The 53575-nt window shown below is 67.2% G+C and carries 60 protein-coding genes and 1 tRNA gene (2 of these 61 cut by a window edge); 22 read left to right on the plus strand and 39 right to left on the minus strand.

Going from position 1 to position 53575, the window contains the following annotated elements; genetic code table 11:
- Nucleotides 1–581, minus strand: partial view of an MFS transporter gene (locus KUL97_RS07945; protein WP_217796413.1) — the 5' portion only. 634 nt of this gene lie to the left of the window's left edge; the window shows 581 of its 1215 coding nt (coding positions 1–581); it begins with the start codon at nt 579–581; its stop codon lies off the left edge, out of view.
- A gap of 2 nt (nt 582–583) precedes the next feature.
- Between KUL97_RS07945 and KUL97_RS07950 the strand changes: the two genes are divergently transcribed.
- Complete coding sequence (locus tag KUL97_RS07950; RefSeq protein ID WP_368656119.1) at nt 584–2140, plus strand: alpha/beta hydrolase; 1557 nt, start codon at nt 584–586, stop codon at nt 2138–2140.
- On the opposite strand, the gene KUL97_RS07955 is transcribed toward KUL97_RS07950, so the two are convergent.
- From KUL97_RS07955 to KUL97_RS08020, 14 genes are all read right to left on the minus strand, one after another.
- Nucleotides 2130–3149, minus strand: a complete 1020-nt coding sequence (locus KUL97_RS07955; RefSeq protein WP_217796414.1) for an ABC transporter permease — start codon at nt 3147–3149, stop codon at nt 2130–2132. The genes KUL97_RS07950 and KUL97_RS07955 overlap by 11 nt on opposite strands.
- Complete coding sequence (locus tag KUL97_RS07960; RefSeq protein WP_217796415.1) at nt 3146–4720, minus strand: ABC transporter substrate-binding protein; 1575 nt, start codon at nt 4718–4720, stop codon at nt 3146–3148. Before KUL97_RS07960 ends, KUL97_RS07955 begins: the two co-directional genes overlap by 4 nt.
- A gap of 22 nt (nt 4721–4742) precedes the next feature.
- Complete coding sequence (locus KUL97_RS07965) at nt 4743–4946, minus strand: hypothetical protein (RefSeq protein ID WP_217796416.1); 204 nt, start codon at nt 4944–4946, stop codon at nt 4743–4745.
- Between the two features lie 183 nt (nt 4947–5129).
- On the minus strand, nt 5130–6440 hold the full coding sequence (locus tag KUL97_RS07970) for a homoserine dehydrogenase (protein WP_217796417.1): 1311 nt from the start codon (nt 6438–6440) through the stop codon (nt 5130–5132).
- Nucleotides 6441–6474: 34 nt separating this feature from the next.
- Nucleotides 6475–6894 carry a SufE family protein gene (locus KUL97_RS07975; RefSeq protein WP_217796418.1) on the minus strand — a complete coding sequence of 140 codons (420 nt, stop codon included), beginning with the start codon at nt 6892–6894 and terminating at the stop codon, nt 6475–6477.
- A complete protein-coding gene (locus KUL97_RS07980; RefSeq protein ID WP_217796419.1) occupies nt 6894–7349 on the minus strand; it encodes a hypothetical protein in 456 nt (151 codons plus the stop codon). The genes KUL97_RS07975 and KUL97_RS07980 overlap by 1 nt, the downstream gene beginning before the upstream one ends.
- A 43-nt stretch (nt 7350–7392) precedes the next feature.
- On the minus strand, nt 7393–7614 hold the full coding sequence (locus KUL97_RS07985) for a hypothetical protein (RefSeq protein WP_217796420.1): 222 nt from the start codon (nt 7612–7614) through the stop codon (nt 7393–7395).
- 67 nt (nt 7615–7681) lie between these two features.
- Complete coding sequence (locus tag KUL97_RS07990; protein WP_217796421.1) at nt 7682–8254, minus strand: 5-formyltetrahydrofolate cyclo-ligase; 573 nt, start codon at nt 8252–8254, stop codon at nt 7682–7684.
- A complete protein-coding gene (gene ruvC, locus KUL97_RS07995; RefSeq protein ID WP_217796422.1) occupies nt 8251–8727 on the minus strand; it encodes a crossover junction endodeoxyribonuclease RuvC in 477 nt (158 codons plus the stop codon). Before ruvC ends, KUL97_RS07990 begins: the two co-directional genes overlap by 4 nt.
- Before the next feature lie 19 nt (nt 8728–8746).
- A complete protein-coding gene (gene bchI / locus KUL97_RS08000; RefSeq protein ID WP_217796509.1) occupies nt 8747–9835 on the minus strand; it encodes a magnesium chelatase ATPase subunit I in 1089 nt (362 codons plus the stop codon).
- A complete protein-coding gene (locus KUL97_RS08005) occupies nt 9832–11202 on the minus strand; it encodes a DUF3370 domain-containing protein (protein WP_217796423.1) in 1371 nt (456 codons plus the stop codon). The genes bchI and KUL97_RS08005 overlap by 4 nt, the downstream gene beginning before the upstream one ends.
- The gene (locus KUL97_RS08010; RefSeq protein ID WP_217796424.1) at nt 11199–12305 is read right to left on the minus strand and encodes a serine hydrolase; all 1107 of its coding nucleotides are present in this window, start codon (nt 12303–12305) and stop codon (nt 11199–11201) included. The genes KUL97_RS08005 and KUL97_RS08010 overlap by 4 nt, the downstream gene beginning before the upstream one ends.
- Before the next feature lie 31 nt (nt 12306–12336).
- Complete coding sequence (locus KUL97_RS08015) at nt 12337–13086, minus strand: RNA methyltransferase (protein ID WP_217796425.1); 750 nt, start codon at nt 13084–13086, stop codon at nt 12337–12339.
- Nucleotides 13083–13421 (minus strand): cytochrome c, encoded by a 339-nt coding sequence (locus KUL97_RS08020; protein WP_217796510.1) that lies wholly within the window; start codon nt 13419–13421, stop codon nt 13083–13085. Before KUL97_RS08020 ends, KUL97_RS08015 begins: the two co-directional genes overlap by 4 nt.
- 142 nt (nt 13422–13563) lie before the next feature.
- Here KUL97_RS08020 and petG point away from each other — a divergent pair, with 142 nt between their 5' ends.
- Nucleotides 13564–13677 carry a cytochrome b6-f complex subunit V gene (gene petG, locus KUL97_RS08025; RefSeq protein WP_010303680.1) on the plus strand — a complete coding sequence of 38 codons (114 nt, stop codon included), beginning with the start codon at nt 13564–13566 and terminating at the stop codon, nt 13675–13677.
- Nucleotides 13678–13697: 20 nt separating this feature from the next.
- Here the strand turns inward: petG and rsmD are convergent, their stop codons facing one another.
- The 7 genes from rsmD to KUL97_RS08060 form a co-directional block, all read right to left on the minus strand.
- Entirely contained in the window at nt 13698–14270 is a 573-nt protein-coding gene (gene rsmD, locus KUL97_RS08030) for a 16S rRNA (guanine(966)-N(2))-methyltransferase RsmD (protein WP_217796426.1), read from the minus strand.
- Nucleotides 14267–14893 (minus strand): imidazole glycerol phosphate synthase subunit HisH, encoded by a 627-nt coding sequence (gene hisH / locus KUL97_RS08035; protein WP_217796427.1) that lies wholly within the window; start codon nt 14891–14893, stop codon nt 14267–14269. Before hisH ends, rsmD begins: the two co-directional genes overlap by 4 nt.
- Complete coding sequence (locus KUL97_RS08040) at nt 14890–15942, minus strand: TIGR00730 family Rossman fold protein (RefSeq protein ID WP_217796428.1); 1053 nt, start codon at nt 15940–15942, stop codon at nt 14890–14892. The genes hisH and KUL97_RS08040 overlap by 4 nt, the downstream gene beginning before the upstream one ends.
- Before the next feature lie 100 nt (nt 15943–16042).
- Nucleotides 16043–16366, minus strand: coding sequence for a thioredoxin (gene trxA / locus KUL97_RS08045; RefSeq protein ID WP_010303670.1), 324 nt, complete (start codon nt 16364–16366; stop codon nt 16043–16045).
- Between the two features lie 183 nt (nt 16367–16549).
- Complete coding sequence (locus KUL97_RS08050) at nt 16550–17713, minus strand: GuaB3 family IMP dehydrogenase-related protein (protein WP_010303668.1); 1164 nt, start codon at nt 17711–17713, stop codon at nt 16550–16552.
- Between the two features lie 59 nt (nt 17714–17772).
- Entirely contained in the window at nt 17773–18411 is a 639-nt protein-coding gene (locus tag KUL97_RS08055) for a CAAD domain-containing protein (protein WP_217796429.1), read from the minus strand.
- 53 nt (nt 18412–18464) lie between these two features.
- Entirely contained in the window at nt 18465–19607 is a 1143-nt protein-coding gene (locus tag KUL97_RS08060) for a homocysteine biosynthesis protein (protein ID WP_368656120.1), read from the minus strand.
- 45 nt (nt 19608–19652) lie between these two features.
- Between KUL97_RS08060 and gyrA the strand changes: the two genes are divergently transcribed.
- Genes gyrA through crtL form a run of 3 tightly spaced genes read left to right on the plus strand, consistent with a single transcriptional unit; the run spans nt 19653 to nt 24683 of the window.
- Nucleotides 19653–22298 (plus strand): DNA gyrase subunit A, encoded by a 2646-nt coding sequence (gyrA, locus tag KUL97_RS08065; RefSeq protein WP_217796430.1) that lies wholly within the window; start codon nt 19653–19655, stop codon nt 22296–22298.
- On the plus strand, nt 22291–23424 hold the full coding sequence (locus KUL97_RS08070) for a hypothetical protein (protein ID WP_217796431.1): 1134 nt from the start codon (nt 22291–22293) through the stop codon (nt 23422–23424). Before gyrA ends, KUL97_RS08070 begins: the two co-directional genes overlap by 8 nt.
- Nucleotides 23424–24683 carry a lycopene beta cyclase gene (crtL, locus tag KUL97_RS08075; RefSeq protein WP_217796432.1) on the plus strand — a complete coding sequence of 420 codons (1260 nt, stop codon included), beginning with the start codon at nt 23424–23426 and terminating at the stop codon, nt 24681–24683. The genes KUL97_RS08070 and crtL overlap by 1 nt, the downstream gene beginning before the upstream one ends.
- Here crtL and arsS read toward each other — a convergent pair.
- Together arsS and KUL97_RS08085 are read right to left on the minus strand one after the other, a co-directional pair.
- Nucleotides 24673–25563 carry an arsenosugar biosynthesis radical SAM (seleno)protein ArsS gene (gene arsS, locus KUL97_RS08080; RefSeq protein WP_368656121.1) on the minus strand — a complete coding sequence of 297 codons (891 nt, stop codon included), beginning with the start codon at nt 25561–25563 and terminating at the stop codon, nt 24673–24675. The two genes, crtL and arsS, sit on opposite strands and share 11 nt — an antisense overlap.
- 128 nt (nt 25564–25691) lie before the next feature.
- Nucleotides 25692–27299 (minus strand): glycoside hydrolase family 57 protein, encoded by a 1608-nt coding sequence (locus KUL97_RS08085; RefSeq protein WP_217796433.1) that lies wholly within the window; start codon nt 27297–27299, stop codon nt 25692–25694.
- A gap of 66 nt (nt 27300–27365) precedes the next feature.
- Between KUL97_RS08085 and KUL97_RS08090 the strand changes: the two genes are divergently transcribed.
- Genes KUL97_RS08090 through KUL97_RS08105 form a run of 4 tightly spaced genes read left to right on the plus strand, consistent with a single transcriptional unit; the run spans nt 27366 to nt 31222 of the window.
- A complete protein-coding gene (locus KUL97_RS08090) occupies nt 27366–27893 on the plus strand; it encodes an NYN domain-containing protein (RefSeq protein ID WP_217796434.1) in 528 nt (175 codons plus the stop codon).
- 53 nt (nt 27894–27946) lie between these two features.
- Nucleotides 27947–29587, plus strand: coding sequence for a 2-isopropylmalate synthase (locus KUL97_RS08095; protein WP_217796435.1), 1641 nt, complete (start codon nt 27947–27949; stop codon nt 29585–29587).
- Nucleotides 29587–30435 carry a carbohydrate ABC transporter permease gene (locus KUL97_RS08100; protein WP_217796436.1) on the plus strand — a complete coding sequence of 283 codons (849 nt, stop codon included), beginning with the start codon at nt 29587–29589 and terminating at the stop codon, nt 30433–30435. Before KUL97_RS08095 ends, KUL97_RS08100 begins: the two co-directional genes overlap by 1 nt.
- A 28-nt stretch (nt 30436–30463) precedes the next feature.
- Complete coding sequence (locus KUL97_RS08105; RefSeq protein ID WP_254896311.1) at nt 30464–31222, plus strand: putative 2OG-Fe(II) oxygenase; 759 nt, start codon at nt 30464–30466, stop codon at nt 31220–31222.
- 11 nt (nt 31223–31233) lie between these two features.
- Here KUL97_RS08105 and KUL97_RS08110 read toward each other — a convergent pair whose 3' ends face one another.
- Complete coding sequence (locus tag KUL97_RS08110; protein WP_217796437.1) at nt 31234–32406, minus strand: aminotransferase class I/II-fold pyridoxal phosphate-dependent enzyme; 1173 nt, start codon at nt 32404–32406, stop codon at nt 31234–31236.
- A complete protein-coding gene (locus tag KUL97_RS08115; RefSeq protein WP_217796438.1) occupies nt 32403–32825 on the minus strand; it encodes a hypothetical protein in 423 nt (140 codons plus the stop codon). The genes KUL97_RS08110 and KUL97_RS08115 overlap by 4 nt, the downstream gene beginning before the upstream one ends.
- Nucleotides 32826–32912: 87 nt before the next feature.
- On the opposite strand from KUL97_RS08115, the gene KUL97_RS08120 reads away from it, so the two are divergent.
- Complete coding sequence (locus KUL97_RS08120; protein WP_217796514.1) at nt 32913–33158, plus strand: Nif11-like leader peptide family RiPP precursor; 246 nt, start codon at nt 32913–32915, stop codon at nt 33156–33158.
- A gap of 4 nt (nt 33159–33162) precedes the next feature.
- Nucleotides 33163–33639 carry a DUF427 domain-containing protein gene (locus tag KUL97_RS08125; RefSeq protein ID WP_217796439.1) on the plus strand — a complete coding sequence of 159 codons (477 nt, stop codon included), beginning with the start codon at nt 33163–33165 and terminating at the stop codon, nt 33637–33639.
- Nucleotides 33640–33658: 19 nt separating this feature from the next.
- On the opposite strand, the gene KUL97_RS08130 is transcribed toward KUL97_RS08125, so the two are convergent.
- Nucleotides 33659–33841: a hypothetical protein gene (locus tag KUL97_RS08130; RefSeq protein WP_010303635.1), complete on the minus strand. Its 183-nt coding sequence runs from the start codon at nt 33839–33841 to the stop codon at nt 33659–33661.
- A 119-nt stretch (nt 33842–33960) separates the two neighbouring features.
- Between KUL97_RS08130 and KUL97_RS08135 the strand changes: the two genes are divergently transcribed.
- The 3 genes from KUL97_RS08135 to KUL97_RS08145 are packed head-to-tail and all read left to right on the plus strand — an operon-like array spanning nt 33961 to nt 34884.
- Entirely contained in the window at nt 33961–34215 is a 255-nt protein-coding gene (locus KUL97_RS08135) for a hypothetical protein (RefSeq protein ID WP_217796441.1), read from the plus strand.
- A gap of 50 nt (nt 34216–34265) precedes the next feature.
- Nucleotides 34266–34547 carry a cell division protein SepF gene (locus KUL97_RS08140; RefSeq protein ID WP_217796442.1) on the plus strand — a complete coding sequence of 94 codons (282 nt, stop codon included), beginning with the start codon at nt 34266–34268 and terminating at the stop codon, nt 34545–34547.
- A 34-nt stretch (nt 34548–34581) separates the two neighbouring features.
- Nucleotides 34582–34884 carry a hypothetical protein gene (locus KUL97_RS08145; RefSeq protein ID WP_217796443.1) on the plus strand — a complete coding sequence of 101 codons (303 nt, stop codon included), beginning with the start codon at nt 34582–34584 and terminating at the stop codon, nt 34882–34884.
- Here the strand turns inward: KUL97_RS08145 and KUL97_RS08150 are convergent.
- On the minus strand, nt 34881–35255 hold the full coding sequence (locus KUL97_RS08150) for a hypothetical protein (protein ID WP_217796444.1): 375 nt from the start codon (nt 35253–35255) through the stop codon (nt 34881–34883). The two genes, KUL97_RS08145 and KUL97_RS08150, sit on opposite strands and share 4 nt — an antisense overlap.
- A gap of 22 nt (nt 35256–35277) precedes the next feature.
- On the opposite strand from KUL97_RS08150, the gene KUL97_RS08155 reads away from it, so the two are divergent.
- Nucleotides 35278–35982 (plus strand): RluA family pseudouridine synthase, encoded by a 705-nt coding sequence (locus KUL97_RS08155; RefSeq protein ID WP_368656122.1) that lies wholly within the window; start codon nt 35278–35280, stop codon nt 35980–35982.
- The gene (locus KUL97_RS08160; protein ID WP_217796445.1) at nt 35979–36296 is read left to right on the plus strand and encodes a SemiSWEET transporter; all 318 of its coding nucleotides are present in this window, start codon (nt 35979–35981) and stop codon (nt 36294–36296) included. The genes KUL97_RS08155 and KUL97_RS08160 overlap by 4 nt, the downstream gene beginning before the upstream one ends.
- Here the strand turns inward: KUL97_RS08160 and KUL97_RS08165 are convergent.
- Both KUL97_RS08165 and KUL97_RS08170 read right to left on the minus strand, forming a co-directional pair.
- Entirely contained in the window at nt 36263–37576 is a 1314-nt protein-coding gene (locus tag KUL97_RS08165; protein ID WP_217796446.1) for a Rieske 2Fe-2S domain-containing protein, read from the minus strand. The genes KUL97_RS08160 and KUL97_RS08165 overlap by 34 nt on opposite strands.
- Nucleotides 37576–39639, minus strand: a complete 2064-nt coding sequence (locus tag KUL97_RS08170; protein ID WP_217796516.1) for an HDIG domain-containing metalloprotein — start codon at nt 39637–39639, stop codon at nt 37576–37578. The genes KUL97_RS08165 and KUL97_RS08170 overlap by 1 nt, the downstream gene beginning before the upstream one ends.
- A 113-nt stretch (nt 39640–39752) precedes the next feature.
- Between KUL97_RS08170 and folD the strand changes: the two genes are divergently transcribed.
- The 4 genes from folD to KUL97_RS08190 are packed head-to-tail and all read left to right on the plus strand — an operon-like array spanning nt 39753 to nt 43586.
- Nucleotides 39753–40649 (plus strand): bifunctional methylenetetrahydrofolate dehydrogenase/methenyltetrahydrofolate cyclohydrolase FolD, encoded by an 897-nt coding sequence (gene folD, locus KUL97_RS08175; protein WP_217796447.1) that lies wholly within the window; start codon nt 39753–39755, stop codon nt 40647–40649.
- A gap of 54 nt (nt 40650–40703) precedes the next feature.
- Nucleotides 40704–41642: a geranylgeranyl diphosphate synthase CrtE gene (crtE, locus tag KUL97_RS08180; protein ID WP_217796448.1), complete on the plus strand. Its 939-nt coding sequence runs from the start codon at nt 40704–40706 to the stop codon at nt 41640–41642.
- Nucleotides 41639–42151: a divergent PAP2 family protein gene (locus KUL97_RS08185; RefSeq protein WP_217796449.1), complete on the plus strand. Its 513-nt coding sequence runs from the start codon at nt 41639–41641 to the stop codon at nt 42149–42151. The genes crtE and KUL97_RS08185 overlap by 4 nt, the downstream gene beginning before the upstream one ends.
- On the plus strand, nt 42144–43586 hold the full coding sequence (locus tag KUL97_RS08190) for an ATP-dependent RecD-like DNA helicase (protein WP_217796450.1): 1443 nt from the start codon (nt 42144–42146) through the stop codon (nt 43584–43586). The genes KUL97_RS08185 and KUL97_RS08190 overlap by 8 nt, the downstream gene beginning before the upstream one ends.
- A 2-nt stretch (nt 43587–43588) precedes the next feature.
- On the opposite strand, the gene KUL97_RS08195 is transcribed toward KUL97_RS08190, so the two are convergent.
- From KUL97_RS08195 to KUL97_RS08225, 7 genes are all read right to left on the minus strand, one after another.
- Complete coding sequence (locus tag KUL97_RS08195) at nt 43589–44275, minus strand: GAP family protein (protein WP_217796451.1); 687 nt, start codon at nt 44273–44275, stop codon at nt 43589–43591.
- Nucleotides 44276–44285: 10 nt separating this feature from the next.
- Nucleotides 44286–44678 carry an acylphosphatase gene (locus KUL97_RS08200; protein WP_217796452.1) on the minus strand — a complete coding sequence of 131 codons (393 nt, stop codon included), beginning with the start codon at nt 44676–44678 and terminating at the stop codon, nt 44286–44288.
- A 102-nt stretch (nt 44679–44780) separates the two neighbouring features.
- On the minus strand, nt 44781–45368 hold the full coding sequence (locus KUL97_RS08205; RefSeq protein WP_217796453.1) for a histidine phosphatase family protein: 588 nt from the start codon (nt 45366–45368) through the stop codon (nt 44781–44783).
- Between the two features lie 11 nt (nt 45369–45379).
- Nucleotides 45380–46759, minus strand: coding sequence for a cobyrinate a,c-diamide synthase (locus KUL97_RS08210; RefSeq protein ID WP_217796455.1), 1380 nt, complete (start codon nt 46757–46759; stop codon nt 45380–45382).
- A 9-nt stretch (nt 46760–46768) separates the two neighbouring features.
- On the minus strand, nt 46769–48073 hold the full coding sequence (locus tag KUL97_RS08215; RefSeq protein WP_217796456.1) for a glucose-6-phosphate dehydrogenase assembly protein OpcA: 1305 nt from the start codon (nt 48071–48073) through the stop codon (nt 46769–46771).
- Nucleotides 48074–48106: 33 nt separating this feature from the next.
- Nucleotides 48107–49630 (minus strand): glucose-6-phosphate dehydrogenase, encoded by a 1524-nt coding sequence (gene zwf / locus KUL97_RS08220; RefSeq protein WP_217796457.1) that lies wholly within the window; start codon nt 49628–49630, stop codon nt 48107–48109.
- 109 nt (nt 49631–49739) lie between these two features.
- Nucleotides 49740–50924 carry a phycobilisome linker polypeptide gene (locus KUL97_RS08225; protein ID WP_217796458.1) on the minus strand — a complete coding sequence of 395 codons (1185 nt, stop codon included), beginning with the start codon at nt 50922–50924 and terminating at the stop codon, nt 49740–49742.
- 99 nt (nt 50925–51023) lie between these two features.
- On the opposite strand from KUL97_RS08225, the gene KUL97_RS08230 reads away from it, so the two are divergent.
- Entirely contained in the window at nt 51024–51593 is a 570-nt protein-coding gene (locus KUL97_RS08230; RefSeq protein ID WP_217796459.1) for an SRPBCC family protein, read from the plus strand.
- 64 nt (nt 51594–51657) lie between these two features.
- Here the strand turns inward: KUL97_RS08230 and KUL97_RS08235 are convergent.
- Both KUL97_RS08235 and KUL97_RS08240 read right to left on the minus strand, forming a co-directional pair.
- A tRNA-Glu gene (locus KUL97_RS08235) sits at nt 51658–51730 on the minus strand.
- Nucleotides 51731–51838: 108 nt separating this feature from the next.
- Nucleotides 51839–52960, minus strand: a complete 1122-nt coding sequence (locus tag KUL97_RS08240; RefSeq protein WP_217796517.1) for a histidine kinase — start codon at nt 52958–52960, stop codon at nt 51839–51841.
- Nucleotides 52961–53239: 279 nt separating this feature from the next.
- Here KUL97_RS08240 and KUL97_RS08245 point away from each other — a divergent pair, with 279 nt between their 5' ends.
- Nucleotides 53240–53575, plus strand: partial view of a hypothetical protein gene (locus tag KUL97_RS08245; protein ID WP_217796518.1) — the 5' portion only. The gene runs 189 nt beyond the window's last position; the window shows 336 of its 525 coding nt (coding positions 1–336); it begins with the start codon at nt 53240–53242; its stop codon lies off the right edge, out of view.

The following is a 53575-nucleotide window of genomic DNA, read 5'->3' on the forward strand; positions in this document are numbered from 1 at the left end:
GCCCGCGGCAGCGGGCGCCAGAGCAGCAGGGCGGCCAGCGCCACGATGGCGGTGATATCAACCAAATACACCCCCCGCAGGTGGCCCAGCTGGGCCAGCAGGGCTCCGGTCAGGGTGCCGATGGCCACACCACCCGCATCAGCGGTGCGCGACAGGGCGTAGCCCCGTGCCGATGGCATCGGCGCCGAGCAGAGCGGCACCGCAAGTTCCACCGCTGGCCAGTAGAGCCCGCCCGCCAGGCCGAGCAGCACCTGGCCGGCCACATAGCCCGGCTGCTGTTGGGCGCCCAGCAGCACCGCGTCGCCAATGAAGCCGCAGAGCCCGGCCAGCAGCACCGGCAGGCCGCAGCTCAGACCCAGATCGAGCAGCCAGCCGCTGGCAAAGCGCCCGAACGTGCCCGCCAGGGCCGCTATCGCCAGGCCACTGCCCACCTGCGAGGCGCTGAAATCTGCCTGGTGAAACACCATCGGGGTGAGATACAGCACCCCCCCTGCTCCAAAGCTCGCCACCAGGCGCACCATGGCCAGCTCCCGCAGCGACGCGGGAAACTGGTGCCACCACTGCCGGCCCGCTGACAGCATCTGTGCTCGTGCCAACCCGTCGACCGTTGCGTGCGGTGCTGCGCAGTCTGCTGGCTGGCCTGCTGTGGCTGACCCCTGCCCGGGCTGCTGAACAGATCGAGGTGCGGCTCGATGGCTTGCGGCTGCCGATTGATCTGGTGGCGTTGGAGGCCTGGAGTGCCTCACCCGATGCCGCTAACGGGGATCTGCGCGCCTGGCTGGATCTGCTGGATCCCCGCGGCCGTGAGCAGCTGCGGCGCATCCTGCGGGCGCCGCTGGTGCAGGACCGCTCCTTTGCTCAGCAGTTTTTGGCTAGCTGGGCCGGCCAGCGGGTGCTGGAAGAGCTGGATCAGCTGATCAGCACCGAGCAGGGCGGCAGCGCCGGCCCGCTCCTCTATCAAGCCCTGCAGGAGTTGCTGGCACGCCAGCCGCAGGTGACCACGATTGAGCTATTGCGGGCAGTGCCCAGCCAGAGCCTGGTGCTGCATCTCGATGGGGGGCTTGAGCTGGCGGGCCGGTGGCGCCGGCAGATTGAAGAGCAGCGCGACGCGCTGCAGGCCCTGCAGCAGTTGCGCCTGCGGCAGGTGTCGCAGGCCCGGCTGGCCCTGAGCTCGGATCCCGGCCTCGCGGCTCAGCCGCAGCGGCTGCTGCTGCCGGTGCCCCATCGCCATCAGGCCCTGGAGCTGCAGGTCTGGCCGGCGTCACGCCGCAGCTGGGTGCTGCTCAGCCCAGGTCTCGGCGGCAGTGCCGCCCAGCTCGCCTGGCTCGCCGCTGGTCTGCAGCAGCGCGGTTGGCCCGTGCTTCTTCTGGATCACCCCGGCAGCGATGAGCGCGCGGTGCGGGAGTTGCTGGAGGGGCGGCGCCCCCCGCCGGGGGCCGAAACCCTCAGTGATCGGGTGCTGGATCTGCAGGCGGTGGTGCGCGGTGTCGAGCAGGGCCCCCTGCCGCGGCTGGGGGATCAGGTGGTGTTGGTGGGCCATTCGCTCGGGGGGCTCAGCAGCCTGCTGGCGGCCGGCCTGCGGCCTGAAGCAGGCCTGGCTCGCCGCTGCGATCGGGCCCTCGATGGCATTCCGCTCACCAACCTTTCGCGGCTGTTGCAATGCCAGCTGCTGGATGTGCGCTTGCCAGCTCCCCAGCCCCTCGCGCAGCCGCTGCAAGCCGTGGTGAGCCTCAATGGTTTCGGCAGCCTGCTTTGGCCCCATCGCGGTCTGCAGGCGTTGCCGGCGCCGGTGTTGTTGGTGGGCGGCAGCCTGGATCTGATCACGCCGCCTCTGGGGGAGCAGCTGCAGCTGTTCCTGGGCGATGGCGACCACCAGAGCCGGCTGGTGTTGCTCGAGGGCGGCAGCCACTTCTCCCCAGTGCGCATTGATCGCCAGGAGCAGGCGCTGTTCCAGCTCGGGGAGGAGTTTGTGGGGGTGGAGCCCCTGCGGGTGCAGGCCCTCACCCTGGGGCTCACCGCCGATTTCCTCGGCGCCCTGCCCAAGGGCGTTCCGCCGCAGCGGCGGCAATTGGGGGGCGTGACCGCCTACGTGCTCAATCGCCGCCAGGCCGAAACCTGGAGCAACACCCTCAGAAACTGACGCGCGGATCCAGCAGCGCCACCAGGAGGTCCACCACCACACTCACGGCCACCACCAGGGCCGCCACCACCACCACAATCCCCTGCACCACCGGATAATCCCGCTGGCCAATCGCTTCCTGCAGCCGGAAGGCCACGCCGGGCCACGAGTAGGTGACCTCGATCAGCAGCGCCCCGCCGATCAGCGAAGCCACGGTGATGCCGGTGATGGTGAGCACCGGCAGCAGGGCATTCGGCAGGGCATGGCGCAACACCACCCGCCGTTCGCTCAGGCCGCGGCTGCGGGCGGCTTCCACATAGTCGGAATCGAGGGCGCGGCGCAGGTTGAGCCGCAGGGCATTGGCAAACACGCCGCTGAGCAGCAGGCCCAGGGTGGAGGCCGGCAGCACCAAGTGGCGCATCGCCCCCCAGAACTGCTGGCTGCTGCCCGCCAGCAGGCTGTCGAGCAGATAGAACCCGCTGCCGCTGGGCGGCACCAGGGTGGCGGGGAATCGGCCCCCCACCGGCAGCCAGCCCAACCACACGGCAAACACCAGCTGCATCACCATCGCGGCCCAGAAGGGCGGCAGGGCATAGGTGCCGATGCCGTAGAGCCGGCCCGCTAGATCGGTTTTGCCCTCCGGCCTGGCGACGCCGCTGAAGCCCACCGCCAGCCCCACCACCGCGGCGATCAGCAGGGCCACCACGCCCAGCTCCAGGCTGGCGGGCAGGCTCTGGCTGATCACCGTGGTGACCGGTTCGTTGTTGGTGAGCGAGTCGCCCAGCTGGCCGTGCACCAGATCCATCAGGTAGCGGCCGTATTGCACCGGTAGCGGCTGATCCAGCCCCAGTTGGGCCCGCAGTGCGGCCCGCGCTTCCGGCGGTGCGCGCATGCCCAGCAGTGCATCGATCGGATCGCCCGGGGCCACCCGCAGCAGCAGGAACACCAGGCTGGCGATCAGCCAGAGCATCAGCGGCACCAGCGCCAGGCGGCTGGCCAGATAACGCAGCAGGTGACGGCGGCGACTCATCGGACACTCAGGGCCTGCAGCACCAGGCGACCGCTGCCATCAAACACGGGGCGCTGCAGGCTGGGTTGGGCCCAGGCCCGTGGCGCCACCTGCCACACCGGGATGTAGGCGGCTCCCGCCGCCGCGCGCTGCTGCAGCTGGCGCAGCAGGGGAAGGCGCGCGGTGCCGGTGAGGCGCTCGCTGGCCTGCAGCTCCGCCTGCAGGCCCGGGGCACTCCAGAAGCTGCCAGCAGCGGCGGCATTGCCCTCCAGGCATTGCCCGCCCTTGGCTTTGCTGCAGGCCAGCATCGGGGCCAAATAGATGTCGGGATCGGGGAAGTCGGCGTTCCAGTCGAAAAAGATCATTGGGAAGGCACCATCGGCCACCTGGCGGTAAGCCGTGGTGGATTCCACCCCCGTCACCTCCAGCTGCACGCAATCGCCCAGGTCGCGCTCCAGCTGGGCTTTCCAGGTGAGGGCAAAGAGCTTGTCGGCCGGCACGTTGGAGCGGAAGGTGAGCGGCAGGGTGAAGCGCCGGCCTCGGCAATAGCCCGCCTGCTGATAGATCTCACGTGCCCGTGCTGGGTTGTAGGCCGGCCAAGCCGGCGGTGTGGATCCCGCCAGGGGCGGCGGCACCAGGGATCGCAGCGGCGCGCGGATGCCGTAGCTCACCCGCTGGCTGATCAGCTCACGATTCAGGCTGAGGGCGACCGCTTGGCGGAGGGGCTCCTGATCGAAGGGCGGCCGATCACTCAGGAGCGTGAGGTAACCGATTTCCCCCGCCGGGCCAATGCCCTCCACCAGGCGCCCCTCCTGGGCCCGCTGCGCCAGGGCCCGCTGCTGATCGCTATCGATCCCGCTCGACATCAGCACATCCACCTCGCCGCTCACCAGCGCCCCAAACAGGGCTGTGGAGTTGCTCAGTGTCACCAGGTGGATGCCGCTGTTGCGCGGTGGCGGCCCCCAGTAGCGCGCGAAGGGGAGCAGGGTTTGTTTCTGCGGGGTGCTGCTCACGAGCCGGTAGGGGCCCGTTCCCACGAAGCGATCCGCCAGGGAGCGGTTGCGGTGTTGCTGGTAGGCCTTGGGAGAGAGCGGCGTGAGGCTGATCGAGCTGAGCAGCGCCGGAAGCGCGCTGTAGGGCCGCTTCAGCCGCAGCTCCAGTTCGTAGGGCCCACTCGCCCGCACGCCGCTGATGCGGTCGTCGAGCAGGTAGCCCATCTTCGCGAGGCTGCGGAAGCGCTCGAGGCTGAACACCATCGCGGCGGCATCGAAGCGGCTGCCGTCGTGGAACAGCACATCGCGCCGCAGCGGAATCCGGGCGGTGCGGCCATCCGGGCTGATCTGGGGTGGTGCTGCGGCCAGGCGCGGCTGCAGTTGGCCATCGGCGCCTGTGGCGTAGAGCGGGTCACCGATGGCGCTGAGCAGCTGCAGCCCCGCGATGCCGGTGATGTCGATCGGATCAACGGAGGCCAGCGTGCTTTTGCTGGCCACCACCAACTGCCCGGGGGGGTGAGGGTGCTGGCAACCGGCCAGCACAGCCACTGCCGGCAGCAGAGCCGCCAGGGCCGAGCGGAACAGGAGGCGGCGGGTCAAGGCAGCGGGCAAGCCCGCCTATTCAAGCCCCATGCACAAGGCGTGGGGGATGGTGATGGTCGTGGCTGGCCACCTGCTGCAGGGAAATTTCAAACACGGGTGAGCCATGGCGGGCCAGGGGCCAGCGCCGCACCCAGCAGCGGTTGTGACGGTCGTCCACGCCGATCACCTGATACAGGTTTTCGTCGCTGGTGAGGGTGATGCAATCACCCTGATGCAGGGTCATGGGTCGGGTGTGAAACAGAGCTGTGGAGGCGTAGAGAGAAAGAGGATCCGACAGGCAGCCTTCTGGGTGATGGGCTGATCAAAGGTTCTCGTCGCTACAAAGCAAGCGCTGCGTCAGCGGATTCAGATGGCGCAGCGGTGCGGGGTCGTTCTCGCTTTGTGTCCAATCTGCCTCAGCGCCGGCTCAGAGGGTGCGCAGGCAGGCCGCCACGGCTTTCACATCGGGTAGGGCTGTGATGGCGGCGAGGGCCCGGCGGAACTTTGCCTCCTGCACCTCATGGGTGATCACCACGATCTCGGCGTCGTTGCGATCGCCGCTGGTTTCGAATTGCACGATCGAGCGGATCGACACGCCCTCATCCCCGAAGCAGCTGCCGATGCGGCCGATCACGCCAGCCTGATCGCCGGTTTGCAGGCGCAGGTAGTTGCGGTGTTGCGTCTCGCCGGGATCCACCAGGCGGCAAGAGCGCCAGCGGCTGGCCGCCAGCAGCGGGTCGAGGCCGCCGCCCTGGCCGGTGGCCTCGCGGATGCCGGCGATGTTCAAGATGTCGGCCACCACGGCCGAGGCGGTGGGGCCTGCACCGGCGCCCGGGCCGTAGAACATCACGCGCCCCACCGGATCGCCCTCCACCAGGATCGCGTTGTTCACGCCGTGCACCCCCGCCAGCGGGTGGTCTTTGGGGAGCAGGGTGGGGCTCACCCGCACATCCAGCTGCACCGTGTCATCGGCGTCGGTGCCGAGGAACTGGGCAGTGGCCACCAGCTTCACCACGTAGCCGAGCTGGGCGGCGTAGTTCACATCGCGGGCATCGAGGCGGTTGATCCCCTCGGTGGGAATGGCGCTGCGCTCGATCGAGCCGCCGTAGGCCAGGCCCGAGAGAATGGCGATCTTGTCGGCGGCGTCGCCACCTTCCACATCGGCGGCCGGATCGGCCTCGGCGTAGCCGAGGCGCTGGGCATCGGCCAGCACATCGCCGTAGGCAGCGCCCTCATCCGCCATGCGGCTGAGGATGTAGTTGGTGGTGCCGTTGATGATGCCGCTCACCCGCTGGATGCGGTTGCCGCCCAGGGATTGTTTGAGCGGTTCGATGATCGGAATGCCGCCGCCCACGGCCGCTTCGATCAGCACATACACGCCGCGCTCGGCGGCCGCGGCGGCGATCTCTTCGCCGAAGCGGGCGATGACCGCCTTGTTGGCCGTCACCACCGGTTTGCCCGCGGCGATCGCCGCCAGGATCAGGCTGCGGGCCGGCTCCAGGCCGCCCATCACCTCCACCACGATGTCCACGGCGGGGTCGTTCACCACCTGCTGCGGATCGGTGCAGAGAATCTCGGCGGGAAGATCCACCGGCCGTGGGCGGTTCAGATCGCGCACAGCCACGCGTTTGAGCGCCAGCTGGCTCACCAGCGGATGGCGGCCCTGAGGGTTGAGCAGGATCTCGGCCACGCCTGCTCCCACCGTGCCAAGCCCGAGCAAGCCGATGCCGATGGTCATGCCGCCCAATCCGTGAAAGGGCCGATCCTAGAAATCAGCCGGCCGCCAGGGCACTGGCCTGGGCCTGCATCATCTTGAGGATGTTGAGGAAGCCATTGGCCCGTGAGGGCGTGAGGCTGGCCTGAAGCCCGGTTTCGCTCAGGAAACTCGGATCGATGCCAGCGGCGGCGGCGGGCTCGAGTCCTTCAAGCCCTTCGATCAGCAGCGCCAGCAGGCCTTTGGTGATGGCGGCATCGGAATCGCCTTGCCAGTGCAGCTTTCCATCCACCAGCTGCCCCACCACATACACCTGCGACACACAGCCCTTCACCTTGAAGGCGTCGTTGCGGAAGTCCTCCGGCAAGGGCTCGAGTTTTTTCGCCAGCCAGAGAACGTATTCGTAGCGCCGCTTGGGATCGGCGGTGCCTTTGAGGCGTTCAACGATCTGATCGAGCTTCTCGCTGCCGGTGGCCATCAACGGGAACGACGCATGCGCTGGAGTCCCAGCAGCATGGCAGTTGCCCCCAGGGCGCTGAGCCAGGGCACTGGATTGGAGTGGTGGTGGCGGCTGATCTGATCCAGCTGGGCTTGGCCGGCTTTCACTGGCATCTCGAGATAGTCGCGGTGGCCAGGCCCCCCATCCACTTGCAGCTCCCACTCGCCATTGGCCTGTTTGGGCAGGGCGAAGCTCAGCTGTCCCTCGGCATTGGTGCGGCCCAGCTCCAGGGATTCACCGTCTGGGGCCACCAGGCGCACCACGGCATCGCTGGTGGGTTCGCCATTGGAGAAGCGGCTCTCCAGCACCAGGCTGTTGGTGAGGGATTCCAGCCGGGTGAGGCTGCTTTCGATGCCATGGGCCTGGGCGGCTGCAGGGCTGAGCAGTAGAGCCAGAGCCAGCGCGCGCAGAGCGGTGGAAACAGGCTGTGTCATCGCAATGCCGAACAAAGGCTTGGGCCAGCTAAGCGCCTGGGCTTCAGGCCGACCAGCGGCTGCTAGTGCTGCGGGTTTTACCGGCCTGAACCATGTGCACCATGGAGCTCACCATCATCGAGAGGGCATCACCGCTCTCCTGGCGCCCGCTCAGCTCAGCGGCCAGCACCTGCTCAGCTGCGGTGCCACGGTTCACGCGAATGCCGGGCGTGCGCCGGCTGGCATTGCTGGCGGACTGAAACGCGTCGTTGGCCTGGAGATCCACAGATGAGGTCTTTGCCTGCATTGATCCTGCCAAAGCCTGCTCAGCGCTGCGTGGCTGCAGGGGAGGTTTAAACAGCTTGCAACCAATGAATGCCCTGCTCATCCAGCCAACCGGCAAAGGGCACATCCCAGGGCTCCCGCGGCAGCTCGGCCACCAGGCAGCTGGATGACAGCACCGCGAGGGCGGGAATGGCCTGCCATTGCGGATCGCTGCGCAGGCGATCAAACCAGCCGCCGCCATAGCCCAGGCGGATTCCGCGCTGGTCGAAGGCCAGGGCAGGGGCCAGCAGTAGCCCCAGGGCGCTGGCGTCCAGATCTGGCCGGTGTTCTGGAGCGGGAATCCCTGTTTCGTCGGGGCTGAGGGCCGCGCCCGGTTGCCAGTGCCGGTAGCGCAGTTGCCCGCGCTCCACGCGAGGCAGGGCCAGGCGGTTGCGCAGATCTGGGTGATCGGCCAGATGCCTGAGGTCGGCCTCGCCCTTGAGAGGCCAGTAGAGCCCGAGTTGTTGCTCGCCTCGTAGTTGCTCGGCCAGAGCCAGGGCAGCCGTTTGCATGCCGGCTTCGGCTGCGGGTTGATGCTGCAGCCGTTGCTCGCGATACAACCGGCGCAGCTCGGCTTTGGTGCTGGCGGCGCTGGCCGTCATCGCTGAAACCAGCCGGTGAGCGCTGCGGCCAGGGCATCGGCGGCGTCATCGGGGCGTGGTGGGGTGTCGAGGTTGAGCTCGCGCATCACCGCGGCGAGCACATCGTCTTTGTCGGCGTGGCCGTGGCCCGCCAGGGCCAGCTTGATCTGCATCGGCGGGAACTCCGCCACCGGGATCTGGAAGCGCGCCAGCGTCATCATCAGCACGCCGCGGGCTTGAACCACAGAGATCGTGGTGCTGGAGCGGTAGAAGAAAAACTTCTCCACCACGGCCAGCTGAGGCCGCCAGGCGCGGATCAACTGGCGCAGGTCGCGGGCGATCTCCACCATCCGCTCACCCTCGCTGCGGCCGGGATCGGTGCGGATGATGCCGCAATCGAGCAGCTGCTGGCGGCCGCGGCCCGGGGTGCCCTCCACCTCAATCACGCCATAGCCCACCCGCGCCAGGCCGGGGTCGAGGCCGAGGATCACCATCGGTGCCCCCGGCGCTGCATCAGGCTGCCAGGGCCAGTTCGAAGGCGCCGCGATCGCTGGATTCGGGGCGCTCGAACACCTTGCAGAACACCTTCACCACGCGATCGCCGGAGTCGATCTGCTCGAGGGGGTCCTTGCGCAGGCGGTGGCGCAGGCAGCAGGCGGCCACGCGGGCCACGTCGTCTTCGGTCACCTCGGTGCGGCCTTCGAAGGCGGCAAGGGCGCGGGCAGCGCGGTTGGTCACGATGTCGCCGCGCAGGCCGTCCACATCCAGCTCACCGCAGATGGCGGAGATGCGGATGCGCAGGTCGTCGTCGATCTGCACGTGGGGCAGGCGGTTCTGCGCCTCCACCACCCGCGCTTGCAGGCCGTCCTGGGTGGTCTGCACGGCGTTGTTAAAGCCGTCGGGGTCGTTATCGAAGGCGGTGCGCTGATCCACCACCTGCACGCGCAGCTCGGGATCGCGCACGGTGCGCACCTCCACGCTCATGCCGAAGCGATCGAGCAGCTGCGGACGCAGTTCGCCTTCTTCGGGGTTACCGGAGCCGATCAGCACAAAGCGGGCCGGGTGGCGCACGCTCACGCCCTCGCGCTCCACGGTGTTCCAGCCGGAGGCGGCCGAATCCAGCAGCACGTCCACCAGGTGGTCGTCGAGGAGGTTCACCTCGTCCACGTAGAGCAGGCCGCGGTTGGCCTTGGCCAGCAGGCCGGGCTCAAAGGCGCGCACGCCCTCGCTCAGAGCCTTTTCAATGTCGATGGTGCCGCAGAGGCGGTCTTCGGTGGCGCCCAGGGGCAGGTCCACCATCGGCACCTGGCGCTTCTCGGTGGGCAGCTGTTCGCCGTGCTCGGCCCGCTGGCGCACCTCAGCGCTTTGCAGGTCGGGATCGGTGGCCGAGCTGTTGTAGGGGTCGCCGGCCACCACATCGATCTCCGGCAGCAGATCGGCGAGGGCGCGGATCGTGGTGCTCTTGCCGGTGCCGCGGTCGCCCATGATCATCACGCCGCCAATGCGGGGATCGATCACGTTCAGCAGCAGGGCGAGCTTCATCTCCTCCTGACCCACGATGGCGGTGAAGGGGAAGACCCTGCGCTTGCGGGCTTGCATCAGTGAGGAGAAGCGGTCTGTTCGGGGGATTGTTTCACAGGCAGCAGGCTCAGCACCTGAGGCGGCGTGGCATCGGCTGGATAGATCAGGCGCACGCGCAGATCACGGCTGGCCCCAGGCGCCAGGCTCACCGTGCCAAGGGCCGGCCCCTGCTGCCCCACCCGTTGCACCAGATGGAAACTGCGCCGGCCGGCGGTTGCACCGTTGTCACCGTCGAGCCCACTGGCCTCCACCGTGCCGCGGAACATCACCGACTTGCCGGGCTCGGGATTGAAGCGCAGGCCGCCCTGGGCCTGATCACTTTTCAGCGGCGATTCAAACGCCAGTTCCAGTTGCACCGGTTTGGTGCTGGTGTTTCGCAGCGGAATCGCCAGGTTGTATTCCACGCCGTAGTTGCCGTGGGCGGCCCAAGCGGTGCCGGGGTAGAAAGCTTTGAGCTCAGCCGTCTGCACCTGGCCGGTGCCGAGGCTGCCGCGCTCCAGTGAGGCGATCGGCCAGGAGATCGGGGCGCGGCTGGTGGAGAGGTAGGGCTTGCCGGGGTCGGTGATTGTGCCGTTCCAGATGCTGCCGATCTGCACACCGCTTACGCGGGAGTACACCATCCGGCCGCGAGCACCGCGGGGGGTGGGCTGATGCTCCTTGGGGCTGAGGCCCCCCTTGAGCAGCTCGGCCCAGGTGGTTGCGGCTGGGGGTTGATCACCGTTGCCGTAGGCCGCCAGGGTGGCCAGGCTGAGGGGGCCTGAGCTCTGCAGACGCAGCTGCAGATTGCGGCCGTTTAGCAAGGGGTCGAGGCCCTTCACCGGCAGGGGCAACACGATCAGTGTGCTGACGCGACCGGGGGGCAGTGTCCAGCGCTCTGGCAGCAGCGTGTTGCGCTGGCGGGCCAGGAGTTCGGTGGCCACGCGGCTGCCGGGTCCGCTGTACACATGGCCGTCCTGCGGCATCAGGGCCGGCAGGGGCAGGAAGGGGGCATCGGGTTGCTGCTTGTCGGTGGCCTGCGAGAGCGCCGTTGAGCCACCCAGCAGTTGCAGCGTCACCGGTTGGCTGCCGCGCGGTTCAGCCACCACCGCGAGCCAGAGGGTGGAATCGAGGCTGTCCGGCTTGCCGGCATACACATGGTGGCTGAACAGATCAAAGCGTCCGTTCAGCGCCACATCGAGATGGGCATCGGGCTTCGGACGCCCGTTGCCCGGGAACGTGGAGAGCAAGATCCCCGGCCCGCTGATCAGTTCCGGGTTGTTGTCGTTCACCAGCAGCACCTGATCCAGGCCGCCGGGCAGGGGCGCCACGGTCTGGGGGCGCAGGATCGGCGCGGGGGGCGCAGGGGTAGCGGCAGCTGGAGTAGCCGCCAGCAGCAAGGGCAGGATCATCGGGATGCAGCAGGTGCGGCGCCGCCGGGTTTGCCGATCAGAGCCCGAGCTACCTCGGCAGCCATGGCGCGGATCAGGTCGGTGGAGCGCGGATCGTTGAAAGGGCCTTTCACCATGAAAGCGGCCACGGCCCGCTGACCGTTGGGTAGTTCGATGAGGCCGCCATCGGCGTAGGCGATGCCGATGTCGCCGGTTTTGTTCAGCACGGTCACGCCGTGGGCCAGCAGGGCGCTGTCGGGGTCAGCGGAATCGCCGCCCAGGCCCATCAGCAATCCCAGGGGCAGCAGGGTGTTGGTGCGGGAGGTGCCCATCACGCCGCGGAACAGATCGCGCGCGCGGGGGCTGAGCATCTCGCCGGTGTCCACCAGGGCGATGGAGCGGGCGAGATCCAGGGAGCTGGTGGTGTTGGTGCCATCGAGATCCGGCAGCCAGTTGTTCACCACCGTGGCCGTGAGGCCCATGGCCTGGAAGCGGGCGTTGAGGGCGACTTTCCCCCCCAGTCGCTTGATCAACAGGTTGGTGGCGCTGTTGTCGCTGACGCGGATCATTTCGGTGGCGGCTTCCCAGAAGGGGAAGCGGGTGCCCACGGGCTTGCTGGCCATCCAGCCGGCACCGCCGCCCACCACCTCCTTGCTCAACGTGAGCGGCTCGTTCCAGCGCAGCTTGCCGGCATCGAGGTCTTCAAGGCCCGCGAGCAGGATCGGTGTCTTGATCGAGCTGGCGGCGGGCAGGGCTTTGTCAGGCTGCAGCTGGGCGTAGCGACCGTCGTCGAGCACCAGCAGATAGCCGCTGGCCTGCAGATCTTTGTGGCGAGCGGCCAGTTGGGCCCACTTTTTGCTAACGGCGGTGAGCTCGGTTTTGGGTTCAAACCGTCCCAGGGCCATGCCTCGAGGCAGGGGTTGCGCGGTGGGCAGCAGGGCCGCTGCAGCCTTGCCGGCGGCCGCTGGCTTGGATCCGCCGGCCAACTGCGGCGCCAGCAGTTTCAAGGTGGTGCCGGTGATCACCCCCAGGCCGATGCCCATCACCGTGAGCCGTAACACCAGGCGCAGCGGGCCTCCCCAACCAGGGGTGCTGCTGGAGCGTTTGGGGCGGCTCGCGCTCACGGGTGCTGCCTGTCGGCGGACGGACCGGACGTTAAGGGGTCCCTTGCCGAGCTGCCCATCGCAGTTGGCGCACCATGCCGCGCAGCAGGGCCACCTCGGGCTCCTGCACCTGGGCTCGCTGCAACAGCGCCCGCAGCTTGGCCATCCGGGCTGCTGCGGTATGGGGATAGAGGAAGCCCACCTCCAGCAACAGCGCCTCGGCATCGGCCAGGGTTGCCTCCAAGGCGCCGCGGCTGCAGAGCGTGGGGCTGCCCGCCATGGGCTGGGGCTGCGTGCGGCAGGTCTGCAGCTCGTGCAGGCAGATCGCCACCGCGTGGGAGAGGTTGAGGGAGGCGTAGGCCTCGCTGGTGGCCAGGCGCACCACTCGGCCGGCCTGGAGCAGCTCGGCATTGCTCAGCCCGCGATCTTCGCGTCCGAACACCAGCGCTGCCACCGGGTTGGAGCGCTCTGGGCCTTCATCGACCTTGCGGCTGTCTGTCTGGCAGAGCCAACGCAAGGCCTCATCGGGCTCGCTGAGCGGGAGGCTCTCGGTTTCAATCCGGCCACTGGTGGCCACCACCCGGCGGCAGTCGGCGATGGCGGTGGCTAAGTCGGGATAGAGCCTTGCCTGCTCCAGCAGGGCCTCGCCGTGCACGGCCATCTGCCGGGCTTCAGCGCCGAGGTGATCGCAGCGGGGCGCCACCAGCCGCAGCTGCTCAATGGCGAAGTTGGCGCACAGCCGGGCCACGCTGCCCACATTGAGCGGGCCGGCAGGCTCCACGAGCACAACCGCCAGGCTCATGTGAGCGTGTGCAGGTAGGCCAGTAGATCCGCCATCGCCTGGGGTTCGGGCTGGAAGCGCGGCATGGGTGGGGTGCGGCCGCTCACCACCTGCTGAATCAGCTGACGGTTGTTCTTGCGGCTGTCCACCCCGTGGAGGTTGGGGCCTACCAGCCCCTGGGCGGCGATGCCATGGCAGCCGGCGCAGTTGATCAGAAACAGCTGCTCACCGCGATCCGCCGCTCCACTGAGTTGCAAGGTCCTGCGGGTGTAAGGGTCGCTGCGGGCGGCCGGCAGCACCACAAGGGCCAGCACCACCACGCAGGCCGCCGCCAGCAGCACCAGCGCTGAGATCAAGCCGCGGCTGGTGCCGGCGCTCTGGGGGCTGTCCGGGGTCGAGCTCTCTGGGGCAGACGGTGCAGTCACAGATGGTGAGGGCGGGTCGCGCTCGGCACAAGCGCGTGAAAGAATTGTGCAACCAACACTGGTGCGTCACCCCATGATCGAACCCCTGCTCTGCGGCATCGTGCTCGGTCTGATTCCCGTGACCCTCACCGGCCTGTTTGTGGCCGCCTGGAACCAGTACCGCCGCGGCAGCGCTCTGGGCGGCTGAGACTAACGCTGTTGTTGGAATCAAGCAGCAGCACTGAGCATCAACACAGTGCTGCTGCCATAGCGCTTCTGTTTCAAGAGCTCCCAGCCTTCAAACTCCTCGCCTGAGCAGGCCGGAAGGGCTGTTGAGCTGCATTCCAGTAGCAGCAAGCCATGGCCATCGAGCCAGTCGCCTTGCCGCACCGCCCTAGCCACGGAGCCGTAGAGCCCCGCGGCATAGGGAGGGTCGGCGTAGATCAGATCAAAGGGTTGCTGCTCTGCGCTGCGGCCCGCCTGCAGCCAGCGCACCACCTCTTGGCACACCACCCGCAGGTCGGGAGTGGGCGTGAGGCCCGAGGCGGTGAGCTCGAGATTGCTGCGGCTGGTGCTGGCCATGCTGCGTTGCTCATCCACCGCCACCACAGCTGTCGCACCGCGCTGTAAGGCCTCACAGCCCATCACACCGCTGCCGCAGAACAGATCCAGCCAGCGGCAGCCGGGAAGGTCGGCCGCCAGCATGTTCATCACCGCCAGACGCACCCGCGATGGCGTGGGCCGGGCTGACTCACCCGGGGGACTGTGCAGGCGGCGACCACCGCTGAGACGCAGGCTCATCCGAGTTGGTTGACCCACGCCAGCCAGCGGCGCAGCATCGCTTCGCCGCTGAGGCTCGATTTTTCCGGGTGGAACTGGCAGGCCCCGATGCGGCCCTGCCAAACGGCGGCGGTGATGCTGTGTTCTCCGAAGGTCACCGCTGCGGTGGTGCAGGCGGGATCGCTGGGCACGGCTGCATAGGAATGCACGAAATACATCCAGGCGGGTTGGCCATCCGGTGGCAACAGCGGGCTGGGGCTCCGTGGTTGGAGGGGCTCCCAGCCCATGTGGGGCACCGGGTGCCCCGCTTGTTTGGGCAGGGCGGCCACATGGCCCGTTATGAGGCCGAGCCCTTGCCGCGTGCCTTCATCGCTGCCTTCAAACAGCAGCTGCAGCCCCAGGCAAATGCCCAACAGCGCTCCACCTGCATCGCACCAGTGACGCAGGGCCTCGGCCAGACCCGATTCCTCGAGGCGCTGCATCGCCGGATCAAAGGCCCCCACGCCGGGCAGCACCAATGCCGTACACCCTTCCATCTCGGCGCCGGTGTGCACCGCCTGAATGCGGCAACCGAGGCGTTCAAAGGCTCGCTGCACCGAGTGCAGATTGCCCATGCCGTAGTCGATCAGGCCGATGGTGCTCATGGGCAGGTGAGGGAGGAGCGAATCCTCTGGCCAGGTTGCTCGATCGCCGGTGCCACCTCCAGCGGGAGATCGTTGAGCCGATCAATCAATTGATAGAGCAGACCCACCCGGCGGCGATCGAGGTGAAAACGCAGGCAGGGCCGCAGGATGCCGTTGCTGTCACAGCTTTCGCCCTGGCTGAGGCTGCCCTCATCCACCAGCTCATCAAACTCGCGGTTGAGATCTGCCACCGTGGTGGTGGGAAGCGCGCTGTGCAGCAGCAGTTCCATCCGGTCTTCGGCGAATTGCGCTGTGTGGAACACCCGATAGAAGTGGCAGATGTGCTGCATCGCCTCGGCGGCTGTGCTGGCCTGTTTGAGAAGGCTGGTGTCTTCTGGGGAGATCAGGCCGCGGCTGGCCAAGTCTTGTTGGATGTCTTGCAGCCAGTCGGGCCAGAAGTGGTCGCCGCTGGGGGCGAGCATCACCAGCGGGATCGGTGGTGTGCGGCCGGTTTGGATCAGGGTGAGGGATTCAAACAGCTCATCAAACGTGCCGAAGCCGCCCGGCATCACCACCAGGGCATCGCTTTCGCGCAGGAAAAACAGTTTGCGGGTGAAGAAGTAGCGGAAGTGCAGCAGCCGGCCGTCGCAGGCATTCACGAAGCGGTTGGCATGCTGCTCAAACGGCAGATCCACATTGAGGCCGATGCTGTTCTCGCAGCCGGCGCCGCTATTGGCGGCCTCCATGATGCCGCCGCCGGCGCCGGTCATCACCTCGAAGCCCCGGGCCACGGCTTCCACCGCCAGCTCCTGGGCGAGCCGGTAGGCCGGTTCGTCGTTCGTGGTTCGCGCCGAGCCAAACACGGTGACCTTGCGGGTCTGGCGATGGGGGGCAAACACGCTCAGGCCATCGCGAATATCGGCCAGGGCGCCGTTGATCAGCCGCCATTCATCCGCATCGGTGCTGCCCTTGGCGATCTCCAGCAGGCTCACGATGCTGCGCTCGATCGCGCGCCGCTGCGGATGGTTCTGCAGCTCCTGATCGAGGGCCTGAAGGGGGCTCTGCTCCATCAACCGGCGGGGGTGATTGGGTGGACTGATCCATGAAAAAAGCCCGGCACTCAGGCCGGGCTTCGAGGCTATCGGGCTGCGGATGCGGGCCCTGTCTGCATCAGAGGTATTTGGCGATCGTGCCGGAGAGAGTGGTCTTGGGCACCGCACCCACCACGGTGTCCACTTTCTGGCCGTCCTTGAACACCATCAGGGTGGGGATGCTGCGGATGCCGTATTGGCTGGCCACGTTGGGGTTTTCGTCGGTGTTCAGCTTGAACACCTTGATCTTGCCCTCAAACTCCTTGGCGATCTCGTCAACGATCGGAGCCACCATGCGGCAGGGGCCACACCAGGGGGCCCAGAAATCCACAAGCACTGGCACATCGCTTTTGAGCACGTCTTGCTCGAAGGATGCGTCGGTGACGGCTGCGGCGCTGGACATCCGAGGTTGGGTCAGTGTTTTTGGAATCTAGCAACGGTTTCCGAGTTGCCCTCAGGGCTGCCGGAACTCGTAAAGAAGACAGAAGGCCCGGTCGCGCCGGGCCAGGGGGTGTGAGGAGTGTGTGGGCCGGAGCCCGCACGGTATGAGGGTAACGCCGCTGTCTTCAGCGGCTGTGGAGCAGGCCTATTTGCCCATGCCCAGTTGCTGGGCCTTCTGATACACCTTGCCTTCGGTGAGCAGTGAAGGCGCCACCACCACTTCCACCTGTTGCATCTCCTTCAGGGTGCGGGCACCGAGGGTGCCCATGGAGGTGCGGATGCAGCCCAGCAGGTTCTGGGTGCCGTCATCGAGGGAGGCAGGGCCGCGCAGGATTTTCTCGAGGCTGCCGGTGGTGCCCACCTTGATGCGGGTGCCGCGGGGCAGCACCGGGCTCGGGGTGGCCATGCCCCAGTGGAAGCCGCGGCCAGGGGCCTCGGCGGCGCGGGCGATCGGAGAGCCGATCATCACGGCATCGGCGCCGCAGGCCAGGCACTTGCAGATGTCACCGCCGGTGACGATGCCGCCATCAGCCACGATCGGCACGTAGCGGCCGCTCTCGGCCATGTAGTCGTCGCGGGCAGCAGCGCAATCGGCCACCGAAGTGGCCTGAGGAATGCCAATCCCCAGCACGCCGCGGCTGGTGCAGGCGGCGCCGGGGCCGATGCCCACCATCACGCCGGCCGCGCCGGCGCGCATCAGCTTGAGGGCCACCTCATAGGTCACACAGTTGCCGATGATCACCGGCACACCGAAATCGCGGCAGAGGGCCTCGAGATCGAGGCTTTCCTGGCCTTCGGGGCCGATGTGCTCGGTGCTCACCACCGTGGCCTGCACGAAGAACAGATCAGCGCCGGCTTCGGCGATGGCTTTGCCGAATTTCAGGGCGGCCACAGGGGTTGCGCTTACCGCCGCAATGCCGCCCCGTTCCTTGATCTCTGCGATCCGCTTGCGGATCAGGTCTTCCCGCACCGGCTGGCTGTAGAGCTCCTGCATCAGCGGCACGAACTCCTCTTTGCCCACCGCTGCGATGCGGTCGAGGGCGGGGTTGGGGTCGTCGTAACGGCATTGCACGCCCTCGAGGTTGAGCACGCCGAGAGCACCCTGCTTGGTGAGTTCCACGCACATGCCCACGTCCACCACGCCATCCATGGCGCTGGCGATGATCGGGATTTCGCGGGTCACACCGCCCAGGGTCCAGCTGCTGTCAGTCACCGCCGGATCCACGGTGCGACCGCCTGGTACCAGGGCGATCTCATCGATGCCGTAGGCGCGGCGAACAGTGCGAGAACGACCGAGCTGAATCTCCACCGAATTCCGTAACGCAATCGAGCCAAGCTATCAACCGGCCCGATGGCGTTCCGGTGGCTTCAGCTGCGGCCGCGGAAGCTCTGCCAGCGCTGCTTCACACCCTCGATCACCTGGCGGCGGTCATTGCTGCGCACCAGGCGGGTGAGGCTGAATTGCACCACGGCCACGAGGCCCGCCAGCTCGAGCAGCCCGGGCAGCAGTGGAATGCTGTCCAACACCCCCAGCACGGCCGAATACACCCGCAGCACCAGCAGCACGGCAATCAACCCGGCCAGCAGGCTCAGGGGTGTCCGGGCGGCTTGCCACTGCTCCTGCAGTTGTCCGCTGCTGATCCAGGCGCGAACTTTCTCCACCAGCAGATCCCATTCGCCACCCTCCTGATCGCTGGCAGGGGCCTGCATCTGCGGGCTGGCGGGCACCTCGATGGTGCTGGCCACAGTGGGAACCTCCAGGGCGGGCTCAGGTTCAGCCGGTTCGGCTACGGCGGGGCTGGGCTCTGGGGCAGCGGCTGTCTCGGCCTCGGCAATGGGCTCGGCCGCCGCAACGGCTGCGGTCTCCATGGTGGTCTCTTCTGTTGCGGAGGCTTCCACAGCTGCAGCTGCGGCGGATTCCACAGCCGTGGTTTCAGCGTTGTCTTCCTGCACCACGGGATCGCTCTGCTGCTCGCTGTCAGGCTTGAGATCAGCAGCGTCGGCCATGGTTTGGGGCAAGAGCTTCAGCCGGGGAGCTTACGGCTGATTTCCTGTTGCGCTCACTCCAGGGGCAGAAGTGCCGGGCGTTCCGCCAGGCCCACCAGCGGCAGACGAAGGGGGAAGCGGCCGCTGCGCAGCCGCTCGCTGAGCTCGAGAGCGATCTCGGTGGCCAGGCGAGGGCTATGGGCTGGTGCGCACCGCAGGCGTTGATCGCCCACCATGAGCTGGCCGCTCAACAGCTGGGTGTAGCTCACGCTGCCCAGGCTGGGGCGCACCCGGCGCGGCACGCCGTAATCCAGCACCGGCGCCTGCAAGTGCTCGTTGGTGCAGGCGGCCTGGCGGGCTATCGCCAGGTTGAGCAGCGGCACCGGCGCCGCCACCGCCACCAGCAGGCCGCTGCCCTCCTGCCGGTGTTGGCAAGCGCGAATCCAGCGCTGCTCCAAGCCGTGCAGATCCACGCTCAGCGCACAGCTGGCTCCGGGGCTCAGGGCATGGCCGCTGGCCTGGCGCCGCACCTTGGGCTGATGGCCGGCGCCAGCGCCGCTCACCCAACCGATGGCACCGGCCACCAAGACCGGTGAGCCTGGCCCGAGGGCATGCAGCCCAGGCATGGTGAACCCGATGCTGCCGGCGCCGCTGCAGCTGAACAGGGCGCTGCCCAGCGGGCCCAGCACGGGGCCCCAGGGGGTGGGGGTAAGGCCCTCGCGGCTGCTCACGGCCACCACGCCGTTTTCAGCGATGGCACGGTGCAACAACACCTGACCAGCGCCGATCTGCTCAAGGCACAGCTGGGTTTCCAGCTCCTGGCGCGGGTGCTGGGGGCTGGCCAGGCCGCTGGCGCTGAAGGGCAGCCGTTGCCCCTGCAGCAGGGCTTCAAGCGCCGCCGCGCCACCGCCCTGCATCGGCAGCACCAGATCGGTGTTGCCATGGCCGCCGCTGGCTTCGGCGGATCCGAGCCGGCAACGCTCGATCCGCATCGGTGGATCGCTGGGGCCGAGTTGGAGCACCAGGGAGGCTTGGGCGGTGAATCCGGCTTCTCCCGCCGCCACCACATGGGTTTGGCGAAAAGCCTGCTCGAGGCCCTGTTCCGCCACGCGATCGTGGAATTGCGCTGCGGTGCAGACCTGCAGATCGCCGCGCTGCTGCAGAGCGATCAGTTCAGACTCGCTTCGAGCGGGTGCACCCCCGCGGGCGGCAGACACAGGCGCAACAACCGATAAAATGCGTTCTAATCAAAGTCCTGTCGAATGGCGGATCCAACCGAACCCGGCGCGTTGACACCCGGGGGTGGTGACGGATCTGGCGGCCCAGGCGATTCCGACACCCGCATCATCCAGGCCGACCTGCGCAACGAGATGTCGCGCTCCTACCTGGAGTACGCGATGAGCGTGATCGTGGGCCGGGCCTTGCCCGATGCCCGCGACGGCCTCAAGCCAGTGCATCGCCGCATCCTCTACGCGATGTACGAGCTGGGTCTCACCAGCGACCGGCCTTACCGGAAATGTGCCCGTGTGGTGGGTGAGGTGCTGGGTAAGTACCACCCCCACGGCGACACCGCGGTGTACGACGCGCTGGTGCGCATGGCGCAGGATTTCTCGATGCGCATGCCCCTGATCGACGGGCACGGCAACTTCGGTTCGGTGGATAACGATCCGCCGGCGGCCATGCGATACACCGAATCGCGGCTGCAGGCGCTCACCACCGACAGCCTGCTCGAAGACATCGAGTGCGAAACCGTCGATTTCATCGACAACTTCGACGGCTCGCAGCAGGAGCCCACGGTGATGCCCTCGCGCATCCCTCAGCTGCTGCTCAATGGCTCCACCGGCATCGCCGTGGGGATGGCCACCAACATCCCTCCCCACAACCTCACCGAATTGATCGATGGCCTGCTGGCCCTGATCGAGAACCCGGAGCTGGAGGATCGCGAACTGATGCGGCTGATCCCGGGGCCCGACTTCCCCACCGGCGGTCAGATCCTCGGCCGCAGCGGCATCCGTGAGATGTACAGCACCGGCCGCGGTTCGGTGACCATGCGCGGCGTGGCCTCCATCGAAACGATCGAAGCCAAGGGCCGGCCCGATCGCGATGCGGTGATCATCACCGAACTTCCCTATCAGACCAACAAGGCGGCGTTGATCGAGCGCATCGCCGAGCTGGTGAACGACAAGAAGCTGGAGGGCATCGCCGATATTCGCGATGAATCCGATCGCGACGGCATGCGCATCGTGATCGAGCTGCGGCGCGATGCCTACCCGCAGGTGGTGCTCAACAACCTGTTCAAACTCACCCCGCTGCAGAGCAACTTCAGCGCCTACATGCTGGCGCTGGTGAAGGGCGAGCCGGTGCTGCTCACCCTGCGCAAGATGCTCGAGGTGTTCCTCGACTTCCGCGTCGAGACGATCGAGCGCCGCACCCGCTATCTGCTGCGCAAAGCCGAAGAGCGCGACCACATCCTGCTCGGCCTGCTGATTGCGCTCGACAACCTCGACGCGATCATCGCCTTGATCCGCAGCGCGGCCGATACCGCCACCGCTCGCGCGCAGCTCATCGAGCAGTTCGGGCTCAGCGAGATCCAGGCCGACGCGATCCTGCAGATGCAGTTGCGGCGCCTCACGGCCCTGGAGGCAGACAAGATCCGCCTCGAGCACGAGGATCTGCTCGCCAAGATCACCGACTACAAAGACATCCTGGCCCGCAAGGAACGGGTGCTGGCGCTGATCACCGAAGAGCTGGGAGTGCTGCGCTCCCGCTACGACTCCCCTCGCCGCACCGAAATCCTCGATGTGGAAGGCGGCCTCGAAGACATCGACCTGATCGCCAACGAGCGCTCGGTGGTGCTGCTCACCGAAAACGGCTATCTCAAGCGGATGCCGGTGAGCGAATTCGAAGCCACCAGCCGCGGCACCCGCGGCAAGGCTGGAACCCGCAGCCAGGGTGAGGAGGCAGTGCGGCTGTTCATCAGCTGCAACGACCACGACTCCCTGCTGCTCTTCTCTGATCGCGGTGTGGTGTACTCCGTTCCGGCCTATCGGGTGCCGCAATGCAGTCGCACCGCCAAGGGCACGCCGATCGTTCAATTGCTGCCGATTCCGCGCGAGGAGCAGATCACCTCGCTGCTGGCGGTGAGCGAATTCGCTGAAGACGCCGTGCTGGTGATGCTCACCAGCGGCGGCTACATCAAGCGCACACGCCTCTCGGCCTTCGCCAACATCCGCTCCAACGGCCTGATCGCCATCTCTTTGGAGGACGGCGATGCCCTCACCTGGGTTCGTCTTGCCCAACCCGGCGACAGCCTGCTGATCGGCTCCCGCAATGGGATGACGATCCACTTCCGCCTCAGCGATGAAGAGCTGCGGCCCTTGGGTCGCACCGCTCGCGGTGTGCGCGCGATGAATCTGCGCCCGGGCGATCAGCTGGTGAGCATGGATGTGCTCCCTGTGGAGCTGGCGGATCGGGTGGAGAGCAGCAGTGCTGCCGCCGATGAGGAAGACAGTGAAGAGGTGGCGCCCAGCGAGGGCCCCTGGGTGCTGGTGGCGTCCGCGAGCGGGCTCGGTAAGCGGGTGCCAGTGGATCAGTTCCGCTTGCAGAAGCGGGCCGGCATGGGTCTGCGTTGCATGAAGTTCCGCCGCGATGGCGATGTGCTGGTGGGCCTCAAGGTGCTCGGTGCCGGTGAAGAGCTGCTGCTGGTGAGCGAGAAGGGCGTGATCGTGCGCATGCAGGCCGATGCAGTGCCGCAGCAGTCGCGGGCGGCCACGGGCGTGCGCCTGCAGCGCCTCGATAGTGGTGATCGCCTCTCGGAGGTGGTGCTGGTGCCGCCCGCTCCGGAGGAGGAGGAAGCCGATCCCGCCACCGATCCCTCTGCCGACACCACCGCCGTGGCCGATGCCTGATCACCGCGGCGATCTCTGGATCGCCAACACGGTGAGCGATCTGATCCAGGGGGATGTGCATGAACACCTCCCCCTCGAGGCCATCGCCCTGGATGGTGATGTGCTCGGCTTGGGCACCACCACCAGCATCGATAACGGCGAGCTCACCTTTCTGCCTAACGCCGCCGGCAGCACCACCATCTGGAAATGCCAGGCCAGTACTGGCGGCATCCGCGCCCTTAAGAGCGGGGATGGCAGCGCTCACTTTCCCTATGTGTGCTTCAGCGGCGATGCCGCGGCCCTCAAGGTGCTGGTGGATCCCGCTGAGCTGGGGGATGTGGACGGCATGCCGCTGCAGGAGCTGGTGGGGGAGGCGATTGCCCACCTGCGCCAGCAAGGGCGCCTGGCTGAGGCGCCGATCTATGGGGTGAGGGCTGAGCTCGAGTGGCGTTCGCTCGTGATCACCGTGGCCTCCAAGCTGTGCATGGGGCAGCAGCGCCGCAACACGGCCATTGCCAGCAGTGCGGCCAGTGAGGGCACCGCCAGCCGCAGCATCTATCAACTGCTGCAGCACTACCGCCTCGCCGAGCACGACCCTGGCGATCCCGCCGACCCGATTCGCTATCTGGGGCGCTCGCTGCAATGGGAGTGTTGCGGCTTTTTTGACACCGATCCCGCCACCGGCCGGGTGACCATCCCCGCCGAGGGCGCTCACCTGCATCTTCATGGCTGCAGCGTGGATCTGTGCCATGGCGGCCATCTGCATCACGAGCACCCCGGCACGGCGCTGCGGGCGGTGCGGCGCCTGGCGCTGTATCCGCTGCAGCAGGTGCATCAGCTGGCGAGTGATCTGGGGATTGAGCAGCTGCGCTTCGAGGCGGGTGCCGCCTGCTTCCGTGTGGTGAACCTTGGCTCGATGGATGTGAGCGATGTGGGGGTTGCCGTGGTGGTGAACGATCGCTACTCCGGCCATCGTTATCTGCGCTTGCCGTGGCTCGCGGCAGGCGCGAGCGAGCAGTTCAGCGTGCCCCTGGATCTGCCTCCAGGGGGGCATCGCCTTGAGGTGATCGCTGATCCCGAGCGGCAAATTCTCGATCGCGAGGCGCTTCAGGCCAATAACCGAGCGGTGCTGGAGGTGCAGATCTGATGGCGCAATCCACTTCGATCGACGTGTTGGTGCTTGGTGCCGGTCCGGCAGCCCTTTGCATCGCGGCTGCCCTCTGCGATCGGGGCGTGGCGGTACAGGGCTTGGCGCCCGAAGATCCAGCTACCCCCTGGCCCAACACCTACGGCATTTGGGGCCCGGAGGTGGACGCGCTTGGCCTGCAGCATCTTTTGGGCCATCGCTGGCACGACACCCGCAGTTATTTCGGCGATCGGCTCACCACTGGCGCCGTGGCCCACGGCCTTGACTACGGCCTGTTCGACAAAACAGCTCTGCAGCAGCACTGGTGGCAGCCCTGCCAAAGCGCTGGCATGCCGTGGATGCGCGGGCGTGCGGCTGCCATTGAGCACGACGCTGAAGGTTCGGTGGTGATCAGCGAGGCGGGTAAGCGCCTGCGGGCAAGGTTGGTGATCGATGCCAGTGGCCATCACTCCCCCTTCGTGCAGCGCCCCGATGAGGGGCCGGTGGCAGGCCAGGCCGCTTACGGGATCGTGGGGCGCTTTTCAGCGCCGCCGGTGGATCCCGGCCAGTTCGTGCTGATGGATTACCGCTGTGATCACCTCAGTGAGGCGGAGCGGCGCTGCGCACCACCCACGTTTCTTTACGCCATGGATTTCGGCGAGGGGGTGTTCTTCGTGGAGGAAACATCCCTTGCCCTGGCACCGGCTGTTCCTTACGACGTGCTCAAAGATCGGCTGCAGCGGCGCTTGGCTCTGCGCGGCATCAGCGTGGAGGAGGTGCAGCACGAGGAGTTCTGCCTGTTCCCGATGAATCTGCCGCTGCCGGATCTGCAGCAGCGGGTGGTGGGTTTCGGTGGCTCCGCCTCGATGGTGCACCCAGCCTCGGGCTACATGGTGGGATCGCTGCTGCGGCGCGCGCCGGCCTTGGCGGATGCAATCGCTGCTGGGCTGAAGGATCCCAATGCAGGAGGCCAGGAGTTGGCTCTTCGGGCCTGGCAGGCCCTCTGGCCTGTGGAGCTGCAGCGCCGGCATGCGCTCTACCGCTTTGGCCTGGAGAAGTTGATGCGCTTTTCCGAGCCGCAGCTGCGCGCTCACTTCACCACCTTCTTTTCCTTGCCGCGCGAGCAGTGGTTTGGCTTTCTCACCAACACCCTCAGCCTGCCGGCCTTGATTGCCGCGATGGTGCGTTTGTTTGTGTTGGCGCCCTGGAGCGTGAAGGCGGGGCTGATGTTGATGCAGGGCCGGGAGTTGCAGCTCGGTCTGCGGATGCTCAGGCCGTAGCGCCGGCACAGGAGCTGCCCTGGCCGGCGGTGCAACCAAAGCAGTGGTTGCCCCAGCGAATCCCTCGCTGTTCGAGCTGTTCGCGCGTGATCGTCGCAATGGTGGTTGGGGTCCCGCCGAGAGGCAGCTCGAGCATCTGGTTGAAATCGCAGTCGAACAGCTGGCCGTCGGCGGCCACCGAAAGCGTGTCGCGGCACATCAGGCCGTTCAGGGCTTCGGGGTTCAAGGCGCCCTCGAGCAGCTTCAGGTAGCAGTTCACATGGCCATCGCGCTGCAGTTGCTCCAGGAAGCGGGCGATCGGCATGTTGTTGAGGCCGATCAGTTGATCGAACTGCACCCCCGCCAGCTCCTTGAGGCGGCGTTTCCACTGGGCCGTGTCGCATGGGGTGAGCTGCTGCAGGCGGGTGCCGGCTGGATTGCTCATCAGCGTGAGCTGCCGCTTGGGATCACCGTGGCCGTATCCCAGCTGGTTGAGCCGCTTCAGCGCCTCGATCGACGCCTCCCAGGTGCCATCGCCGCGCTGGGCATCGGTGCTCTCGGCTTCCGGCTGCGGCAGGCTCGCCACGATCTCCACCTCGTGCTCTGCCAGGAAGGCCGCCAGATCCCGCAGCGCCGGCAGCAGCAGCACCGTGAGGTTGCAGCGATCGATCACATGGCAGCCCTGGGCCCGGGCCGCCAGCACCAACTCCTTGAAACGTGGATGCAGCTCTGGAGCACCGCCGGTGAGATCCACCACCGCCGGCTGCAGCCGCCCCATCGCCGCGATGCACTGCTCCACCACCGCATCAGGCATCAGGGTGTGGCCTTGATGGGGGCCTGCATCCACATGGCAGTGGCTGCAACGCATGTTGCAGAGCTTGCCCAGGTTGAGCTGCAGCACCCGCAGGCCGCTCCGCTGCGGCGTGCTGAGTTGGCGTTGACGCAGGCTCGCTTCGAAGTGCTGCTCCGCGGGCAGGGCCTGAGCCAGCAGGTCCAGTTGCTGATGCGGGGCGAGCGCGGCGGTGGAGGTCAGGGTGCAGCTGTTGGGATCTGCGCCCAGTCTGCGGCGTTGATCAGCGGGAACAGCGCGTCTTCGGCGCGGACGGCCTCAAGCCAGCCCTCCGGCAGCTCCACCGCGCCATCGATGGCTCCCAGCAGCTGCCAGAAACGGCCCAGATGGCGTTCGATCCGCTCGCGGGCCAGTTCAGTGGTGGTGCCGGCCCGGAGGATGAAGCTCCAATCAGAGCTCTGGGCCAGCAGCAGCTCACGGCCGGCCTGATTCAGCAGCTCCCGGGCCTGTTCGCTGCCCACGCCGCGGCTCACCCGCTGCACCATCGCCCGTGAGGCGCGGTTCCACTCCGGAATCACCCAGGCGTTGCTGTCGTTGAGCCAATAGTTGTGGTAGCCGCCCTGGCCCCAGCTGGAGGGGGAGGGCTGGCAGAGCTGCAGGCTGTCGCCGCGGCTCAGGGTGTCGCGCAGGGTGGTGAGCCCAACGCCGCTCGCGGGCGCCTGGCGGAACAGCTCGGCCAGGAAGCGCGGCCCTTCAAACCACCAGTGGCCGAACAGCTCGGCATCGAAGGGCGCCACCAGCAGCGGCGCACGCTCCATGGCGCCCTGCAGGTGTTGGAGGTGCTGGGAGCGGCCCTGCAGGTAGTGGGAGGCATCGCGGCGCACGCTGGCGTGGGCGGCCGCCGGCTCATAGGGCTGCTTGCCATCGAGGCCGCAGTCGCGGCTGCTCACCCGGTGCAGCTTGAGGCCCAGGGGCCGGCGGCAGTTGATGCCGCGTTGCTCCAGTTCGCCGTCGGGCAGATCCCAGCCCAGATCGCGGTGGAATTCGCGGTAACTGGCATCGCCGGGATAGCCGTCGCGGGCGCTCCACACCGGCAGGGTGGATTCGCTGTCGCGCCCGAAGAAGGCCATGCCTGCCGGCGTGCAGATGGGGGCATACACCCCGTAGCGGGGCCGGGGTTGCCCATGCAGCAGGCCATGGGCATCGAGGATCGCGTAGCGCAGACCGCAGCTCACCAGCAGGCGATCGAGGCCCTCGTAGTAGGCACATTCCGGCAGCCAGATGCCTTGAGGGCGCACCCCCAGCAGGCGCTGGTGCTCGCGCACGGCGGTGAGCAGCTGGGCCCGCACCGCTTCCGGGCAATCCCGCAGCAGCGGCAGGTAGCCGTGGGTGGCGGCGCAGGTGAGCAGATCCAGCACTCCGGCCTGCTGCAGCCGCTGGAAACGGGGCAGCAGGTTGCCGCCGCAGCGCTGCCAGGCCGCTGCGGCACCGCTCAGCTGTTGCGCCAGATCAGCCGCGGCGGCCTCGAAACCGGCGGGTGCCTGCAGCAGCAGCTCCTGCCGCACCGCCAGCCAGGGCCCGAAGCGCTCGCTCAGGTCGGGGCTGCTGAGGAGCGACAGCAGCGTGGGCGAGAGCCCCATGCTCAGGCGCGGCCGCTGGTTGGGATCGGCGGCGGCCGCCTCCAACACATCGAGCAGGGGCAGGTAGCACTCCAGCAGCGCCTGGAAGTACCAGTCTTCCTCCAGCGAACCGGGCTCGCTGGAGTGCACGTAGGGCAGATGCGCGTGCAGCACCAGGGCGAGGTCGCCGTGGCTGGTGGTCTCCGTGGCCAGTGCGCCGCTGGCCAAGGTCCCAGCTCAGAGTAGGGCGACTTTACGCGCTGCTTTTAGGCTCGCACCAGTGATTCGGCAGCGATGCAGCTGGCTCTGGCGGTCGACGGCCACAGCATGTTCTACGTGCAGCAGAAGCTGGGCTGGTTTTTCGACCCCCGCCGCCTGCTGGCGTACGCCACGGCTGCACCCGGTGTGGAGATCAGCAGCGCCTTCTGGTACACCGGCCTGAAAGACCCCACCGACCAGCGCCCCTTCCGCGACGCCCTCACCAGTCTGGGGTTCACCGTGCGCACCAAGCCTCTGCGGGAGGTGGGAGGAGAGGCGGATCAGCGCCAGTTCGCCAGAGCCAATCTGGATGTGGAGATTGCCATTGATCTGTTGGCGATCGCCCACCGCACCGATGAAGTGTGGCTGTTGAGCGGCAGCCGCGACTTGGAGCGCCTGGTGGAGGTGCTGCGGATCAAAGGTCTGAAGGTGGTGTTGGTGAGCACCGATGGCATGGTGCCTCGGGAGCTGCGCAACGCCGCGGACCGTTTCCTCGATCTGGCGGAGCTGCGGCCGCAGCTGGAGAAAACCGAGCAGCAGCCCCCGGCCTTTGGCCGCAGCTGAGCCCTCAGCCCTAAAGTGGGGCTAACTCATAACCATTCCGACTTGTAGCCGCCATGGCTCGCGACCCCGGCCGGGTATTGATCTTCGATACCACCCTGCGTGATGGGGAGCAGTCCCCTGGTGCCAGCCTCAATCTCGAGGAGAAGCTGGCGATCGCGCAGCAGCTGGCTCGCCTGGGCGTCGACATCATTGAGGCCGGCTTTCCCTTTGCCAGCCCCGGCGATTTCAACGCCGTGCAGCGCATCGCTTCCACCGTGGGCACGCCCGATGGCCCGGTGATCTGTGGCCTGGCCCGCGCCGCTAAGGGCGATATCAAGGCCTGCGCCGAGGCCGTGGCGCCCGCCGCCAACCGCCGCATCCACACCTTCATCGCCACCAGCGATATCCACCTCGAGCACAAGCTGCGCAAGAGCCGCGCCGAGGTGCTGCAGATTGCCGGCGAGATGGTGGCTTATGCCCGCTCCCTCGTTGACGACGTGGAGTTCTCCTGCGAGGACGCTGGCCGCTCCGATCCGGAGTTCATGTATCAGGTGATCGAGGCCGCGATCGCCGCCGGCGCGACCACGATCAACATTCCCGACACGGTGGGTTACACCACTCCCGCGGAATTCGGTGCCTTGATCGATGGCATCAACCGCCATGTGCCCAACATTGATCAGGCGGTGATCTCCGTGCACGGCCACAACGACCTGGGCCTGGCCGTGGCCAACTTCCTTGAGGCCGTGAAGAACGGCGCCCGCCAGCTGGAGTGCACGATCAACGGCATCGGCGAGCGGGCCGGCAACGCCTCGCTTGAAGAGCTGGTGATGGCACTGCACGTGCGCCGCAGCTACTACAACCCGTTCCTGGGCCGTCCGGCAGACAGCAGCGAGCCCCTCACGGGCGTGCGCACGGAGGAGATCTACAAAACCTCGCGCCTGGTGAGCAAGCTCACCGGCATGGCGGTACAGCCCAATAAGGCGATCGTGGGGGCTAATGCCTTCGCCCATGAGAGCGGCATCCACCAGGACGGTGTGCTCAAGAACCGCCTCACCTACGAAATCATCGATGCGCGCACGATCGGCCTGGCCGACAACCGCATTTCTCTGGGCAAGCTGAGCGGCCGCAGTGCCTTCCGCGCCCGCCTCGAAGAGCTCGGTTACAACCTCGAGCGCAACGATCTCGACGATGCCTTCGCCCGCTTCAAGGAGCTGGCGGATCGCAAGCGCGAAATTTCCGACCGCGATCTGGAGGCGATCGTGAGTGAGCAGGTGCGGCAACAGGCTGAACCCAGCTACAGCCTCAAGCTGGTGCAGGTGAGCACCGGCACCAGCCTGCAGCCCACCGCCACGGTCACCCTGGTGAACAGCGATGGTGCTGAACTCACAGAAGCGGCCATCGGCACGGGCCCGGTGGATGCGGTCTGCCAGGCCCTCAATCAGCTGGCCCGCGTGCCCAATGAACTGGTGGAGTTCTCGGTGAAGTCGGTCACCGAGGGCATCGATGCCATGGGTGAGGTGACCATCCGCCTGCGCGCGGATGGGGTGCTCTATTCCGGCCACGCCGCCGACACCGACATCGTTGTGGCCGCAGCCCAAGCGTTTGTGAATGCGCTCAACCGTCTGGTGGCCGGCAGCCAGCGCTCACCGCTGCATCCCCAGAAGGCTCCCCTGCCCGTGGGTGATGTTGCCCCGGCAGAGCGGCCGCGCCTCTGATGGCTCATCCCGCGAGCGGTAGGCCCCGCACACTGCTTGCCAGCGGCCTGCAGCTGGCGGTGCTGCTGCTGATCGCGGTGGCGATGCTGGTGCCGCTGTTCTGGCTGGTGAGCACCTCGCTGAAGGGGCCGGCCGAAAACATCTTCACCACGCCGCCGGCTCTGCTGCCCAGCCAGCCCAGCCTGGAGGCCTACCAGCGGTTGTTCGCCGACAACCCGATGCTGGGCTACATCCGCAACAGCGCCATTGTGAGCGGCCTGGCGGTGCTTGCCAATCTGCTCTTTTGCTCCTTGGCGGCGTATCCGCTGGCGCGGATGCGCTTCGCCGGGCGGGGGCTGGTGCTGGCCCTGGTAGTGGCCACGATCCTGATCCCCTTCCAGGTGGTGATGATCCCGCTCTATCTCTTGATGGTGCAGCTGGGGCTGCGCAACACCCTCTGGGCGCTGATCATTCCCCAGGCCGCCACCGCCTTCGGCATCTTTCTGCTGCGCCAAAGCTTTGCCGGTGTGCCGGTGGAACTGGAAGAGGCCGCTCGCATCGATGGCTGCACGCCGCTCGGTGAGTGGTGGAACGTGATGATTCCGGCCGCCCGGGCTGATCTGATCACCCTGGCGATGTTTGTGTTCATCGGCACCTGGAGTGATTTCCTCTGGCCCCTGGTGATCCTCGACGACCCGAACCTCTACACCCTGCCGCTGGGCTTGCAGCAGCTCGCCAGCAGCTTCTCGCTCGACTGGCGATTGGTGGCGGCGGGTGCGGTGGTGTCGATCCTGCCGGTGCTGGCCCTGTTCATCGGCCTGCAGCGGTACATCCTCCCGAGCGCCAGCGGCGATGCCGTGAAAGGCTGAGGCTGCCGCCACCGCCCGCTCCACGCGCATGGCCCAGCCCAGCAACGCCGATGCCTCCACCAGCATGGAAGTGCTCAGCCTGTTCCCCCGCTACCTCCTGAAGGGAACCCTGGAGCCTCAATTGCTCGAGGGTCTGCAGCACTTGGCTCAGCAGGTGTTAGCTGACCCCGGCTCCACCCCGGATGCCTCCCCCAAATTGGCGGGCCAGCTGGCGCTGCAGCGGGAGCTTGGGCCGCAGTATCCGGCGGTGGCGGAGCTGTGTGCCTCGGTGCTGATTCCTGCCTGTGAGCGCTGGATCCGCCATGTGATCGATCAGCAGCCTCCCAACGGCCGCGGCCCCTGGACGCCGGGCCGCTACCGGCTTCAGATGATCGATGTCTGGCTGAACGTGCAGCGCGCTGGCGACTACAACCCCACCCACACCCACGGCGGCAGCTTCTCGGGCGTGCTGTTTCTGCAGGTGCCGCCCCAGATCGTGAACGACAGCTTCGATGGGCAGCTGTGTTTCCACGGCCCGGAGGAGTGGCACATCCAGAGCTTCCGCACCGGCATGGCCAAATACGTGCTGCCGGTGCCTGGTGAGTTTTACGTGTTCCCGGCCTGGCAGCCCCATTCGGTGGCACCGTTCCGCGGTGAAGGCGAGCGCTGGTCGCTGGCCTTCAACGTGGTGGCCGTGCCCCAGCCAGCCGGCGCTGCTCCTGGAGCCGCGCCGCCCTCCCAGGTTCGCCCCGCTTACGGCAACGTGTCGTTGTCGCTGGGGCGGGAGAAGCCGGGCGGCTTCGGCTGAGTGCAGTGCGCTCAGCTTCGGCTCAGGCTCCACAGGCCAACCACTAGGCGCTCTAGGGCCTCGCTGAGCTCCTCGGCATCGAGCATTCCGTAGCTGAGCCGCAGACAGCAGCCGCTCAGCCCGAAGCTGCTGCCGCTCACCAGCGCTACGCGGTGCTGGCGGATCAGCCGCTCCATCGCCTGATCACTGCTGAGCGTGCTCTCGAGCTGCAGCAGGGCATAAAACGCGCCATCCGGCTGGGCCAGCAGGCGCCAGGGAACCGCCGGCCGGCTGAGTGCATCCAGGACCTGGTGGCGGCGGGTGGCGAGGCCCTGGATCTGGCCGCGGCACCAATCCGCGCCGGGCGCTAAGGCCCCGATGGCGGCCTGCTGGTTGAGTTGGGGCGGGTGGATCAGGATCGTGTCCTGCACCTTGGCCAGATCGGCCATCAGGGTCTGCGGCACCACCGCCCAGCCGATGCGCCAGCCCGCCATGCCATGGCTTTTGGAGAGCGAGCCCAGCGTGATCGTGTGGCTGCCGCTGCCTGAACAGCTGCCGGGACTCCACACCGATTCGCCGCCGTAGCTGAACAACGCGTAGGCCTCATCGCTGATGTGCAGCAGTCCGCGCTCGGCGCAGAGGCGATTGATTGCCGCCAGCACATCCCGCGGGAACACCGCTCCGCTGGGGTTGTTGGGGGAGATGGTCACGATCGCGCGGGTGCGCGGGGTGATCGCTGCGGCCAGGCGCTCCGGATCCGGCACCACGCCCGCCTCCACTGCAACGGGCGTGCCGCCCGCCAGGCGGATCGCCATCTCGTGGTTGAAGTAGTAGGGAACCGGCAGGATCAGCTCATCGCCGGGGTCGCAGAGCACCTGCACCACGGCGTTGAAGGCCATGTTGCTGCCGGCGGTGATCAGCAGCGCGCTCGCGCTCAGATCCAGATCCTGCTCGCGCTGTAGCCATCGCCCCAACGCCTCACGCAGGGTCTCGGAGCCGGCCACTGGGCCATAGCGATGGAGCGAGGCATCCCCATGGCTGAGGGCTGCGGCAACGGCCTCCAGGGCTTGGGGCGGTGGGCCCCAGCTCACCATCCCCTGGCCGAGCGAGAGGGTGCCGGGGGTCTGCTGGATCAGCTGCCCCATCACTGGGATCACTGGCTGTTGCACGAGGCTCAGCCGGCGAGCGGCGGCCGCGGGCGTCATTCCTGGCTGTTGGGCAGCGGCGGCAACGACGGAAGGCGCCCGGCTTTGGGCTTGGTGTTGCGGTTGTTGAGATCCAGGCCGGTATCGAGAGGGAACTGGGGCTCCCGCTCCTGGCTGCGCAGCTGGGCCCGCAGGCTGGCCTGCTCACTTCTGAGGGCCTGCACGCTTTGCTCCAGGCCCTCCAGGTTCTGCAGGCGCTCCGCTGTAGAGCGCACCTGCTCTTCCAGGGCGTTGGTGCGATCGAGGTCCTTTTCGTTCTCCAGGGTCTGCACCTTGTCCTGGAGGGTTTGCAGGCGTGCACCCTGCTGGCGCACCTGGATCAGCAGCACCACGAACAGCACAGCCACCAAGGCGGTGAGGCCGGCACCGGTGCGGCGCATCCAGGTGGGCAAGGGGGCCTGCGGGCTGCTGGTGCTCATGGAGCGGCTTCGGATCCATCAAGTTTGGAACGCGCCGTCTCCCTTGGCGAGGCTTTTGGCTAGGACAGCGCCAGTTCCGGTTTGTCTGTGTCGCTCCAACAGCTCGACGCCTTCCTCGCCCACGCCCGCCAGCAGCCCCAGTTGGCGGAGCGATTGCAGCAGCCGCTGGATTTGGAGGATCTGCTGCAGCTCGCCCAGGCGGAGGGCTTTGCCCTGAGCGAGCAAGACGTGATTGAGGCGCAACTGCGTGAGGAAGCGCATTTGAGCGATGCCGAATTGCAACGCCGGGCCGGTGAAGAAGCCCGTCGGCTGCGCCATTTCATCCCCGGCTGATCGGATGGCCGTGATGCGCGAGCGTGTGGCTGATTACCCCAGGCCGCCGGCCCTGGTGGTGAGTGAGCAGTTGATCGAGGTGCGGGCCCTGGGACAGCTGCTGGCGCAGACCCGCCACAGCCTGCGTGTGCTCGAAACCTTTCATCCCCCCACCTATTACCTGCCGCCTGAAGCGATGCGTTTGGAGTGGCTGGAGCCCGCAGCGGGCCGCAGCTTCTGCGAATGGAAGGGTGTAGCCAGCTACTTCAGCGTGGTGGTGGGGGATCAGCGCCTCGAGCGGGCGGTGTGGAGCTACGCCGATCCCACCTCAGCCTTTGCGGCGTTAGCGGGGTGGTTTGCCCTCTATCCCGGCCGGATGGACGGCTGCTGGGTGGATGGCGAACGGGTGCTGCCGCAACCCGGTGGCTTCTATGGCGGCTGGATCACCTCTGCGCTGGAAGGGCCCTTCAAGGGCGACCCAGCCCATCCTGAGCTGATCTGAACTGCTTTCCGTGTTGCCCTCAGGCCTGCAGCAACCGGCAGCCGATCTGAATCGCGCCGTTGTCGAGCAGGCGCCCCAGTTTCAGGGCCACCGCTTCTTCGGCCCGGTTGAACTGGGCCTGCATGCTTGTGATCCAGGCGATCTCCTCATTGGTGATCACGCCGGTGGAGACGCTCTCCAGAAACACTTCGCCGATGCTCATGGGTCAAGCCGTTGCGATGGGCGAACGCTAGGGAGGGTGGCCGGGGTGTCTGGTGGCTGTGATGCGTTGTTACCTCACAGGCGCGTCATGCTCTGCTAGTGGGAGCAGCCCCGTTGGGTATGACCTTCTATGAATTGATCTGGCAGGGGGAGGGTGTCGGTGATGCCGGCGATCTCGAAGAAGCGCTGCTCAATTTTCAGGAGATCAAGCCCAAGGAGTTGAGCTGGGAGCAGGTGTTTGCCGATGCCGATCAAGCGCCGCCCTGCATCCGCCGCTACACCTCCTTTGACGCCTTCCTCGACAACGAAGACGAGCTCGAAACCATTCATCCCACCCAAGACATGCTGGAGCGGTTTGCGCCGGATCAAGCCTGAACGGCGCAGCACCTCTGGCGGAAGCCCCCAAGAGCCGCCACGCTGCGGCAATGGATCCCTTCTTCCCTGATGCCGCTTTAAACCCCCAGGCCTGGGGGGCGGAGGTGGTGTTGATCCAGCCCACCAGCCTTGAAGGCGTGCAGGAGGCGGTGCTCGCTTTGCGGGATCACGCCACGGTGTTGCTCAATCTCTCCAGTCTTCCCGCTGATCAGATGCAGCGGGCTGCTGATTTCATGGCCGGTGGCGCCTTCGCTCTCGATGCCCAACAGGAGCGCCTGGGGGAGCGGGTGCTCCTGTTTGCCCCCCACTTCGTGCAACTGCACCGCGACTGAACCGGCAAGCTGGGCTGAGGCAGCGGGCGGTGGCATGGATGTGAGCGATCTGGATCTGGCGGCGTGCTTGCCGGTGAATCACCTCTGGGGTGAACTGGTGGAGCGGTTGGGCATCGAGCGCAGTACCCGAGCCGCCCAGCAGGCCCTGGATCTTCAGGCCATGCGCGGCAGCGCCAGCACCTTGCCGGCCTTGCTTGTGGAAACCTGTGGCATGGGCTTGGTGGAGCGCACGGCCTTGCGCCGTGCCACCGGTTTGCCCTGGCCGGAGGGGCCGGGGGCACTGCTGTTGATCAGCCGCCCGCGCCAGGAGCTGCAGGTGTTGCAGCTGGAGCGCTAGTCGAAACTGCAGGTGGGGGTGAGCCCGGGCACGCGGAACTCCATAAACCAGAGGTATTCGCGGCTGCGCCAGCCCAGATCAAACGGTTCGGTGGCTTCCCATTCACCTGCCTCCAGGCCAAAAGCCTGCTCAAGGAAGGCGGGCACCAGCGCTTCCACCTCCTCCTGGCCGGCTTCGCCTTCTTCAAACAGGCGATCGGTGTAGATCGCCGCGAAGATCTCGTGGTCTTCATCGCAGATCACCACCTCAAAGCCGCTGCCGCCAGCGGTGGGCAGGGTGTGCAGCTCGAAGTATTCATCGCGCTCCAGCGGATCGCTGGGGGCCTGATCCAGCAGCGCCGCCAGGGCCTGCTTGAAGCGATCCAGAGCCATCAGGCCGGGGCGGTTGCTGTCAGTGTGGCGTGAGGAGGCCGCAACGGCCAATGCAGCGCTGCCGGTGAGTACAGATGGCCTGGATCCGGCCTGGATCGTGCACCAGGCCCCGGATCTGCTGGTGCTCAACAAACCCCATGGCCTGCTCTGCCAGCCGGGCTTGGGGCCGGAGTTGGCCGATTCGCTGATCAGTCGGGTGCACCAGCTGTGGCCGCAGGCGCAGCTGGTGCATCGCCTCGATCGCGACACTTCCGGCCTGATCCTGGTGGCCCTAACGCCTACCTTGCACCGCGAGCTGAGCCGGTTGTTCGCCGAGCGGCAGGTGCAGAAGCGCTACGTGGCGGATGTGCACGGCGTGCCCAACCTGCCGCAGGGCCTGATCGAGCTGCCGATCGCCAAACGTCAGCACCGCCCGCCCCTCTACGGGGTGGATCGAGCGGGCAAAGCCTGCAGCACCCGATGGCGTTGGCTGGAGGCCCACGGCCACTGCAGCCGCCTGGTGCTCGAGCCCCTCACGGGCCGCTCCCATCAGCTGCGGGTGCACCTGCAGGCCATCGGCCATCCGATCCTGGGAGATCCGCTTTATGGGCCGGATGCCAATGCTTCGCTGGCGGCACCCCTCCAGCGGCTCCATCTGCATGCCGGTGGCCTTGGCTTTGTTCACCCCAGCAGCGGCCAGCCCATGCAGTTCACGGCTCCCACCCCCTTTGAGCTCCCCAGCCCATGAGCGCCCATCCCCCCGCTATCGCTGCTCTGGGCTACGCCGCAGCCAGCCTCACCACCGTGAGCTTCATTCCCCAGGCGATCAAAACCCTGCGCACCGGCGACACCCGCGGCATCTCCCTGCGCATGTATGCCCTGTTCACCACAGGCCTTGCGCTGTGGGGCCTGTATGGGGTGCTCACCGGGGATGGCCCCTTGATCGCCGCGAATGCGATCACGCTGGTGGCGGCAGGGTTAATCCTCGATCGCAAGTGGCGCGCCTGGTGGGCTGAGCGCCAGGGGGATCAGCGGTTGCGCGGCGGCAGGCCGTTGCCGTAGCGCAGCATCTCCAGCCACCGCTGGATGCGCAGGCCCGCCAAACTCGCCGCCACGGCCAGCAACAGGGCCAGTCCACCCCAGAGCCCCGCGCCCAGCCAGGCTGCTGCCAGCAGCGCCAGTGCAGCCACCCCCCAGCTGATCGGTTGCAGCTGTTGCAGGCGCCGATCGGCTCTTGAGCAACTGCGACAGTGGCGGGTGTGAGCCTCGTAGCGCTCCATCAGCGCCCGTCGCCCTTCGCGTGGCGGTAGAGGTTCACCGGGAAACGGCTCGCCGCCGTAGCGATTCACCCAGTCGTGCAGGGCGCGCACGTAGCGATCAGCGCTGGTGGGGAGATGAAAGCTGCGCAACGCTTCATGGCTGCCGCCGCGTTGTTCCAACACGCGCTCCTGCCAGTGCAGAAACAGCTGGTCGTCTTCCAGCACCACATGGTTGCCCAGGTGCTGCAGCCACTCGGGCCGCAAGCGCAGCAACCGCCCCGGCCAGGGGGAGTTGAACTGGAAGGGGAAACGGGCGATCAGGCGGCACTCACCGCGGCGGATCGGCGTGGCGTACACCACCGTGAAAATCCGCGCGAAGCCCTTGGCGGTGAGGTCGTGCCACATCAGGCAGGGGGCGGCGTAGGTGGTGAACTGGCTGCCGAGCGTTCCGCGCCGCGGCCCCTCCTGCCACACACCGGTGAAGCCGTCCGGTCCGAAGCTGCTGAGTTCCAGCGCCACCGGGCCGGCGTTGTCGCGGCGACCCACCGTGGCGTGGTGGGTGAAGGGCACGTGGCTCACATCCAGCACGTTCTCCAGCAGGGTGAGCGCATCCATCGGCAGATCGCGGAAGGTGTCCTGCACCAACCAGCCCGGTGCATCGATCTCCGGCACCAACGGCAGCGGCTGATCGGCGGCGTCCGCTGCATCACCGCTGAACACAAACAGCAACCCCTGGCCCGTGGCGGTGGCGTAGCTGCGGCAATGGCTGCGTTGGCCGATGGCAAGGCCCTCCTCAGCCTGGGGAATGGCCGTGCAGCGTCCTTCACCGTTGAAGCTCCAGCCGTGATATGGGCACTCGAGCTCACCGGCTTCATTCAGCCGCCCATCCGACAGCGGCACCAGCCGGTGGGGGCATACATCCGCCAAGGCGCGCCATTGGCCGCTCTGGCGCTCGAACCAAAGCACCAGGTCCTGGCCCATCAGGGTGAAGGGGGTCGGGCGCTTGGGATCGAGGTCGCGCAGAAACGCCACCGGGTACCAGGCATGCGTCCAGCGGTTGGCCTGGTGGGTGCGGTCGGGCATCAGGCGCTGTAGCCCTTGCGGGCTGGGATCGGATAAGGAATCCGACGATGGCGCATCCGCCGCCACACCCGCACGAAGGCCCGCACCAGCAGTTCCAGCTCCGCCAGGCTCAGGCCGCTGTCGAGGAGCTGGCCATCGCGCCAGCGGGCCTCCACGATGCGGCGCACCATGGCACGGGCCTCCTGCTCGCTGGTGTCGGGCGGCAGGGAGCGCAGCGCTGCTTCGCAGCCATCGGCCAGCATCAACACCGCCGTTTCGCGGCTGCGGGGGATCGGGCCGCGGTAGCGGTAATCGGCTTCGCGGATGTTGGGATCGCGCCGGCGGGCCTCATGCAGGAAGTAGCCCATCTTCAGCGTGCCCTGGTGCTCGGGGATGAAATCCGCCAGGGGCCTGGGCAGCCGGTAGCGGCGGGCGAGCTTGATGCCCTCATCCACGTGGGCCTGCAGGATGCCGGCGCTCAGCTGCGGGTCGTCGAGCTTGTCGTGGGGGTTGTCGTTGCCCATCTGGTTCTCGATGAACCACTGGGGGCCGTGCAGTTTGCCCACGTCGTGATAGAGCGCACCCGTTCGGATCAGGTCGGTGTCGGCCTGGATGGCGCGGCCTCCCTCCTCCGCTAGCCCGCAGATCATCAAGGTGTGTTCAAACGTGCCCGGCGCTTCGCAGGACAGCCGCCGCAGCAAGGGACGCTCCAGATCCGCCAGCTCCAGCAGCCGCGCTCGGGTGAGCAGATCAAAGAAGCTCTCCACCAGGGGACTGATCAGCAGCACCCCCAGCAGCAGGCTCCCCAGCAGCACCGCTTCCCCGGGAAGGTCGGCGCCCACGGGCAGGCGCCCATCGCCCACACCGCTGGCGACCGCCAGCTGCAACAGCAGCCACTCGGCCAGCAGTGCCCCCACGGGGATCAGCAGCGCCAATTGCAACAACTGCGCGCGGGTCCGCTGCCGGCCCGCCAACACGGCGGTCGCGGCGGCCACACCAGCCGCCACCAGGATGCGCTGGTCGTTGAAGGGTGCTAGCGGCAGCGGCCAAAGCAGCGCCGCGATCGCCACCCAGGCGAGACCTGCGGTGGTGCCAAGCCCCTGGGCCAGCAGCAAGGTGGCGGGCACCAGCAGGGCCAGTGGACTGGCGGCTGCGCCCAGCCAGAGCTTGAAGCCCTGCACGATCAGCAGCAGCCCTAGGGCCAGCAGCGCCTGGCGCGGCTCGAGGCTGGCGCGGTTCTGGCGCAGCACGAGCACCAACACGCCGCAGGCGGCCAGGGCTTCACCGGCATGCAGCAGCCAGGCCCCGATCAAAGGCCGGCGATTCACGAGGCCGAAGTAATCGAGCACCGCATAGGCCTGATTGCTGATCGGCTCCCCTTGGCGGGTGATCAGCTCGCCTTCGCGCACCTTGATGGTGGGGATGCCTTGCTGGGTGAGCAAGTCTTCGATCAGCCGCTGGCTCAGGGCGGCATCGATGCGCAGGTTGCTGCGGCCCTGCAGGGAGCTGGCCACCACACGACTACCCAGGCTGCGGCCCGGTTCGGCGAGGTCGTCGAGCTGCAGCTGGGCGGCCTGCTCCAGCTGGCGGTTGGCCACGCTGCTCACCAAACCCTGCTGCAGCATCCGGCGTTGCGCTTGACGCAAGCTCTCCTCCCACTCCCGCAGCACGGCGGGGGATTGGCCCGCCAGCCAGTCGCGCTCGCCGGGGCTGAGCTCGAGGGGGGCCACCTGCTCCTGATCGGTGCTGGCCAGCTGCTGAATCGCCTGCAGTTGCCGTTCCAGCCGCTGCTCCAGTTCGCGATTGATGCGGGGATCCACCACCTGCACGTGGGTGCGCGGCCCGAGTTGGGAGCGGCGCTGCTCCAGGGCATCGGAATCCACCACGGTTGCGGTTTTGGGTGCTCGCACCGTGAAGGGCGCGGGTACACCCGGTCTGAGGCTCGGCTCCACCAGCCATGGCCAGCTGGAGAGCAGCGCCACCAGCAGGGCAGCCAGCAGCACCGCAAAGCCATCACGGCGGCGCCAAGGCGTGAGGGCCTGGCGCGGCAACTCCAGCCGCAACAGCCCCCGCCGGAGCCGCATCAGGGTTCGCCAGTGGCGATGGCCGGGACCCGTGCCGCTCACTCATGAAACCTTGAAGTGACCACGCTAGCGATGCCATTGCATGCTGAGGGCAGTGATGGGCGCCCTCTCCCATGGCCACGCGTCTGGATGGCCGCCAGCTGGCGGCAACGATCGAAGAGCGGTTGCAGGCGGTGGTGGCCGAGCGCCTGGAGCGGGCGGGGCGCCCGCCGGGCCTGGCGGTGCTGCGGGTGGGCGATGACCCCGCCAGTGGGGTGTACGTGGCTAACAAGGAGAAAGCTTGCAGCCGGATCGGCATCACCAACCTCGGCGCCCATCTGCCGGCCGATACCCCGGCGGCGGACGTGCTCAGCACGATCCAGCGCCTCAATGCGGATCCCGCTGTTGACGGGATTTTGTTGCAGCTGCCCCTGCCGGCCGGCCTCGACGAGCGACCACTGCTGGCAGCGATCGATCCGGAAAAAGATGCCGATGGTTTGCACACCCTGAACTTGGGCCGTCTCCTCAAAGGGGAACCGGGCCCCCGCAGCTGCACGCCTGCCGGTGTGATGGCCCTGTTGGCCGACGCCGGCGTCGCGCTGGCCGGCAAGCGTGCAGTGGTGGTGGGCCGCAGCATCCTGGTGGGCCAGCCGATGGCGTTGATGCTGCAGGCGGCTAATGCCACCGTGAGCATCGGCCATTCCCGCACACAAGATCTGGCGGAGCTCACCCGCCAGGCGGATGTGCTGGTGGTGGCGGCTGGCAAGCCGCGCATGATCGGCGCTGAACACGTGAAGCCCGGTGCGGTGGTGGTGGATGTGGGCATCCATCGCATCGAGGCCGAAGACGGCGGCAAACCACGCCTGTGCGGCGATGTGCGCTTTGAAGAGGTCGAGCCCATCGCTGCGGCCATCAGCCCCGTGCCCGGTGGGGTCGGTCCGATGACGGTCACTCTTCTGCTGGTCAACACCGTGGCCAGCTGGTGCCAGCGCTGCGGGCTTGATCAACCGTTGGCCGACTTGTTGCCCTGATCAGGCCCTGGCCTGAGAGAATCCGCGGCAGCGATGGCCCCAGGCCCAGCCCCCATGACCGCGGCCGTCACCAGCACCGGCAACAGCCCCGCCGCCGAGGCCGCCAGCTTCGACTTTGCGGCCTACCTGGAGGCGGCCCGGCTGAAGGTGGAAGCTGCCCTGGATGGCTCTCTCGGCCCGGAGCGACCTGAGAGCCTGCGGGAGGCGATGCGTTATTCCCTGCTGGCTGGAGGCAAGCGCCTGCGGCCGATCCTTTGCCTTGCGGCCTGCGAGCTGGCCGGTGGCGATAGCGCCCTGGCGATGCCCACGGCGGTGGCGCTGGAGATGATCCACACCATGTCGTTGATCCATGACGATCTGCCCGCCATGGATAACGACGATCTGCGCCGCGGCATCCCCACCAACCACAAGGTGTATGGCGAAGCCAATGCGATCCTGGCGGGTGATGCCCTGCTCACCCGCGCCTTTGAGATGGTGGCGCTGCGCAGCCCCGGCGTGCCGGCGGAGCAGCTGCTGAAGGTGGTGGGCGAACTCAGCCTGGCGTCCGGTGCACCGGGCCTGGTGGGCGGCCAGGTGGTGGATTTGGAGTGCGAGGGGAAAGACGTTGACCTCGAAACCCTCGAGTACATCCACTTGCACAAAACCGGCGCCCTACTGCGCTCTTGTGTGCTCACCGGCGCCCTGATCGCCGGTGCCCCTGAGGCCCTGCTGGAGGCCCTGCGCACCTACGCCCGTGGCATCGGTCTGGCGTTCCAGATCATCGACGACATCCTCGACGTGACCGCCAGCAGTGAGGTGCTCGGCAAAACCGCTGGAAAGGACCTCACCGCCGACAAAACCACCTATCCCAAGCTTCTTGGCCTGCAGGAATCCCGCAAGCGTGCCGATGCCCTGGTGGCGGAGGCCAAGGCTGCCCTGGAGCCCTGGAGTGCCGGCGGTAAAGCCGCGCCCCTGCTGGCTCTGGCCGACTACATCACCAGCCGCGATCGATGAGCTCACCTCTGCTCGGCATCCTCGATAACGGCGCCCTGTGGTGGGGACTGGCGGCCTGCGGCAGTGCCCAGCTCTCCAAGCTGGTGATTGAGCTGGTGGTGCACCGCCGCTGGAACCCCAAGGTGCTGGTGGAAACCGGCGGCATGCCCTCGAGCCATTCGGCCTTGCTCACCGGCACCGCAGCGGCCCTGGGCTGGCAGCAGGGTTTTGAGTCGCCTGTGTTCGCTCTGGCGGCCACCATGTGCTTTGTTGTGCTCTACGACGCCGCTGGCGTGCGCCGCGCCGCTGGCCTCACGGCTCAACGGGTGAATGGCTTGCCGGATGGCCTCTGGGAGCTGCATCCCGACCAGGATCCTGCGCTCAAGCCCCTCAAGGAAAACCTTGGCCACACCCGGCTGGAGGTGCTGGTGGGCAGCCTGATCGGTCCGCTGGTGGCGCTCCCGGGCCTGGTGTGGGTGGGATCGCCGCTGGTGCTGGCGCAGCACTGGGGCTGGCTGGCGGTTGGCTGAGGCCCTCACGGCTGGCCAGGCTGCAGCGGCCGAGGCCTTTGCGGCCTGGCTGAAGGCGCCGTACGACGGCACTCCGTTTGTGCTGAGCGGCTATGCCGGAACGGGGAAGACCTACCTCTCGCGCCACCTGCTGCAGCAGGTGGACGATCTGGGGTATTGCTGGACAGTGGTGGCCCCCACCCACAAGGCCGTGGGGGTGTTGCGGCAGCAGCTGGCCTGGGCTGGCCTCCAGCCCACTTGGTATCCGAGCACGATCCACCGGCTGCTGCGCCTGAAGCTCAAGCGCCAGGGCGATCTGGAGCGCTGCGAGGAAACCGAGCAAACGGCCGCTTCCCTTGAAAACCTGGGCTTGGTGCTGGTGGATGAAGCCTCGATGGTCGACAGCACGCTGCTGGAGATCGCCCTGCGCTGTGCCCATCCCTTCCGCACCCGGCTGGTGTTTGTGGGCGATCCAGCCCAGCTGCCGCCAGTGGGGGAGCCCACCAGTCCGGTGTTCGGCTTGGGCCGTGCCGCTGCCGCCAGCCTCAGCGAGGTGGTGCGCCATCAGGGGCCGGTGCTCCAGCTCGCCACGGGTCTGCGCAATGGCCAGCTCCCCTGCCGCCAGCCCCCGACCCTGGAGCCGGTGCGCGATGACCACGGCCAGGTGGCGGTCGTCTCCCGCAGCGACTGGCTCGCGGCAGCTCAGGCCGCCCTGCGCCGCGGTGCCGAGCTCGATAACCCTGATCACGCCCGCATCCTCTGCTACACCAACCGCGCTCTCGAGCAGTTGGTGCCGATCGCCCGGCGGGCAATCCATGGCGAGATGGCCGATCAGTTGCCGGTGCTGCCCGGCGAAGTGTTGATCACCCGCGCGGCGGTGATGGCTCCGGCTTGCCGCGCCGGCGAGGAGGCCGCCGAGGAGCCCGACATGCTGCTGGGCTCCAACCGCGAGCTGGTGGTGCGCGATGTGACACCGGAGCGCTGCGACCTGGCGGATTTCGGCATCGGCAGTGGCGATGGCTTCACCGCCCCGGTGATCGACACCCTCAGCGCTGAGGTGGAAGCCGGTGAAGCCCGGCTCACGCTACGGCTGCTGCCGCCGGCGGGCAGCCAGGCCCGCGATCAGCTGGATGGGTTGATGCGGCAGCTGCGCCAGCAGGCCCGCGATGCCGGCAAGCAGGGCGGTCGCGCCCTGTGGCGCCGCTATTTCCTGGTGCGCGATGCCTTTGCGTCGCTGGGGCCGGCGGCTGTCCTCACCGTGCACCGCAGCCAGGGCAGCACCTTCGGCGAGGTGTTTGTGGCGGGGGATGTGTTCTGGCCCAGTGATGCGGTGCTGCGCCGCCAGCTGGTGTACGTGGCGGTGAGCCGCGCCAGCCAGGCCGTGTGGCTGGTGGCTAGGGGCCATGCCGCAGAGGAGCAGCGCCATTGGCGCGATTGGCTCGCTGCCGGGGCTTGAGCTCAGCTCAGCTGCAGACCCTCGATTCCCTGCCAGCCCAGGTAGCCCGCCAGCACAAGGCTCAGCCCCCCTACCAGCAGATCGCCGCGGTTGAACAACACTTGCTTGCCTTGTTCCAGCAGCGGCACCACGCGATCGCGTCCCACCAGCACCGCCCCGAAGGGCAGCAGCAGCGCCAGGCTTGCCGCCAGGCTGAAGCCGGCCGTATAGATCACCTCCTGCACGCGGCTCAGGCCGGAGGCCAGGAGCGCCGAGGCGGCCTTGGCAAACAGAAACAGGTCGTCGGGGCTGATGACTTCAATCGCGCAACTGGCCCCAAGCAGCAGCGGCAGCGGCATGGCGCAGAAGCGATCCAGTTGGCGCGTCCAGGCGGGGGGATCCTGCCCCTCCTCCTTGCGATCCAGCAGCTCCTTGAGACCCAGGGCAAGCAAGGCGCCGGCCGCCAGCAGATCCAGGCCGGTGCGGTGGCTGCTTCCCTTCTCCATGGTGAGCAGCAGGCCGTGCCCCACCGTGAGCAGCAGCACCACCATCGTGGTGACGGTGACCATCCAGGCCAGCACAAACAAGCCGCCTCGGCGCAAGGGTTGGGGACCGAGCAGCAACAGCAGCAACAGGCCGATGTGGATTGGACTGATGGCAATACCGCTGCCGTAGGCCAGCAGTTCAGCCCACAGGGTCCCGTTGGTCATCGCAGCTGGTTCAGCGTCGAACTTCGAACCAGTCTTCCCTGCTGGGGGCCAGTTGGCTATGGCTCACGCTGTGCACGCCGGCCCCCTGGGGGCCGCGCTCACACCAGAGCCGCAGTTCGGTGAGCTTGTGGACCGGTCCCTCGGCCTGCACCTCCACCGAGCCATCGCTCCTGTTGCGCACCCAGCCGTTGAGATCGAGTTCGCGGGCTTTCTGGCAGCAGGCGGCGCGGTAGCCCACGCCCTGCACACGCCCGTGCACGATCAACTGCCAGCGCTCCAGCCGTGCCTGCGTCGCAGGGGCAGAGCGTTCCACCTCCAGCCACTCGCGCTGCCGCACGCTGCGGCCATGACGGTTCGGGGTGTAGGTATCGGCCAGTAACCAGCCCGTGGCCTGCGATTCCATCTGGCGGGGCGTACTCCGACTCGCTGCGGATTGTTTTTTGGATGCCACTCCTGCTTCCTCCCAATCGCCTGTTCTCAAGCTGACACGGCAGGGGCCCGCTGGCTACGGGTGCGGAACCGGCGCGTTCCAGCGCAGTAGGGCCCGTTGCTCCCGTTCGCTGCCGAGCACACAGAAGCTGCCGGTGCCCAGCACCAACAGGGCACCGCCACCCACCCCGAGCCCCAGCCAGCACCCCGCCAGGCTGCGCAAGATGTGGCCGTGGGCGAACAGAGCCACCCGGCCACCTGGATGCTCCTGCACCAGCCGCGCGATCAGCCGCTCACAGCGCTGCTGCACTTGACGCAGGCTTTCCCCCTCTGGGCAGGGGTGGCTGAACACGGTCCAGCCCGGCACGCTCTGGCGAATCTCGGCGGTGGTGATCCCTTCGTAGCGGCCGTAGTCCCATTCGTGCAGGTCGGGTTCCAGCTGGGCTTGCCCCGCCAGACCCGCCAGTTCGCAGGTGCGCCGCGCCCGTTGCAGCGGGCTGCAATACACCGCATCAAAGGGTTGCTCGGCAAGTAGCGGCGCCAGGGCACGGGCTTCTGCTTCGCCCTCCGGCAGCAGGGGGATATCGGTGTTGCCGGTGTGGCGCCCCTGGCGGGCCCATTCGGTGGCACCGTGCCGCAGCAACCAGAGTTCGGGGGGGTGCATCAGGTGTGTGCTCAGTGGGGCAACCAGGGAGAGGTGCGCCGCGCTGCTGCGGCCAGCCGCTGGGGGATGAAGCTGCAGCCGCCCCAGTGCAGGTGCAGCCAACTGGCATGCAGGTTGGAGCGGTTCCAGCCTTCGGGGCGCGCCGGGCAGCCCCAGCCCTCAAGCTGCCACAGCTGATCGGTGCTGTCAGCGCTGCAGCTGAGCTGCCAGCGGTGGAACTCATGGCCGCAGAGCTGATCACCGCGTTGCAGCACCAGCCCCGTCCCCAGGGCGGTGGCGGAGCGGTACCCCAGGCTGAGGGATCCCCGCTCGGCTCGGAAGGGCAGCAGGCCGGCCATGGTGTGGGACACACCGGTCTTGTCGTGCAGGTGCTGGCCGAGCAGCAGCAGCCCGCCGCACTCGGCATAGATCGGTAGCCCCTGCTGGTGGGCCCGCCGCAGCTCCTGCAGGCTGCGTTGGCTGGCGGCGAGTTGAGCGGCGTGCAGCTCCGGGTACCCCCCCGGCAACACCAGGCCTTGGCAGCCCTTGGGCAGTGGTTGATCCGCCAGGGGCGACCAGCTCAACACCTCCACCCCTTGCTGCACCAGCAGCTCGTTGGCTTCGGGGTACCGGAAGTGGAAGGCGGCATCGCTGGCGATGGCGATGCGCACCGGTTCGCGGGGGGCGCTGGTGGGTTGGGTGCTGGTCGCGGCAGCGGCTTGGCCGGGCTTGGGCTTGGGGGCCTGCAACAGCGGCCAGATCTGCTCGAGCTGGAGATGGCGTTCGGCCAGATCCGCCCAGGCTCCGCTTCGCTCCTCGAGATCAGCCAGCTCATGGGCCGGCAGCAGACCCAGATGGCGCGAGGGCAGCTCTAGGCTCTCGTGGCGAGGAAGCGCCCCGAGCAGCGGCATGGCGATCGAGGCCAGCGCCTCCGCCAGCAGCGCCTGGTGGCGCGCGCTACCCACACCGTTCAGCACCACCCCGGCCAGCTGCAGCTGGGGCTGGTGATCGCGGAAGCCCCGCACCAGAGCCGCCACTGAGCCCGCCTGGCGGCTGGCCTCCACCACCAACACCACCGGCAGGTCCAGCAGCTGGGCCACATGGGCCGAACTGCCCTCGCTGCTGGGGCCGCGGCCATCGAATAGCCCCATCACGCCCTCCACCAAGGAGAGCTCAGCGGCGCTGCCGTGCTGTTGAAAGCTTTGCTGCACCCAGGCCTCACCGCAGAGCAGCGGGTCGAGGTTGCGGCAGGGGCGGCCGCTGGTAGCGCTCAGCAGCTGGGGGTCGAGGTAATCGGGCCCCACCTTGAAGGTTTGGATGCTCTGGCCCCGGCGCCGTGCCAGGGCCGTGAGCGCAAGGCTCACCAGGGTTTTGCCGCTGCCGCTGGCCGGGGCGGCGATCAGGCAGGGCATGGAGGCCGCTTAGTTGGGCAGCAGCTTGGCAGCCAGGGCCGCGGCAGCGGCCAGCAGTGGGTTGGTGCTGTCGTGGCCGCCGCCCAGCAGCCGCGCCATCTCCATCTCTTCGCTTTCGTTGGGCAGGGGCACCACCTCCTCCGCCAGCTCCATCGAGGCCACACCACCCGCCTCGAGGCGCATGCAGCCCCCAGATTCCGAGCAGAGAATCACACACAGCGGCGGCCGATTGGCCGGCGCGCAGATCAGCCGTAATCCCACCAGGGCACCGGGGTGCATCTTGCTCACCCCCACCGGCACGGGCATCAACCGGACCTGCACGCTCTGGCCATCGCTGCGCTGGAATTCAGCGCCGATGCCACGCCCCTCGCCAGCTCCGCCATCAATCCAGAAGCTGTTCAGCAGGTGCCAGCCGAGGCGATCGGCGATCCAGGCCGCCAGCAGCAGCCCCTTCACGGGGTGCTGGCCTTCCACGTCGATGTCGAGCTGCACCACCTGATCGAGGGCGCTCTGGCGTGTGGGTGGATCAAACACCATGGCCAGCGATTCCCGCCAGGTGCGCAGCCTCAGCCAGTTCAGGTCATTCACGGCCTGGCCCTGCGCGATGCGCTGCACCAGCAGATCGAGGCAGCGGCGTGGTTCGCCCATGGAGCTATCCACCACCAGTCGCCGAGGCGGCACCGCCAGGGCCTCCAGCAGCTCGGGCGATTCATCCATGGTGCCGTTCCACCACACCCAGCAGGGCAGGTCATCGGGGATCAGCTCCTGCAGCATCGCCAATCCCTGCTGCATGGCTCCCATGCCGCCGCGCAACACCACCACATCGCCGCAGGCATCGGCGTTCACGCCCCGCTCCTCCGGCAGCGGGCAGTAGGCGGCCACCGTGGATTCCAGCGGCTGATCGCCCGCCAGGGTGGGAGCCAGGGTGATCAGGCGGCGGGGTTGGTGGGCGCTGATGGCGCGATCCACAAATTGGCCGCGTAGATCATCGGCGCTGTGGCTGCCCGCCAGCTGCCCAAGGGCCCAGGCCAGCGAAGGCGCCGTGGGTGCGGTGCTGGCCGGCAGCCCCAGTTCGCCGACGGCCTGGCGCGCCGCCGCCAGCAGCTGGTCATTGAGCAGACCCGTGATCGGTCCATCGATCCGCCCCGTGCGGATCAGCTGTTGCTGCAGCCACGAGGGCTCCCACACCACCAGGGTGAAGGTGGCGGCACCGCTGGAATCCTTGAGGTTGTCAGTCCAGAGCCGGTTGAGGTAGGCCGGTACTTCGCTGGGGGGCAGCTGGAGCGGGGCCTGCAGGGTGAGCTGGGGAGCCATGGGGTGGTGTGCAGCGAAACGGGAGCAGAACGATCAGGGGCGACGCCACATCAGGCCGTCCTCGGCCAGCAGGTTGTCGGCGGCACCGGGGCCCCAGGTGCGGGCTTCATAGGGGTGCACCGGCAGCTGCCAGGGGGCGTCTTCAATCAGCTCCAGCAGTGGGGTGTAGAGGCGCCAGGCCGCTTCCACCTCATCACTGCGGGTGAACAGGGTGGGATCGCCGAGCATGGCGTCAGCCAGCAGGCGCACGTAGCCCTCATCGGAGGGTTCGCCGAAGCTTTCGTCGTAGCTGAAGTGCATGTCCACCGGGCGGCTGCGCATGCCGGAGCCGGGGGCCTTCACATCGAACACGAAGCCGGCGCCTTCATCGGGCTGGATGCGCAGCACCAGCTGGTTGGCGGTGGGGGTGCCGCCTGCCGCATCAAACAGCTGCACCGGTGCCTTGCGGAAGGTGAGCACCACCTCAGACAGCCGTTTGGGTAGGCGTTTGCCGGTGCGCAGATAAAAGGGCACCCCCTGCCAGCGCCAGTTGTCGATGAACAGCTTCATCGCTACATAGGTTTCGGTGGTGCTTTCAGGGTTCACCCCCGGCTCTTCGCGGTATCCCGCCATGGGGTTGGCCGGATTGCCGCCGCGGCTGTACTGCCCGCGCACACAGCACTTCCACGGTTCTTCCTCGTTGGCCAGGCGGGCCGCCTGCAGCACCTTGGCCTTCTCGCTGCGGATCGACTCGGGATCGAAGTGGCCCGGGGTTTCCATCGTGGTGAGCGCCAGCATCTGGGTGAGGTGGTTCTGAACCATGTCCCGCAGGGCGCCGCTGGTTTCGTAGTAGCCGGCTCGCTCCTCCACACCCACGGTTTCCGCGGCCGTGATCTGCACGTTGGCGATGTAGTTGCGGTTCCAGATCGGCTCGAAAATCGCGTTGGCGAAGCGCAGCACGAGGATGTTCTGCACCGTCTCCTTCCCGAGGTAGTGGTCGATGCGGAAGATCTGCGACTCCTGGCCGCAGCTCTGCACCACCCGGTTGAGGGCTTGGGCGCTGCTGTAATCGGTGCCGAACGGTTTTTCGATCACCACCCGGCTGCGGGTGGGATCCTTCAGCAGGCCGGCATTGGCGAGGGCCCGGCAGCCGCTGCCATAGAAGGCCGGTGACACCGAGAGATAGAAGGTGCGATTGCCGCGAGTGGCCCGCTGCCGGTCGAGGGCCTCGAGGCGGGTGCCGAGGCGCACCACGTCGTCGTCTTGCTGGAGGTCGACCGGTTCGTAGAAGAGGCAAGCGGCGAACTGCTGCCAGGCGCTCTGGTGCTGCTTCACCTCCTCGGCCATGGCCTCGGCCATGCGGTTGCGGAAGTCGTCGTCGCTCCAGGGGCGGCGAGCGCAGCCCAGCACCGAAAACTCGGTGGGTAGGCGGCGCTGGCGGAACAGCTCAAACAGGGCCGGGATCAGCTTGCGATGGGTCAGATCGCCGCTGGCTCCAAAGATCACCAGGCACTGCGGTGAGATCACCCGCTCCTGGCGCAGGCCAACGCGCAGGGGATTGGTCTGGGTGGCGGCCATGGGCAACGCGTGCGTGCTCCAGGTTTAACGAGGCCGAGCCTGTGCCGCATGGGTTGGCAACAAAAAAGCCCGCCTTGTGGCGGGCTAAACACCTCAGCGAGCCAGGAGCTCAATAGGTTTCCACGTGCCAGCGCTCGGCCTTCTTGAGCTGCGGACGCAGCTCCGACCAATCCAGGCCCTTGGCAGCAGCAGCGGCGGTCATTGCCTCGTCGATGCCAGGCTCCATGCCACGCAGACCGCACATGTACACGTGGGTCTTGGGGTTTTCGATCCAGGAGAAGATTTCCTCGGCGTTCTCGCTGACGCGGTCCTGGATGTACATGCGGCCGCCCTTGGCGTTCTGCTGCTCGCGGCTGATCGCCTTGGTGTAGCGGAAGTTCTCGGGGAACTGGCTCTGGTAGTGCTCGAAGTCGGCGTCGTAGAGCAGGTTGGCGGTGGTGGGTGCACCCATGAACAGCCAGGCCTTGCCCTTGAAGTTCCAGCCGTTTTTCTCGCGCTCAGCCGGCTCGAACATGCGGCGCAGGTAGGTGCGCATCGGCGCGATGCCGGTGCCGGTGGCCAGCATGATCACGTTGGCGTCTTCGTCGGGGGGCAGGAGCATTTCCTTGCCCACGGGGCCGGTGATCTTCACCTTGGCGCCGGGCTCGATGTCGCAGAGGAAGGTGGAGCACACACCGTTGATGGTCTCGCCTTCCTTCTCGTACTGCAGCTGACGCACGCAGAGCGACACGGTGTTACCGGCCATGTTGTCGCCATGGCGGGTGCTGGCGATCGAGTAGAGGCGCAGCTTGTGGGGCTTGCCGTTGGCGTCTTCACCGTCGGGAATGATGCCGATCGACTGACCTTCCACATAGTTGAGGTGGGGGTCGCCACCGCTGAGGTCGAAGGTGATGTGGTTCACCCGGCCGATAGCACCTTCAGCCAACAGGCTGTAGTTCTCGGTCACGGTGCCGACGAAGGGATTCTTCGGCTTGTAGAGATTGACGGGGACGTCGGCGTGATGCACGGCAGCGGCAGCAGGTTTGGCGGGTGAGGCTTTGGCCTTGGTGGTCTTGGCGGCAGCAGGGGCAGCGCTGGCTGCGGGCGCTGCGGCGGTAGGCGCTTCGGATGCAGCGGTGACCGAGATCACCTTGCCTCCCAGCTTGCTGATCGACTGCATCAGGGCCTGCAGCCGTGAGAATGGCACGGTGATGCTGCGCTCAGCGTTGCGCTGCTGGGTCAGCCCATAGCCCTGCACCACCACGGTGAACACGCGCGAGTCGCTGCAGCTGGATGTTGCGGTCGAGACACGCATGAATCTCTGATGCCCTGATGTCGCGCGCGATCATAGGGAATCTGCACGCTTCCGCTCGAGGGCGTTAAGTTATGGCGCCGAAAGCGTGATCTAGCCGGTTTGCTCTCGTCGCAGCTCACGGCATCCCCCACCAGCGCTGAGCTGCAACAGGTTGCGGCCTGTGCGCTCGACACCATCCAACAGGAGATGGAGCGCCTGCCCGGGGGCACGCGACGCCTGGCAGTACGCCTGCGCCTGGCCCTCGATCCCCAGTGGCTGTGGGCAGTACTCACCGATTACGACAGCCTCAGCCGCTTCATCCCCAACCTGCAGAGCTCCCGGCTGCTCTGGCGCCGCGCCAACGTGGTGGGGCTCGAACAGGAGGGCGCTCAATCGTTCATGGGCATGCGCTTCAAAGCGCGCGTGCAGCTGGAGCTCACCGAGCATCTGGAGGAGCGCCGCCTCTCTTTCGTGATGTCCAAGGGTGATTTCCGACGCTTCGAGGGCACCTGGCAGATTGGTGCCGAAGCTGGGGCCACCACACTGCTCTATGAGCTCACGGTGCAGGGCTGTGTGGGCATGCCGATTGGCTTGATCGAGCAACGCCTGCGAGAAGATCTCGCGGCGAATCTGAGGGCGGTGCAGCAGGAAGCCCAGCGGCGTGCAGTGCCGCTCGAAGCGTCGATCTGAGCTGAGCACGCTCCCGTCGTTTTCAGCCAATAAAAAAGCGGCCAGTTGGCCGCTTTTTCTTGGATACCCCCAAGGGGATTCGAACCCCTGTCGCCTCCGTGAAAGGGAGGTGTCCTAGGCCTCTAGACGATGGGGGCTAGGACTCGGTGGTGATGACAGCATTCGGGCGATGCCCTTGTGCAGCCTGGCTTTTCAGCCGCGCCTCCGATGGGATGAAGTTACGGGTCGGAGGTGCCCTTCGTCAATCAGCTGGCGCTCTGGCCGTCCCAAACGGGCACGGTGAAATGGAAGCAGGCGCCTTCACCCGGTTCCGACACCACCCAGATCCGGCCGCCGTGCACTTCGGTGATTCGCCGGCATACCGATAGCCCCACACCGAAGCCGGAGGTGTTGGAGGAGGTTTGGGGCAGGCGCACCCGCTCCAGAAAGATGCGTTCCTGTTCATCACGGGGAATGCCTGGCCCTGAATCGCACACGCTGATCTGAAGCCACTGGCTGGTGCGGTGCAGGATCGTGAGGCTCACCTGGCCGCCATCGGGGGTGAACTTGAAGGCGTTCTCCAGCAGGTTGAGCAGCACCTGGCGCATGCGCCGCTGATCGGCGTACACATCCGGCAGATCGGTGGGGATATCGGTGATCAGCTCCAGGCCGCGGCCTACCCACAGCTTTTCCAGCTCGAGGATCGCTTCGGCCGCCACGGGCCCAAGGGCCAGGCGCTGGGGGTTGAACAGGGCTTCCCAGCGGGTGGTGCCTACCTCCAGCAGGTCTTTGGAGAGCTGCTCGATGTCATCGAGGCGCCGGCCGAGCACATCGCGGAAGCGGGTTTGATCGATCTGGCCCAGGTTGAGGCTCTGCAGCGCCAGCTTGGAGGCGGTGAGCGGGGTGCGCAGTTCGTGGGCCACCATCCGCAGCAGCCGCTCCTGCACCCCGAGCCGCTCGATCAGGGTTTCGTTCTCCTGGCGCAGCACCAGCAGTTGATCCTCAAGCTGTAGTTCCCGCTGGGTGCGGCTGCCATCGCTTTCGGCGGGCCGCAGGCTGATGCCCAGGCCGCTCACCACTTCCAGCTGCTGCCAGCGGGGCAGCCAGTTGCGCAGCTGTTGCAGGAGGGTGTTGCCCGCGAACACCTGCTTGGGGGTGGGCTCGAGCTTGATCAGGGCCGGTGTGGCCACCAGCCGGTGCAGCTCCAGCAGTTCGGGCCGTTCGGCTGGATCGGCGATCTCCAGGCTCACATCGAAGCCGAAATCCTGGTTCTCCAGGAACGCCACCAGGCCGCGTAAATCGGGTGTGGCGCGGTGGTGCGGTGCGGCCACCAGCAGCAGTTTCAGGTGGCGCCGCTGCGCTCCATCACCATCGAGATGAGACGGCAGGGCAAGGCCTGCCCCCCTGCGGACGTCCCCACGCTGTTGCGGCTGGGACGGGGCGCTGACGGGGAAGCGGCTGGGTTGAGGCTCGTCGGGGGGCTGATCCCCTGCGGCGGACACCGGCGCGCTGAATCTGCAGAAAATATGGTTTCACCTTATGAGGTTTGGCAGGGCATGCCAGCCCCGCTATGACGACTGTGATGAGACGTTGTCGAGAGGAACGCCGTGGCCCATCCACGAGAACTCGCGACACGCGTGCATCCGGTGTCGCCGCAGCCACCGGCGATGCGCGGTAGTCGCATTCAGCTCGACACCACGCTGCGGCGTTGGTTTAACCGCAATCTGGGCCTGTGGCGCTCAAGGCGTCAGTACTTCTTCCCCGACGACGAGGTGCTGCGCGTTGACATGTTGCTGCGGGTGCAGACCTTTGAGGATCAGGCGGAATCGGAACCCCGCTATCGCTTCACCTGGTGGCCTGAAAAGGAATACGACTTCTTCGAGATCAAGCCGCGCTATGTGCGCGAAGGCACGATGGATGCCTCCCTGTGCGGCCATCAGCTGCGCCGCAGTCGCGGCTACCTCTGCGGTTCCCCCACCAAAAGCCAGATCCGCCAGGCGGAT

The organism is Synechococcus sp. HK05, from assembly GCF_019104765.1.
Classification (GTDB): Bacteria; Cyanobacteriota; Cyanobacteriia; order PCC-6307; family Cyanobiaceae; genus Vulcanococcus.

What these genes read in the sequence shown, in the direction of transcription:
- KUL97_RS08185 (WP_217796449.1), top strand. Translation starts at nt 41,639, where the DNA reads ATGAGCTCACCTCTGCTCGGCATCCTCGATAACGGCGCCCTGTGGTGG.
- KUL97_RS08140 (WP_217796442.1), top strand. Translation starts at nt 34,266, where the DNA reads ATGGATCCCTTCTTCCCTGATGCCGCTTTAAACCCCCAGGCCTGGGGG.
- KUL97_RS08170 (WP_217796516.1), bottom strand. Translation starts at nt 39,639, where the DNA reads ATGCGGCTCCGGCGGGGGCTGTTGCGGCTGGAGTTGCCGCGCCAGGCC.
- KUL97_RS07955 (WP_217796414.1), bottom strand. Translation starts at nt 3,149, where the DNA reads ATGAGTCGCCGCCGTCACCTGCTGCGTTATCTGGCCAGCCGCCTGGCG.
- KUL97_RS07980 (WP_217796419.1), bottom strand. Translation starts at nt 7,349, where the DNA reads ATGACACAGCCTGTTTCCACCGCTCTGCGCGCGCTGGCTCTGGCTCTA.
- KUL97_RS08090 (WP_217796434.1), top strand. Translation starts at nt 27,366, where the DNA reads ATGCAGCTGGCTCTGGCGGTCGACGGCCACAGCATGTTCTACGTGCAG.
- trxA (WP_010303670.1), bottom strand. Translation starts at nt 16,366, where the DNA reads ATGTCCAGCGCCGCAGCCGTCACCGACGCATCCTTCGAGCAAGACGTG.
- rsmD (WP_217796426.1), bottom strand. Translation starts at nt 14,270, where the DNA reads ATGAGCCTGCGTCTCAGCGGTGGTCGCCGCCTGCACAGTCCCCCGGGT.
- KUL97_RS08115 (WP_217796438.1), bottom strand. Translation starts at nt 32,825, where the DNA reads ATGAGCACCAGCAGCCCGCAGGCCCCCTTGCCCACCTGGATGCGCCGC.
- KUL97_RS07990 (WP_217796421.1), bottom strand. Translation starts at nt 8,254, where the DNA reads ATGACGGCCAGCGCCGCCAGCACCAAAGCCGAGCTGCGCCGGTTGTAT.
- KUL97_RS08205 (WP_217796453.1), bottom strand. Translation starts at nt 45,368, where the DNA reads ATGCACCCCCCCGAACTCTGGTTGCTGCGGCACGGTGCCACCGAATGG.
- KUL97_RS08015 (WP_217796425.1), bottom strand. Translation starts at nt 13,086, where the DNA reads ATGAGCCTGGCGGTTGTGCTCGTGGAGCCTGCCGGCCCGCTCAATGTG.
- KUL97_RS08100 (WP_217796436.1), top strand. Translation starts at nt 29,587, where the DNA reads ATGGCTCATCCCGCGAGCGGTAGGCCCCGCACACTGCTTGCCAGCGGC.
- hisH (WP_217796427.1), bottom strand. Translation starts at nt 14,893, where the DNA reads ATGAGCACCATCGGCCTGATCGACTACGGCATGGGCAATCTGCACTCG.
- KUL97_RS08130 (WP_010303635.1), bottom strand. Translation starts at nt 33,841, where the DNA reads ATGAGCATCGGCGAAGTGTTTCTGGAGAGCGTCTCCACCGGCGTGATC.
- KUL97_RS07970 (WP_217796417.1), bottom strand. Translation starts at nt 6,440, where the DNA reads ATGACCATCGGCATCGGCTTGCTCGGGCTTGGCACGGTGGGAGCAGGC.
- KUL97_RS08105 (WP_254896311.1), top strand. Translation starts at nt 30,464, where the DNA reads ATGGCCCAGCCCAGCAACGCCGATGCCTCCACCAGCATGGAAGTGCTC.
- KUL97_RS08055 (WP_217796429.1), bottom strand. Translation starts at nt 18,411, where the DNA reads ATGGCCGACGCTGCTGATCTCAAGCCTGACAGCGAGCAGCAGAGCGAT.
- ruvC (WP_217796422.1), bottom strand. Translation starts at nt 8,727, where the DNA reads ATGGTGATCCTCGGCCTCGACCCCGGCCTGGCGCGGGTGGGCTATGGC.
- KUL97_RS07965 (WP_217796416.1), bottom strand. Translation starts at nt 4,946, where the DNA reads ATGACCCTGCATCAGGGTGATTGCATCACCCTCACCAGCGACGAAAAC.
- KUL97_RS08160 (WP_217796445.1), top strand. Translation starts at nt 35,979, where the DNA reads ATGAGCGCCCATCCCCCCGCTATCGCTGCTCTGGGCTACGCCGCAGCC.
- KUL97_RS08110 (WP_217796437.1), bottom strand. Translation starts at nt 32,406, where the DNA reads ATGACGCCCGCGGCCGCCGCTCGCCGGCTGAGCCTCGTGCAACAGCCA.
- zwf (WP_217796457.1), bottom strand. Translation starts at nt 49,630, where the DNA reads ATGGCCGCCACCCAGACCAATCCCCTGCGCGTTGGCCTGCGCCAGGAG.
- KUL97_RS08165 (WP_217796446.1), bottom strand. Translation starts at nt 37,576, where the DNA reads ATGCCCGACCGCACCCACCAGGCCAACCGCTGGACGCATGCCTGGTAC.
- KUL97_RS08005 (WP_217796423.1), bottom strand. Translation starts at nt 11,202, where the DNA reads ATGATCCTGCCCTTGCTGCTGGCGGCTACTCCAGCTGCCGCTACCCCT.
- KUL97_RS08210 (WP_217796455.1), bottom strand. Translation starts at nt 46,759, where the DNA reads ATGCCCTGCCTGATCGCCGCCCCGGCCAGCGGCAGCGGCAAAACCCTG.
- KUL97_RS08145 (WP_217796443.1), top strand. Translation starts at nt 34,582, where the DNA reads ATGGATGTGAGCGATCTGGATCTGGCGGCGTGCTTGCCGGTGAATCAC.
- KUL97_RS08125 (WP_217796439.1), top strand. Translation starts at nt 33,163, where the DNA reads ATGGCCGTGATGCGCGAGCGTGTGGCTGATTACCCCAGGCCGCCGGCC.
- KUL97_RS08195 (WP_217796451.1), bottom strand. Translation starts at nt 44,275, where the DNA reads ATGACCAACGGGACCCTGTGGGCTGAACTGCTGGCCTACGGCAGCGGT.
- gyrA (WP_217796430.1), top strand. Translation starts at nt 19,653, where the DNA reads ATGGCGGATCCAACCGAACCCGGCGCGTTGACACCCGGGGGTGGTGAC.
- KUL97_RS08040 (WP_217796428.1), bottom strand. Translation starts at nt 15,942, where the DNA reads ATGGAGCAGAGCCCCCTTCAGGCCCTCGATCAGGAGCTGCAGAACCAT.
- folD (WP_217796447.1), top strand. Translation starts at nt 39,753, where the DNA reads ATGGCCACGCGTCTGGATGGCCGCCAGCTGGCGGCAACGATCGAAGAG.
- KUL97_RS08150 (WP_217796444.1), bottom strand. Translation starts at nt 35,255, where the DNA reads ATGGCTCTGGATCGCTTCAAGCAGGCCCTGGCGGCGCTGCTGGATCAG.
- petG (WP_010303680.1), top strand. Translation starts at nt 13,564, where the DNA reads ATGATCGAACCCCTGCTCTGCGGCATCGTGCTCGGTCTGATTCCCGTG.
- crtL (WP_217796432.1), top strand. Translation starts at nt 23,424, where the DNA reads ATGGCGCAATCCACTTCGATCGACGTGTTGGTGCTTGGTGCCGGTCCG.
- KUL97_RS08070 (WP_217796431.1), top strand. Translation starts at nt 22,291, where the DNA reads ATGCCTGATCACCGCGGCGATCTCTGGATCGCCAACACGGTGAGCGAT.
- KUL97_RS08135 (WP_217796441.1), top strand. Translation starts at nt 33,961, where the DNA reads ATGACCTTCTATGAATTGATCTGGCAGGGGGAGGGTGTCGGTGATGCC.
- KUL97_RS08095 (WP_217796435.1), top strand. Translation starts at nt 27,947, where the DNA reads ATGGCTCGCGACCCCGGCCGGGTATTGATCTTCGATACCACCCTGCGT.
- KUL97_RS07975 (WP_217796418.1), bottom strand. Translation starts at nt 6,894, where the DNA reads ATGGCCACCGGCAGCGAGAAGCTCGATCAGATCGTTGAACGCCTCAAA.
- KUL97_RS08225 (WP_217796458.1), bottom strand. Translation starts at nt 50,924, where the DNA reads ATGCGTGTCTCGACCGCAACATCCAGCTGCAGCGACTCGCGCGTGTTC.
- KUL97_RS08215 (WP_217796456.1), bottom strand. Translation starts at nt 48,073, where the DNA reads ATGGCTCCCCAGCTCACCCTGCAGGCCCCGCTCCAGCTGCCCCCCAGC.
- KUL97_RS08200 (WP_217796452.1), bottom strand. Translation starts at nt 44,678, where the DNA reads ATGGAATCGCAGGCCACGGGCTGGTTACTGGCCGATACCTACACCCCG.
- crtE (WP_217796448.1), top strand. Translation starts at nt 40,704, where the DNA reads ATGACCGCGGCCGTCACCAGCACCGGCAACAGCCCCGCCGCCGAGGCC.